Source organism: Enterobacter sp. HSTU-ASh6 (assembly GCF_026319105.1).
In the GTDB taxonomy this organism is placed as follows: domain Bacteria; phylum Pseudomonadota; class Gammaproteobacteria; order Enterobacterales; family Enterobacteriaceae; genus Enterobacter; species Enterobacter sichuanensis.
Genome location: NZ_WSPD01000016.1, coordinates 56702 through 98648, shown reverse-complemented (window position 1 = coordinate 98648; position 41947 = coordinate 56702). Strand labels below are relative to the sequence as shown.

Below are 41947 nucleotides of genomic sequence, written 5' to 3'. Positions count from 1 at the left end.
CCATGGGTAAAGGATGTTAAAAAGTGTTCACCATGTCCCCGAACACCTGTCTACCATGTCCCCGGACTGTACACGGGAGAGGGTTAGGGTGAGGGTGTTATTTCTTAACCTGCGCCTTAAACTTCTTCATCCACACCAGCAGTTCAAACACGCCGAAAATAAAGACGCGCAGCTGCTGCCAGCCGGTCATCTGTGGGCCATCTTTCGGCAGGCCATTTTTCAGCATCACCATCTGCAGGGCGTGCATGAACGAGGTGAAAATCAGCGCGACGTTAACAAAAATATTCATCGGGCGCGGGAACGGGTGCACCAGGTTGAGAAGCAAAAACGCCCAGACGCCCAGCATCAACAAACGTCCCAGATTAATCAGTACCGGCATCGGATCCTCCTTGTGCCTGACGGTGATACAGACGATAAGCGACCTGACCGGCCACTTTCTCACGGTGCAGTTCCCAGTGGGCGGGAACCGGGGGTAAACCGTTTTCCACTTCGCTTTCCACGTAAATTAATGCGTCATCCGCCAGCCAGCCGTTTTGCTCCAGCAGGGATAACGTCTCTTCCAGCAGACCCTTACGGAACGGCGGGTCGACAAACACCACGTTATGCGGCGTGCCCTTCTGTGCCAGAAAACTCAGGGTGTTGGTGTTCACAACCCTGGCGTTGCTTGCTTTCAGCGTCGCCAGATTCTGCTGCAAGGTCTGCGCAACGCCGCGCTCCATCTCCAGCAGCGTGGCGCTGGCGGCATAGCGCGACAGCGCTTCCAGCCCGAGTGCGCCGCTGCCAGCGAAGCAGTCGAGACAGTGGGCGTCGACCATTGACGGGGCCAGCCAGTTAAACAGCGTTTCGCGCACGCGGTCGGTGGTGGGGCGTAAACCGGGGCTGTCCGGCACCGGTAATTTCCGGCCTCTCCACTGACCACCAATAATACGAATTTGACCGGCCGGGGCGCGGTTGGGTTTCTTCATTTCAGGAAAGCTCTGTTAACAATTGGCCTGCGATTGCGGGCGGTGATGTCAATTAAGTAAAGTGTTAGACTATTTCATCATTTTTTTAGCTTCCATGTATATAGCGCCGCGAGGAGTGTAGTCGCAGATGGCAAAACAAAAAAAACGTGGCTTCTTTTCCTGGCTGGGCTTCGGTGAAAAAGAGCAAGAAACAGAACAGAAAACCGAAGAGCAACATGCCGTTGAAGAGCAATCGCAGCCTGAAACGCCTGTAGAAACCGCCGCGGTTGTCGAGGCGGAAGAAACGGCGCACAGCAAAGAAGAGATCGAATCTTTCGCTGAAGAGGTGGTTGCGGTCACTGAAGAGGTTCAGGAGAGCGAGAAGCCAGAACCGGTCGTGGTTGATGAGATCCCCGACGCGCCACAGGCCGTTATCGAACATGAAGAGTTACCACTGCCGGAAGAGGTGAAAGCCGAAGCCGTTTCTGCCGAAGAGTGGCAGGCCGAAGCGGAAACCGTTGAAATTGTTGAAGCGGTGGAAGAAGAGGCCGAAAACGAACCTGAGCTGACCGACGAAGAGCTGGAAGCCCAGGCGCTGGCGGCAGAGGCCGCTGAAGAAGCGGTTATCGTCGTGCCGGTGGAAGAGCCAGAGCAGACCGAAGAGATTGTCCAGGAGCAGGAAAAACCGACCAAAGAAGGTTTCTTCGCTCGCCTGAAACGCAGCCTGCTGAAGACCAAAGAAAACTTAGGTTCCGGATTTATCAGTCTGTTCCGCGGCAAAAAGATCGACGACGATCTGTTTGAAGAGCTGGAAGAACAGTTGCTGATCGCGGACGTGGGGGTAGAAACCACCCGTAAGATCATCACCAATCTGACCGAAGGGGCGAGCCGCAAGCAATTGCGTGACGCCGAGGCGCTGTACGGCCTGCTGAAAGACGAGATGGGTGAAATTCTCGCAAAAGTTGACGAACCGCTTAATATTGAAGGCAAAACGCCATTTGTTATTCTGATGGTCGGCGTGAACGGCGTGGGCAAAACCACCACCATCGGCAAGCTGGCGCGTCAGTTCGAGCAGCAGGGCAAATCGGTGATGCTGGCTGCGGGTGATACCTTCCGTGCGGCAGCGGTTGAGCAGCTTCAGGTCTGGGGCCAGCGCAATAACATTCCGGTGATTGCTCAGCATACCGGCGCGGACTCCGCATCCGTGATCTTCGACGCCATTCAGGCGGCGAAGGCGCGCAACGTGGACGTGCTGATTGCCGATACTGCAGGCCGTTTGCAGAACAAATCGCACCTGATGGAAGAGTTGAAGAAAATCGTCCGCGTGATGAAGAAGCTGGACGAAGACGCACCGCATGAAATTATGCTGACCATTGATGCCAGCACCGGACAGAACGCCATCAGCCAGGCGAAGCTGTTCCATGAAGCGGTAGGACTGACGGGGATCACGCTGACCAAACTGGACGGCACCGCGAAAGGCGGGGTGATCTTCTCCGTGGCTGACCAGTTCGGCATTCCTATCCGCTACATCGGTGTGGGCGAGCGTATTGAGGATTTACGTCCGTTTAAAGCGGACGACTTTATTGAGGCATTATTTGCCCGAGAGGACTAACAATGATTCGCTTTGAACACGTCAGCAAGGCCTATCTCGGTGGGAGACAAGCGCTGCAGGGGGTGACATTCCACCTGCAGCCGGGCGAGATGGCATTCCTGACCGGCCATTCCGGCGCGGGGAAAAGTACCCTGCTCAAGCTTATCTGTGGGATCGAGCGGCCAAGTGCCGGGAAAATCTTTTTCGGCGGCCATGAGATCAGCCGCCTGAAAAACCGCGAAGTGCCGTTCCTGCGTCGGCAGATCGGCATGATTTTCCAGGACCACCACCTGCTGATGGATCGCACCGTTTTCGATAACGTGGCCATTCCGCTGATTATTGCCGGTGCCAGCTATGACGATATCCGCCGTCGCGTCTCTGCGGCGCTGGATAAGGTCGGGCTGCTGGACAAAGCGAAGAACTTCCCGATCCAGCTCTCCGGCGGTGAACAGCAGCGTGTGGGCATTGCCCGTGCGGTGGTGAATAAGCCTGCGGTACTGCTGGCGGATGAACCGACCGGTAACCTGGACGATGCCCTGTCCGAAGGGATTTTGCGTCTGTTTGAGGAATTTAACCGCGTGGGGGTCACCGTATTGATGGCGACGCACGATATCGGGCTCATTTCCCGTCGTTCGTACCGCATGCTAACCCTGAGCGACGGTCATTTGCACGGAGGCCACGGTGAATAAGCGTGATGCAATGAACCAGATTCGGCAGTTTGGCAACCGGTTAGACCGTTTCCGCAAGCCGCAGAGCGGGGGTGACGGTAATCGTAATGCGCCGAAGCGCCAGAAGGCCGCGCCTAAGCCGGCTTCCCGCAAAACCAACGTGTTCAACGAGCAGGTGCGCTACGCCTTCCACGGCGCGCTGCAGGACCTTAAAAGCAAACCGCTGGCGACGTTCCTGACGGTGATGGTGATTGCCATCTCCCTCACGCTGCCAAGCGTCTGCTATATGGTTTATAAGAACGTTAACCAGGCGGCTTCACAGTATTATCCGTCCCCGCAGATCACGGTCTATCTGGATAAAGCGCTCGACGATAACGCGGCGGCGCAGGTGGTCGGGCAAATTCAGGCCGAGCAGGGCGTGGAGAAGGTTAATTATCTCTCGCGTGAAGACGCGCTGGGCGAGTTCCGCAACTGGTCAGGCTTTGGCGGTGCGCTGGATATGCTTGAAGAGAACCCGCTGCCTGCCGTGGCGGTGGTGATCCCGAAGCTGGATTTCCAGGGTACCGATTCCCTTAACACCCTGCGCGATCGCATTACCCGCATTAAAGGCATTGACGAAGTGCGCATGGATGACAGCTGGTTTGCGCGTCTTTCTGCCCTGACCGGGCTGGTCGGGCGTGTGGCGGCGATGATTGGCGTGCTGATGGTGGCGGCGGTCTTCCTGGTCATCGGCAACAGCGTGCGCCTGAGCATCTTCGCCCGTCGCGATACCATCAACGTGCAAAAGCTGATTGGGGCAACGGATGGCTTTATCCTTCGACCGTTCCTTTACGGCGGCGCGCTGCTCGGGTTTTCCGGCGCATTTCTTTCACTGATATTGTCAGAAATTTTGGTGATGCGGCTTTCATCTGCCGTGACTGAAGTGGCGCAGGTTTTCGGAACGAAGTTTGATATCAGTGGCTTAGGGTTCGATGAGTGCCTGCTGCTGCTGCTGGTGTGCTCGATGATCGGGTGGGTGGCCGCCTGGCTGGCAACCGTTCAACATTTACGCCACTTTACTCCCGACTAAGAAAAGCGTGATATAATCTTTCCCTGCACCGAGATGTTCGCTCTGCAGGGAAAGCGTCCCTGTTGTCACTTCCCCTGTTATCATCTCCATGTCACATTTTGTGCGTAATTTATTCACCGTTGCACCTGGAACTTGTGGATAAAATCACTGTCTGATAAAAGAGTGAATGCTAATCTCGTTGCTCAAACGCTTTGGCATGGTTGTTGCCTGACGGGGACAACCAGGACCAGAAGAAACATTGAGAGGAATGAATGACCAAAGAAATGCAAACTTTAGCTTTAGCCCCTGTTGGTAACCTGGAATCGTATATCCGGGCTGCGAACACCTGGCCGATGTTAACGGCCGAGGAAGAAAAGGAGCTTGCTGAAAAGCTGCATTACCAGGGCGATCTGGAAGCAGCGAAAAAGCTGATCCTGTCTCACCTGCGCTTTGTTGTTCACATTGCTCGTAATTACGCGGGCTATGGCCTGCCGCAGGCGGACTTGATTCAGGAAGGTAACATCGGTCTGATGAAGGCTGTGCGTCGCTTTAACCCGGAAGTGGGTGTGCGACTGGTCTCCTTCGCTGTGCACTGGATCAAAGCAGAGATTCACGAATACGTGCTGCGCAACTGGCGTATCGTGAAAGTCGCCACAACAAAAGCGCAACGCAAACTGTTCTTTAACCTGCGTAAAACCAAGCAGCGTCTGGGCTGGTTCAATCAGGATGAAGTCGAAATGGTGGCGCGCGAGCTGGGCGTATCCAGTAAAGACGTGCGTGAGATGGAATCCCGTATGGCCGCGCAGGACATGACTTTTGATATGTCCTCTGACGACGATGCATCCGACAGCCAGCCAATGGCGCCGGTTCTGTATCTGCAGGATAAGACCTCTAACTTTGCTGATGGCATCGAAGAGGATAACTGGGAAGATCAGGCCGCGAACAAGCTGAGCTATGCGATGGAAGGCCTGGACGAGCGTAGCCAGGATATTATCCGCGCCCGCTGGCTGGACGAAGACAACAAGTCCACGCTGCAGGAGCTGGCCGACCGCTACGGCGTTTCCGCCGAACGTGTGCGTCAGCTTGAAAAGAACGCTATGAAAAAACTTCGCGCCGCTATCGAAGCGTAATTTCCGCGAAGTATGACGAGAACCCCTGGATGCCAAGTCCGGGGGTTTTGTTTTTTTAGCGCCCGCTCTGGCGAATTTCCGCCCCCTGGCAAACACTTACTGATGCGCTAAGCAGGCGACTTTCTCAGGGGGACAGGGTGAAAAATAACGAACTCAACGACCGGCGTTTACAGGCGACGCCGCGCGGCATCGGCGTGATGTGTAACTTCTATGCCGATAAAGCGGAGAACGCCACGGTGTGGGACGTCGAGGGCAACGAGTACATCGACTTTGCCGCGGGGATCGCGGTGCTGAATACCGGCCATCGCCATCCAAAGGTCATTGCCGCCATCGAAAAACAACTCCACGCCTTTACCCATACGGCTTACCAGATTGTGCCGTATGAAGGCTATGTGTCGCTTGCCGAGCGTATCAACGCACGCGTGCCCATTGACGGCCCGGCGAAAACGGCGTTCTTCTCGACGGGCGCAGAAGCGGTGGAAAACGCCGTAAAAATTGCCCGCGCCTTTACCAGACGTCCTGGCCTTATCACCTTCGGCGGCGCGTTCCACGGGCGAACCTTTATGACCATGGCGCTGACCGGCAAAGTCGCGCCCTACAAGCTCGGCTTTGGCCCTTTCCCCGGCTCGGTTTATCACGCCCAGTATCCGAATGAACTGCATGGCGTCAGCACCGCGGAGGCGCTAAAGAGCCTGGAGCGCATCTTTAAAGCGGATATCGCCCCGGATCAGGTTGCGGCGATTATTCTCGAACCGGTTCAGGGGGAGGGCGGTTTCAACATCGCCCCGGCTGATTTTATGCAGGCCCTGCGCGCCCTGTGCGATACCCACGGTATTTTGCTGATTGCCGACGAGGTGCAAAGCGGTTTCGCCCGCACCGGCAAGCTGTTCTCGATGGAGCACCACTGCGTGAAGCCGGATCTGATCACCATGGCGAAAAGCCTGGCGGGCGGGATGCCGCTCTCGGCGGTCTCGGGCCGCGCTGAGGTGATGGATGCGCCTGCGCCTGGCGGGCTGGGCGGCACCTACGCGGGGAACCCGCTGGCGATTGCCGCAGCGCATGCCGTGCTGGACGTGATTGATGAAGAAGACCTCTGCACCCGCTCGGCACATCTTGGCCATCACCTGGTGGAGGTGCTGAACAAAGCGAAGGAACATTGCCCATATATCGCGGATATTCGCGCACAGGGTTCGATGGTGGCGGTGGAGTTTAACGACCCGCAAACGGGTCAGCCTTCGCCGGAATTTACCCGCCAGGTTCAGGAGCGGGCATTGCAGGAAGGTTTGCTGCTTCTGAGCTGCGGCGTGTACGGCAACGTCATTCGCTTCCTCTATCCGCTGACGATCCCCGAGGTGCAGTTCCGTAAAGCGCTGGACATTATCTCCGCCTCGCTGACACGTTAAAGCCACTTGCCCGGCAAAACGCCCTGCCGGGCTTATCATATATTCATTTCAAATTTGCTATTCCAAAATCATAAAAATGGGGTATGTTTTAGCAGAGTATGCTGAAAAAGCGCGAACAGCACACCTATAACTGAAATAAAGCGCTGCACAACAACATCACAACAATCGTAATAACCATAATAATGGGGAATCTCAGGATGAACATGAAGGGTAAAACGTTACTGGCAGGATGTATCGCGTTGGCATTCAGCACCATGGCACAGGCAGACATCAAAGTGGCTGTGGTAGGCGCGATGTCCGGTCCGGTAGCGCAGTACGGCGACCAGGAATTTACTGGCGCAGAACAGGCGGTTGCAGACATTAACGCTAAGGGCGGTATCAAGGGCGAAAAACTGCAGATCGTAAAATATGATGATGCCTGTGACCCGAAACAAGCGGTCGCGGTCGCGAACAAAGTGGTAAACGACGGGATCAAATACGTCATCGGTCACCTGTGTTCTTCCTCTACGCAGCCTGCGTCTGACATCTACGAAGACGAAGGGATTTTGATGATCACCCCGGCGGCGACCGCACCGGAGCTGACCGCACGCGGCTACAAGCTGACCCTGCGTACCACCGGTCTGGATTCTGACCAGGGCCCAACCGCGGCAAAATACATTCTTGAAAAAGTGAAGCCGCAGCGCATCGCCATTGTTCACGATAAACAGCAGTACGGTGAAGGTCTGGCGCGTGCGGTGCAGGATGGTCTGAAGAAAGGCAATGCGAACGTCGTCTTCTTCGACGGGATCACTGCGGGCGAGAAAGACTTCTCCACGCTGGTTGCGCGTCTGAAGAAAGAGAATATCGACTTCGTTTACTACGGTGGCTACCACCCGGAAATGGGCCAGATCCTGCGTCAGGCACGCGCGGCCGGTCTGAAAACCCAGTTTATGGGACCAGAAGGGGTGGCGAACGTTTCCCTGTCTAACATCGCGGGTGAGTCTGCGGAAGGCCTGCTGGTGACCAAGCCGAAGAACTACGACCAGGTCCCTGCGAACAAACCTATCGTTGATGCCATCAAGGCGAAGAAACAGGATCCAAGCGGCGCGTTCGTCTGGACCACCTACGCGGCGCTGCAGTCGCTGCAGGCGGGCCTGAACCAGTCAGCCGATCCAGCTGAAATTGCCACCTGGCTGAAAGCGAACACCGTCGAGACCGTTATGGGGCCTCTCTCCTGGGACGCGAAGGGCGATCTGAAGGGCTTCGAGTTCGGCGTGTTTGACTGGCATGCTAACGGCACGGCGACGGACGCCAAATAAAAGCAAAAAGGCAACGTAAGTTGCCTTTTTTAATGTTTTCTCCCTCTCCCTGTGGGAGAGGGCCGGGGTGAGGGCATCAGGCCGCACATATCAACTCTGGCGCTTCTCCCACCCGCTCTCCTGCGCCGTAAACCCTAACGCCTGCATAAACGCCGCCATCACACCGCGGTCTTCTACCCCCACGTCAGCCATCCACCATGAAGTCACGTTCGGGTTTGTGCGAATCACTTCTTCAATTAAGTACTGTCCTACACCGCGACGACGGGTAACGTCACGTACGCGCAATGAGTCCAGCGCCCCTTCTGTCCCGCTTAGCGTCACGCGAACCGCAGCCAGCAGGCGCTCGTTGAAGCGCGCGGCATAAATGCGGTGGGTCTCATCGACGCGTAGCGACGAAGGGGAATATTCCGGCCAGATCTTGCCCAGGTCGATATGATCCTGGTCGCTAAAGGTCACCAGACGCACGATAGTCAGTTTCATTAGCCACTTGTCCAAATCAAATTGAGTAGGGGCAGTGTACTCAATTTATTCGCTCAGCGGCTTCCTCTTTTTATTCTCATTCGCCAGGTGATTAGTTTTTTGACAACGCAATGGGCAGATTGAAAACACATGGATCGAAAAATAAGCAGAATTTTAACCTGAATGGTAGTGATTTATTCGACGCTTTGTACCGTTATTTTATGCTGCAAACTGCACTTTTAGTTGTTTATCTCTGCCTGATTTCAGAATATTATCTTTGCTTAATCGCCTGAAAAATAGAGATTTTAGTCTGGTTTTTGACAAAAAACTGCGCTAAACCATTAAAGGCACTGGTAAAAATAGCGTTGTTCATTAAAAGTACAGAATGCTTTTTAACCATAATAAAACAAAATATAAACACGACATCACGAATGGGGATTCAGAGATGAAAAGGAACGCGAAGACGATACTCGCGGGGATGGTCGCACTGTCGATCTCGCATGCCGCTATGGCGGAGGACATTAAAGTTGCGGTGGTGGGGGCGATGTCCGGTCCTGTTGCTCAGTGGGGTGACATGGAGTTCAACGGTGCGCGCCAGGCCATCAAAGACATCAATGCCAAAGGCGGTATCAAAGGCGACAAGCTGGTAGGCGTGGAATATGACGACGCCTGCGATCCGAAACAGGCCGTCGCGGTCGCTAACAAAATCGTCAACGATGGCATCCAGTACGTGATCGGCCATCTGTGCTCATCCTCCACCCAGCCGGCGTCTGATATCTACGAAGATGAAGGCATTCTGATGATCACCCCCGGTGCGACCAACCCGGAGCTGACCCAGCGCGGCTATCAGCACATTATGCGTACCGCCGGTCTGGACTCCTCTCAGGGGCCGACTGCCGCCAAATTTATCCTCGAAAACGTCAAGCCACAGCGCATCGCCATTATTCATGACAAACAACAGTATGGCGAAGGCCTGGCGCGTTCCGTTCAGGACGGCCTGAAAAAAGGCGGCGCAAACATCGTCTTCTTCGACGGTATTACCGCCGGTGAGAAAGACTTCTCCGCGCTGATTGCCCGTCTGCAAAAAGAGAATATCGACTTCGTTTACTACGGTGGCTACTACCCGGAAATGGGACAAATGCTGCGTCAGGCGCGTTCGGTAGGGTTGAAAACCCAGTTTATGGGGCCGGAAGGCGTGGGTAACGCCTCCCTGTCTAACATTGCGGGTGATGCCGCCGAAGGCATGCTGGTGACGATGCCAAAACGCTATGACCAGGATCCGGCCAACAAGGCTATCGTTGATGCGCTCAAGGCGCAGAAAAAAGATCCGAGCGGGCCGTACGTCTGGATCACTTACGCCGCCGTACAGTCTCTGGCGACGGCGCTGGATCGTACCGGCAGCAAAGAACCGCTGGATCTGGTGAAAGATTTAAAAGCGCACGGGGCGAACACCGTGATTGGGCCGCTGAACTGGGATGAGAAAGGCGATCTGAAGGGATTTGAGTTTGGTGTCTTTAAGTGGCACGCCGACGGTTCGTCCTCGGTCGCCAAATAATTATCCCACCGCCCGGACCGCCGGGCGGGTATAAAAAGGTTTGCATATGTCCGAGCAGTTTCTCTATTTCCTGCAGCAGATGTTTAACGGCGTCACGCTGGGAAGCACCTACGCGCTGATTGCCATCGGCTATACGATGGTTTACGGCATTATCGGCATGATCAACTTCGCCCACGGCGAGGTGTACATGATCGGTAGCTATGTCTCCTTTATGATCATCGCCGCGCTGATGATGATGGGCATCGACAGCAGCTGGCTGCTGGTCGCCGCCGGGTTTGTCGGCGCGATTGTGATTGCCAGCGCCTACGGCTGGAGCATCGAACGCGTGGCCTACCGGCCGGTGCGCAGCTCCAAGCGCCTGATTGCGCTCATCTCCGCGATTGGGATGTCCATCTTCCTGCAAAACTACGTCAGCCTGACCGAAGGCTCACGCGACGTGGCGTTGCCAAGCCTGTTTAACGGCCAGTGGGTTGTGGGGGCCAGCGAAAACTTCTCTGCCTCTATCACCACCATGCAGCTGGTTATCTGGGTGGTGACCTTCATTGCGATGCTCGCCCTGACGCTGTTCATCCGTTACTCGCGCATGGGACGCGCCTGCCGCGCCTGCGCGGAAGACCTGAAGATGGCGAGCCTGCTGGGGATCAACACCGACCGCGTCATTGCCCTGACCTTTGTGATCGGTGCCGCGATGGCGGCTGTTGCCGGGGTTCTGCTCGGCCAGTTCTACGGCGTGATTAACCCGTACATCGGCTTTATGGCCGGGATGAAAGCCTTTACCGCGGCGGTGCTGGGCGGTATCGGCAGTATTCCGGGGGCAATGATTGGCGGCCTGATCCTGGGCGTGGCGGAAGCGCTCTCCTCGGCGTATCTGAGCACTGAGTATAAAGATGTGGTGTCGTTTGCCCTGCTGATTCTGGTTCTGCTGGTGATGCCTACCGGTATTCTGGGCCGTCCGGAGGTAGAGAAAGTATGAAACCGATGCATTTTGCAATGGCGCTGCTCTCTGCCGCCATGTTCTTCGTGCTGGCGGGCGTCTTTATGGGCGTTCAGTTAGAGCTGAACGGCACTAAGCTGGTGGTCGACACCGCTGCCGACATTCGCTGGCAGTGGGTATTTATCGGCACGGCGGTCGTCTTCCTGTTCCAGCTGCTGCGTCCGCTGTTTCAGAAGACGCTGAAAGGCGTCTCCGGGCCGAAGTTTGTTCTGCCGGCAATTGACGGTTCGACCGTTAAGCAGAAGCTGTTCCTCGTGGCGCTGCTGGTGGCCGCGGTGGCGTGGCCGTTCGTGGTCTCCCGCGGCACGGTGGATATCGCCACCCTGACCATGATCTACGTGATACTCGGTCTGGGTCTGAACGTGGTGGTGGGGCTTTCCGGCCTGCTGGTGCTGGGCTACGGCGGCTTCTACGCCATCGGTGCCTACACGTTTGCGCTGCTGAACCACTATTACGGCCTCGGCTTCTGGACCTGTCTGCCGCTGGCGGGGCTGGTCTCTGCCGCCGCTGGTTTCCTGCTTGGCTTCCCGGTGCTGCGCCTGCGCGGTGACTACCTGGCGATTGTGACCTTAGGCTTCGGTGAAATCGTCCGTATCCTGCTGCTCAACAACACCGAAGTGACCGGTGGCCCGAACGGTATCAGCCAGATCCCGAAACCGACCTTCTTCGGTCTGGAGTTCAGCCGTACCGCCCGTGAAGGCGGCTGGGACACCTTCAGCAACTTCTTTGGCGTGAAATATGATCCGTCCGACCGCGTTATCTGGCTCTATCTGGTGGCGCTGCTGCTGGTGGTGATTACCCTGTTCGTGATTAACCGCCTGCTGCGTATGCCGCTGGGCCGTGCGTGGGAAGCGCTGCGCGAAGATGAGATCGCCTGCCGTTCTCTGGGCCTGAACCCGACCCGCATCAAGCTGACTGCGTTTACCATCAGCGCCGCGTTTGCCGGTTTTGCCGGGACGCTGTTTGCCGCACGTCAGGGCTTCGTCAGCCCGGAATCGTTCACCTTTGCCGAATCCGCCTTTGTGCTGGCGATTGTGGTGCTCGGTGGGATGGGCTCGCAGTTTGCCGTTATTCTGGCGGCCATTCTGCTGGTGGTCTCGCGCGAGCTGATGCGTGACTTTAACGAATACAGCATGCTGATGCTGGGTGGTTTGATGGTGCTGATGATGATCTGGCGTCCGCAGGGCCTGCTGCCGATGACCCGTCCACAGCTGAAGCTGAAGAACGGGCAAGCGAAAGGAGAGCAGGCATGAAGCCTTTATTATCCGTTAACGGTCTGATGATGCGTTTTGGCGGCCTGCTGGCGGTCAATAACGTGAATCTGGATCTGCACAAGAAAGAGATCGTCTCCCTGATTGGCCCGAACGGCGCGGGGAAAACCACGGTCTTTAACTGCCTGACCGGTTTCTATAAGCCGACGGGCGGCACCATCATGCTGCGCGACCAGCATCTCGAAGGTTTACCGGGTCAGCAGATTGCCCGCATGGGCGTGGTGCGTACCTTCCAGCACGTACGTCTGTTCCGCGAAATGACGGTGATTGAGAACCTGCTGGTAGCACAGCATCAGCAGTTGAAAACCGGGCTGTTCTCCGGCCTGCTGAAAACCCCGGCGTTCCGCCGCGCGCAGGATGAAGCGCTCGACCGCGCCGCCACCTGGCTCGACCGAATTGGCCTGCTGCAGCACGCCAACCGTCAGGCGAGCAACCTCGCCTACGGCGACCAGCGCCGCCTTGAAATTGTGCGCTGCATGGTGACCCAGCCGGAAATCCTGATGCTCGACGAACCGGCAGCAGGGCTTAACCCGAAAGAGACCAAAGAGCTGGACGAGCTGATTGCCGAACTGCGCGATCATCACGACACCACCATTCTGCTGATTGAGCATGACATGAAGCTGGTGATGGGCATTTCTGACCGTATCTACGTGGTCAACCAGGGCACGCCGCTGGCAAACGGCACGCCGGAAGAGATCCGCAACAACCCGGACGTGATCCGCGCATACCTTGGTGAGGCATAAGATGGAAAAAGCGATGTTAACGTTCGATAAGGTCAATGCGCACTACGGTAAGATCCAGGCGCTGCACGACGTCAGCCTGCATATCAACCAGGGGGAAATCGTGACCCTGATCGGGGCCAACGGCGCGGGTAAAACCACGCTGCTCGGCACCCTGTGCGGCGACCCGCGCGCCACCAGCGGGCGGATTGTGTTCGATGGCAAAGACATTACCGACTGGCAGACCGCCAGAATCATGCGTGAGGCGGTGGCGATTGTGCCGGAAGGACGTCGCGTGTTCTCGCGTATGACGGTGGAAGAGAACCTGGCGATGGGCGGTTTCTTCGCCCACCGCGATGAATATCAGACCCGCATCAAGTGGGTGTACGAACTCTTCCCGCGTCTGTGGGAGCGCCGCATCCAGCGTGCGGGCACCATGTCCGGCGGTGAACAGCAGATGCTGGCGATCGGCCGCGCGCTGATGAGCCAGCCGCGCCTGCTGCTGCTGGACGAACCGTCGCTCGGTCTGGCACCGATCATCATCCAGCAGATCTTCGACACCATCGAACAGCTGCGTAAAGAGGGGATGACCATCTTCCTCGTCGAGCAGAACGCCAACCAGGCGCTGAAGCTCGCTGACCGTGGCTACGTGCTGGAAAACGGCCGCGTGGTGCTGGAAGACACCGGTGACGCGCTGCTGGCGAATGAAGCGGTGCGGAGCGCGTATCTGGGTGGCTGAGCCGTATGTATTGCCCGGTGGCGCTACGCTTACCGGGCCTACGGATACCATGTAGGCCGGGTAAGGCGCAGCCGCCACCCGGCTTTTTTTGCATTAACCCCTTCACACAACCATCATCCCCCTGACCTTTTGTTGTCACTTATCTGTAAACAAACAGTTATTTTTCTGTCATTCGAGCATGTCATGTTACCTCGCGAGCATAAAACGCGTGATATCGCGCATCCGGCACAATAAGAGAGATGACAATGACATCGTTACGACACACAGCTTTGGGTCTGGCACTGGGTCTGGCTTTTGCGACGAACGCAATGGCTGTGACGACCATTCCGTTCTGGCATTCCATGGAAGGGGAGTTGGGTAAAGAAGTTGACTCCCTGGCGCAGCGTTTCAACGACACCCATCCGGATTACAAAATTGTGCCGGTGTACAAAGGGAACTACGAGCAGAGCCTGAGCGCCGGCATTGCCGCCTTCCGTACCGGTAACGCCCCTGCGTTGTTACAGGTTTATGAAGTGGGTACTGCGACCATGATGGCCTCGAAAGCCATCAAGCCGGTCTATGAAGTGTTCAAAGAAGCGGGTATCAACTTCGACGAATCCCGGTTCGTGCCAACCGTGGCGGGATACTACACGGATTCCAAAAGCGGTCATCTGCTGTCTCAGCCGTTTAACAGCTCAACGCCTGTGCTCTACTACAACAAAGATGCCTTCAAAAAAGCCGGTTTAGACCCGGAGCAGCCGCCAAAAACCTGGCAGGATCTGGCTGAATATACCGCGAAGCTGAAAGCGGCAGGGATGAAGTGCGGCTACGCCAGCGGCTGGCAGGGCTGGATCCAGATTGAAAACTTCAGCGCCTGGCACGGCCTGCCGGTTGCCACCAAAAATAACGGCTTCGACGGCACCGATGCGGTACTGGAATTCAACAAGCCAGAGCAGGTGAAGCACATCGCGCTGCTTGAAGAACTCAACAAGAAGGGCGACTTCAGCTACTTCGGGCGTAAAGATGAATCCACCGAGAAGTTCTACAACGGTGACTGCGCCATTACCACCGCCTCTTCCGGCTCGCTGGCGGATATCCGCCACTACGCCAAATTCAACTACGGCGTGGGCATGATGCCGTACGACGCTGACGTGAAAGGCGCGCCGCAGAACGCCATCATCGGCGGGGCAAGCCTGTGGGTGTTGCAGGGTAAAGACAAGGGCACCTACAAAGGGGTGGCCGAGTTCCTCGACTTCCTGGCGAAGCCGGAAAACGCCGCCGAATGGCACCAGAAGACCGGCTATCTGCCGATCACTAAAGCGGCCTATGACCTGACCCGCGAGCAGGGCTTCTACAGCAAGAACCCGGGCGCAGATATCGCGACGCGCCAGATGCTGAACAAGCCGCCGTTGCCGTTCACCAAAGGTCTGCGCCTGGGCAATATGCCGCAGATCCGCACCATCGTGGATGAAGAGCTGGAAAGCGTGTGGACCGGGAAGAAAACGCCACAGCAGGCGCTGGATTCCGCGGTAGAGCGCGGGAATCAGCTGCTGCGCCGCTTTGAGCAGTCGACCAAATCGTAATTAACACTAATCCCCCTCACCCTAACCCTCTCCCCAAAGGGGAGAGGGGACTGCACGGAGCCGTCTTTTCTCCCTCGCCCCTATGGGGAGAGGGCCGGGGTGAGGGGGCTATTTTGTAGGCCGGGTAAGGCGTAGCCGCCACCCGGCATTGTTCAGGAACCCAATCTCAATGTCCTCATCCCGTCCGGTGTTTCGTTCCCGCTGGCTGCCCTATCTTCTGGTCGCGCCGCAGCTGGTCATCACCGTTATCTTCTTTATCTGGCCTGCGGGCGAAGCGCTGTGGTACTCGGTACAAAGCGTTGATCCTTTCGGACTATCCAGCCAGTTTGTTGGCCTGGACAACTTTACCGCGCTGTTCCATGACAGCTACTACCTGGATTCCTTCTGGACGACGATGAAGTTCAGCGCGCTGGTCACCGTCAGCGGGCTTGTCGCCTCGTTGTTCTTCGCCGCGCTGGTAGATTATGTCGTGCGCGGCAGCCGTCTGTATCAGACCCTGATGCTGCTGCCGTACGCCGTGGCGCCTGCCGTCGCCGCCGTGCTGTGGATCTTCCTGTTTAACCCCGGTCGCGGGCTGATTACCCATTTCCTGGCAGAGTTTGGCTACGACTGGAACCACGCCCAGAACAGCGGCCAGGCGATGTTCCTGGTGGTGTTTGCCTCGGTGTGGAAGCAGATCAGCTACAACTTCCTGTTCTTCTTTGCCGCGCTGCAGTCTATTCCCCGTTCGCTGGTGGAAGCCGCGGCGATTGACGGCGCAGGGCCGATTCGTCGCTTCTTCCGGCTGTCACTGCCGCTGATCGCCCCGGTGAGTTTTTTCCTGCTGGTGGTGAACCTCGTGTACGCCTTTTTCGACACCTTCCCGGTGATCGACGCCGCCACCGCCGGCGGCCCGGTGCAGGCGACCACCACGCTGATTTATAAGATCTACCGCGAAGGCTTCGCCGGGCTGGATCTCTCAGCCTCCGCCGCGCAGTCCGTCGTGCTGATGTTCCTCGTCATCATCCTTACAGTGGTGCAGTTCCGCTATGTTGAAAGTAAGGTGCGCTACCAATGATTGAGAACCGTCGCGGGCTGACGATTTTCAGCCACACCATGCTGATTTTAGGGATTATCGTCATCCTGTTCCCGCTGTACGTGGCGTTTGTCGCCGCCACGCTGGACACCAAAGCGGTGTTCGACACGCCGATGACGCTGATCCCCGGCACGCATTTGTTCGAGAACATGAAAACCATCTGGACCCAGGGCGTGGGGGCCAACAGCGCGCCGTTCTGGCTGATGATGCTCAACAGCTTCATCATGGCGTTTGGCATCACCGTCGGCAAAATTACGGTGTCGATGCTCTCGGCGTTCGCCATCGTCTGGTTCCGCTTCCCGCTGCGTAACCTGTTCTTTTGGATGATTTTCCTCACCCTGATGCTGCCGGTGGAGGTACGTATCTTCCCGACGGTGGAAGTGATCGCCAACCTCAAGCTGCTGGACAGCTATGCGGGCTTAACCCTGCCGTTGATGGCCTCGGCGACGGCCACCTTCCTGTTCCGCCAGTTCTTTATGACCCTGCCGGACGAGCTGATTGAAGCCGCGCGGATCGATGGCGCCTCACCGATGCGCTTCTTCCGCGACATCGTGCTGCCGCTGTCGAAAACCAACCTTGCGGCGCTGTTTGTGATCACCTTTATCTACGGCTGGAACCAGTACCTGTGGCCGCTGCTGATTATTCAGGATGTCAACCTCGGCACTGCCGTGGCGGGCATCAAAGGCATGATTGCCACCGGCGAAGGCACCACCCTCTGGAACCAGGTGATGGCGGCGATGCTGCTCACCCTTATCCCACCCGTAGTCATTGTTTTAGCCATGCAGCGCGCGTTTGTCCGCGGCCTGGTCGATAGCGAGAAATAAGATGGCAGGTTTAAAACTTCAGGCAGTAACCAAAAGCTGGGACGGTAAAACCCAGGTGATCCAGCCGCTCACGCTCGACGTGGCGGACGGGGAATTCATCGTCATGGTCGGCCCATCCGGCTGCGGCAAATCCACCCTGCTGCGCATGGTGGCGGGGCTGGAGCGCGTGACCTCTGGCGATATCTGGATTGACCGCCAGCGCGTGACCGAGATGGAGCCGAAAGACCGCGGCATTGCGATGGTGTTCCAGAACTATGCGCTGTACCCGCACATGAGCGTGGAAGAGAACATGGCCTGGGGGCTGAAAATCCGCGGCATGGGCAAAGGTCATATTGCGGAGCGCGTGAAAGAGGCTGCGCGTATTCTGGAGCTGGATGGCCTGCTGAAGCGCCGTCCGCGCGAGCTCTCCGGCGGCCAGCGCCAGCGCGTGGCGATGGGGCGCGCTATTGTGCGCGATCCGGCGGTGTTCCTGTTCGATGAACCCCTCTCTAACCTGGACGCCAAGCTGCGTGTGCAGATGCGTCTTGAGCTGCAGCAGCTGCATCGTCGTCTGAAAACCACCTCCCTGTACGTTACCCACGATCAGGTCGAAGCCATGACCCTCGCCCAGCGGGTGATGGTGATGAACAAAGGCATCGCCGAACAGATTGGTACTCCGGTGGAGGTATATGAGAAGCCCGCTACCCGCTTTGTGGCGAGTTTTATCGGCAGCCCGGCGATGAACCTGCTTGAAGGCCGCATCAGCAACTCGGGCACGCACTTTGAACTGGAAAGCGGGATGGCATTGCCGATCAACTGGTACTATCGTGGCTACGCCGGGCGTAAGATGACGCTCGGTATCCGCCCGGAACATATCGGTTTAACCTCACAGGCGGACGGCGGCGTGCCGCTGGTGATGGACACGCTGGAGATGCTGGGCGCGGATAACCTCGCGCACGGGCGCTGGGGCGAGCAAAAAATGGTGGTGCGTCTTGCGCATCAGGAGCGCCCGAAAGCGGGCAGCACGCTGTGGCTGCATCTGCCGGAAAATCACCTGCACTTATTTGACGGTGAAACAGGACAACGAGTATGAGCAACTGGCCTTATCCCCACATCGTCGCCCATCGGGGCGGCGGTAAACTGGCGCCGGAGAACACCCTGGCGGCAATTGATGTTGGCGCGCGCTACGGCCACACGATGATCGAGTTCGACGCTAAGCTGTCAAAAGACGGCGAAATTTTCCTGCTGCACGACGATAACCTTGAGCGCACCAGCAACGGCTGGGGCGTGGCGGGTGAACTGCCATGGCGCGATCTGCTGAAAGTGGACGCCGGAAGCTGGTACAGCGGCGAATTCAAGGGCGAGCCGCTGCCGCTGCTGGCGGAAGTGGCCGACCGCTGCCGTCAGCACGGCATGATGGCCAATATCGAAATTAAACCGACCACCGGCACCGGGCCGCTGACGGGCAAAGTGATTGCCCTTGCCGCGCGCGAGCTGTGGGAAGGGATGACGCCACCGCTGCTCTCCTCGTTTGAAATCGACGCGCTGGAAGCCGCACAGGCTGCCGTACCGGCGCTGCCGCGCGGGCTATTGCTGGACGAGTGGCGTGAAGACTGGCGCGAGCTGACGACGCGTTTAGGCTGCGTGTCTATTCACCTTAACCACAAGCTGCTGGATGAGGCGCGGGTGAAGATGTTGAAAGCGGAAGGGCTGCATATTCTGGTCTACACCGTCAACAAACCCCAGCGTGCGGCTGAGCTGCTGCGCTGGGGCGTGGACTGCATCTGTACCGATGCGATTGACCTGATCGGTCCGGACTTTAGTTCTGCGGATTAAGCATACTGCCATTCGACTGCGGCGGCAGCATATGCTGCTGCCCGCTGCCTGACGACGTCATGCCACCTAACATCCCGCCGTTTTTATTGGGCAGCGGCTGCTCGCGGACCTTGCCCTGCTGCACGCGCTGGGTGTTGGCGTTCATCTGATTTTGCAGACTCTGCTGCTGCAGCTGGGTCTGGGTTCTTAGCTGCTGGTTCAGCATCCCTTTTTGCTGTTGTTGCTGGCTCATCATCTCGGTCTGCATACGCTGCTGGCTCGGGATAACGTAACCCTGCTGGTTCGGGTTATTCATCGTATTAAGTGGCTGTGCGAGCGCGGCAAACGGGATCAGCGCCGTAAGAATCATCAAGCGTTTCATTGTCATTTCCTCCTCTTGAGGTCTCTCTTAAGTTTACCCCGATTTCACCATGACGATGATTTTTTAGGAGTTGTGAACCAGGCTTAAGCGGGGAATATGGATCCCTTCACCTGGAGAACAATAATGATGAAACCAACGTTTTTGCGCTGGGTCGCCATCGCTGCGCTGATGGCAGGCGGCACATTTAGCGTGGCGGCCAACCCGCCAGCGGCGCCTCCGGTCTCTTACGGCGTGGAGGAAGATGTCTTTCATCCTGTGCGGGCAACGCATGGCATGGTGGCCTCTGTGGATGCGCTGGCAACGAAAGTGGGCGTCGATATTCTTAAGCAGGGCGGTAATGCGGTGGATGCCGCGGTGGCGGTCGGCTACGCGCTGGCGGTGACGCATCCGCAGGCAGGGAACCTGGGCGGTGGCGGCTTTATGATGCTGCGCACCAAAGACGGGAAAACCACCGCCATCGACTTCCGCGAGATGGCGCCTGCTCAGGCTTCCCGCGATATGTTCCTCGACGATCAGGGTAACCCCGACAGTAAAAAATCCCTCACGTCACATCTCGCCTCCGGCACGCCGGGCACCGTTGCGGGCTTCTCGCTGGCGCTGGAAAAATACGGCACGATGCCGCTGAATAAAGTGGTGCAGCCTGCAATAAAACTGGCGCGGGAAGGCTTTATCGTGAATGACGCCCTGGCCGATGACCTCAAAACCTACGGCAGCGAAGTCATTCCCCATCACGAGAACAGTAAGGCTATCTTCTGGAAAGACGGCGAACCGCTGAAGAAGGGCGATAAGCTGGTGCAGAAGAACCTTGCCAAAAGCCTGGAGCTGATTGCGGAGCACGGTCCGGACGCGTTCTACAAAGGGGCGATTGCCGACCAGATTGCGCAAGAGATGCAAAAGAACAGCGGGCTCATCACCAAAGCGGATCTGGCGGAGTACAAAGCCGTAGAGCGCGAGCCGATTAGCGGAACCTATCGCGGCTACGAAGTTTTCTCCATGCCACCGCCGTCTTCCGGGGGCATTCACATCGTGCAGATCCTCAACATTCTCGAAAACTTTGATATGCACAAGTTCGGCTTCGGCAGTGCGGATGCCATGCAGATAATGGCGGAAGCGGAGAAACGCGCCTACGCTGACCGGTCGGAGTACCTCGGCGACCCGGACTTCGTGAAGGTGCCGTGGCAGGCGCTGACCAACAAGGCGTATGCCAAATCCATTGCCGATCAGATTGATATCAATAAGGCGAAGCCGTCGAGCGAGATCCGCCCCGGCAAGCTGGCACCGTACGAGAGCAACCAGACCACCCACTTCTCGGTGGTGGATAAAGACGGTAACGCTGTCGCGGTGACCTATACGCTCAACACCACGTTTGGTACCGGGATTGTGGCGGGCAACAGCGGCATTCTGCTCAACAACGAGATGGACGACTTCTCCGCCAAGCCGGGCGTGCCGAACGTCTACGGGCTGGTCGGCGGCGATGCGAACGCGGTAGGGCCGAAGAAACGCCCGCTGTCGTCCATGTCGCCCACTATCGTGGTGAAAGACGGTAAGACCTGGCTGGTGACGGGCAGTCCGGGCGGCAGCCGGATTATCACCACCGTGCTGCAGATGGTGGTGAACAGTATCGACTTTGGGATGAACGTCGCGGAAGCGACCAACGCGCCACGTTTCCATCACCAGTGGCTGCCGGATGAACTGCGCGTCGAGAAGGGCTTTAGCCCGGACACCCTTAAACTGCTGGAGCAGCGCGGACAGAAGGTGGCGGTGAAAGAGGCGATGGGCAGTACCCAGAGCATTATGGTGGAACCAGACGGGGCGCTGTTTGGCGCGTCAGACCCGCGTTCGGTGGATGATTTAACGGCGGGGTATTGATTTTTACCCCTCACCCCAGCCCTCTCCCCATAGGGGAGAGGGTGTAATCGTTCCCTCTCTCCTATGGGGAGAGGGTCAGGGTGAGGGGGAAGTAAGTCACTTCATTCTCGCCATATAATACGCGTCAACATATTCACCGTTGCGCAGGGCATAGCGCTTGCCGGTGCCTTCAATTTCGAACCCGTGTTTTTTGTACACTGCAATCGCCGGTTCGTTATCGACAAACACCGTCAGCTCAATGCGGTCAACGCGCAGCCAGTTATCGCACATATCAATCATGGTGCGCATCAGCGCGCTGGCAACGCCCCGGTTTTGCCACTGCGCGCCGACACAAATCCCAAAATCAGCCACATGGCTGCGACGCGGGCGTTGCGCGACGGCGATGCACAGATGGCCGGCGACTTGACCGTCTATGCAGGCGACGAGCTGCTTGATGCCGGGCTGGTCGGATAGCCGTTCTTGCCACATCTGCTCAGAGGGATGAGGAACCTGTAGTGTGTTGTGGTACACCTCCGGCTGGGCGTGGATCTGACGAATGGCGTCATAATCTTTCGGTTCCGCATGGCGTATCACTATCTCACTCATTCCTTGTTCCTCAGTCAGTTAAATGTCCCTTCCAACATCAATGAGTTTAAAATTTGAGTCAACCGCTATTTTTTGCAAAAAGTATTGGACAAGTGCGAATGAGAATGATTATTATTGCTTTGCATTCAGGAGGACCGCTACGGGAACCTGAAAGCACGACATTGCTCACATTGCTTCCAGTATTACTTTAGCCAGCTTTTAGCTGGCTTTTTTTTTGTTATGGTTAGACTCAGTAACCTTCCAAAAGGAGTGAGCCATGACACTACATTGCGCATTTATTGGATTTGGTAAAAGCACCACCCGCTATCACCTTCCCTATGTCCTCAACCGTAAAGACAGCTGGCATGTGGCGCATATCTACCGTCGCCGCGCGAAGCCGGAAGAGCAATCCCCGCAGTATTCCCATATTCATTTCACCAGCGATCTGGATGAGGTGCTGGGCGACCCGCAGGTTAACCTGGTCGTCGTCTGTACCCATGCCGACAGCCATTTTGACTATGCGAAACGCGCGCTCGAAGCGGGCAAAAACGTGCTGGTAGAAAAGCCCTTCACCCCGACTGTCGCCGAAGCGAAGGCGCTATTCGCGCTGGCAAAAAGCAAGGGCCTGACCGTCACGCCATATCAGAACCGACGCTTTGACAGCTGCTTCCTGACGGCGAAAAAAGCGATTGAGAGCGGCAAGCTGGGCGAGATCGTGGAAATCGAAAGCCACTTCGACTACTACCGTCCGGTGGCGGAAACCCAGCCCGGCCTGCCGCAGGACGGTTCCTTCTACGGTCTCGGCGTCCATACTATGGATCAGATCATCTCCCTGTTTGGTCGCCCTGACCACGTGGCGTACGACATTCGCAGCCTGCGTAACAAAGCCAACCCGGATGATACCTTTGAAGCGCAGCTCTTCTACGGCGACCTCAAAGCTATCGTTAAGACCAGTCATCTGGTGAAAATCGACTACCCGAAATTTATCGTTCACGGCACCAAAGGTTCGTTTATCAAATACGGTATCGACCAGCAGGAGACCAGCCTGAAGGCCAACATCATGCCGGGTGAACCGGGCTTTGCGGCGGATGATTCCGTGGGCGTGCTGGAGTACGTCAACGCTGAGGGGGTGACGGTCCGAGAAGAGCTTACGCCAAAAACCGGCGACTATGGCCGCGTCTATGACGCACTGTTTGCGACCCTGACTCGCGGCACGCCGAATTACGTCAAGGAATCTGACGTTCTGACCAACCTTGAAATCCTTGAACGGGCCTTTGAACAGGCTTCTCCTGCCACGGTAACCCTCGCGAAATAAGCAAAAATGGCTCCTCTGCGCTTGTTCATAATTTTTGAACAGAGGAGTCAATTTTCACCCTCTATGATCCCAGACCGTTTGCGTCCACACTTACTCCATCGAAACGAACTGAGGATGAAAACAATGATCTACTTACGCAAAGCAAACGAACGTGGTCACGCGAATCATGGCTGGCTGGACTCATGGCATTCATTCTCGTTTGCCGACTACTACGACCCGAATTTTATGGGCTTCTCCGCACTGCGCGTGATTAACGATGACGTCATCGATGCAGGCCAGGGCTTCGGTACCCATCCGCACAAAGACATGGAAATCCTCACCTATGTGCTGGAAGGCGCGGTGGAGCACCAGGACAGCATGGGCAACAAAGAGCAGGTTCCGGCGGGCGAGTTCCAGATTATGAGCGCGGGTACCGGGGTACGTCACTCCGAGTACAACCCGAGCAAAACGGAAAAATTGCACCTGTATCAAATCTGGATCATTCCAGAAGAGACCGGCATCACGCCGCGCTATGAGCAGCGCCGCTTTGACGCGAAACAGGGCAAACAGCTGGTACTGTCCCCGGATGCGCGCGACGGTTCCCTGAAAGTACATCAGGATATGGAATTGTACCGCTGGGCGCTGGCGAAAGATGAACAGTCTGTACATCAGATTGCCGCTAACCGCCGCGTCTGGATCCAGGTGGTGAAAGGTGAAGTTTCCATCAACGGTACGAAAGCGACAACCGCCGATGGTCTGGCAGTCTGGGATGAGCCGGCGCTCTCTGTGCATGCCGACAGCGAAAGTGAAATTCTGCTGTTTGACCTGCCGCCGGTGTAATAAAACATAAATAAATACCCATCCTTCCCTTTGACAGGGGAAGGATGGGCTTTGTCCGTGATAAACTGAGCAAATCTCTCTCTTCAAGATTTCTCAGGACGATGAAAAAGAAACGCCCCGTACTTCAGGATGTCGCCGATCGCGTCGGTGTGACCAAAATGACGGTCAGCCGTTTTTTACGTAACCCGGAGCAGGTTTCCGTGGCATTGCGTGGCAAGATTGCTGCTGCCCTTGATGAACTGGGTTATATCCCCAACCGTGCGCCCGATATCCTCTCCAATGCGACCAGCCGTGCGGTGGGCGTCCTCCTGCCTTCTTTAACCAACCAGGTGTTTGCCGAAGTGCTGCGCGGCATTGAAAGCGTCACCGACGCCTTTGGTTACCAGACCATGCTCGCCCACTACGGGTACAAGCCGGAACTGGAAGAGGAGCGTCTTGAATCGATGCTTTCCTGGAACATCGACGGCCTGATTTTAACCGAACGTACTCACACTCCCCGCACGCTGAAGATGATTGAAGTCGCCGGTATTCCGGTGGTGGAGCTCATGGACAGCCAGTCGCCGTGCCTCGATATCGCCGTCGGCTTTGATAACTTCGAAGCGGCGCGGCAGATGACAGCGGCAATCATCGCCCGCGGACATCGTCATATCGCCTATCTGGGTGCGCGTCTGGATGAACGTACTATCATCAAACAGAAGGGATACGAGCAGGCGATGCTCGACGCAAACTTAACCCCGTACAGCGTGATGGTGGAGCAGTCCTCTTCCTACACCTCGGGTATTGAGCTAATGCGTCAGGCACGACGCGAGTATCCGCAACTGGACGGTATTTTCTGTACCAACGATGACCTTGCGGTCGGCGCGGCGTTTGAGTGCCAGCGTCTGGGGCTGAAGATCCCTGACGATATGGCCATCGCCGGTTTCCACGGCCACGACATTGGCCAGGTGATGGAGCCGCGTCTGGCGAGCGTTCTGACGCCGCGTGAACGCATGGGGCGCATTGGTGCAGAACGCCTGCTGGCGCGCATTCGGGGTGAGACGGTTACGCCGAAAATGTTAGATTTAGGTTTCACCTTGTCACCGGGTGGATCTATTTGAATCGACAAATTTGAAGTAGCTCACACTTATTCACTTCGCGCACGTTTGGATATTGCTTCTCTTTTGCCCCGGCAGGACAATGTTACCGATAACTGTTACCCGTAACAATTGACTGAGGGACACCCTTTGAGCACGACTAATCATGATCACCACGTTTACGTCCTGATGGGCGTTTCCGGTAGCGGGAAATCAGCCGTAGCCAGCGAAGTGGCGCATCAACTCCATGCTGCGTTTCTTGATGGCGACTTCCTCCATCCGCGCAGCAACATCATGAAAATGGCTTCCGGCGAGCCGCTGAACGATGACGACCGCAAACCGTGGTTGCAGGCGCTGAATGACGCCGCGTTCGCCATGCAGCGCACCAACAAAGTTTCCCTGATCGTCTGCTCCGCGCTGAAAAAAACCTACCGCGATCTGCTGCGTGACGGCAATCCGAACCTCTCGTTCATCTACCTGAAAGGTGACTTCGAGGTGATTGAAAGCCGCCTGAAGGCGCGTAAAGGTCACTTCTTCAAAACGCAGATGCTGGTGACGCAGTTCGAAGCGCTGCAGGAGCCGGGTGAAGATGAGAAAGACGTCTTAGTGGTTGATATCGATCAGTCACTGGAGGGTGTTGTTGCCAGCACCATCGAGGTCATTAATAAAAGGCAGTAAGTTTTGAGTACATTAACGCTAGTTTTGACAGCAGTGGGTTCCGTATTGCTGCTGCTGTTTTTAGTGATGAAGGCACGTATGCATGCTTTTGTTGCTTTGATGGTGGTTTCTATTGGTGCAGGTCTCTTTTCCGGTATGCCGCTCGACAAGATCGCCGCGACGATGGAAAAAGGGATGGGTGGCACGCTGGGCTTCCTGGCGATTGTGGTCGCGCTGGGCGCCATGTTTGGCAAGATTTTGCACGAGACGGGCGCGGTCGACCAGATTGCCGTCAAGATGCTGAAATCCTTCGGCCACAGCCGCGCGCACTATGCGATAGGTCTGGCGGGGCTGATCTGCGCGCTGCCGCTGTTCTTTGAGGTTGCCGTGGTGCTGCTGATTAGCGTGGCGTTCTCTATGGCGCGCCATACCGGCACTAACCTCGTGAAGCTGGTGATTCCGCTGTTTGCGGGCGTGGCGGCAGCGGCAGCGTTTCTGCTACCCGGGCCCGCGCCAATGCTGCTGGCCTCCCAGATGCATGCTGACTTTGGCTGGATGATTCTGATTGGCCTGTGTGCGGCGATCCCGGGGATGATTATTGCCGGCCCGCTGTGGGGCAACTTCATCAGCCGTTACGTTGAACTGCACATCCCGGATGACGTCACCGAGCCGCACCTGGGCGAAGGCAAAATGCCCTCCTTTGGTTTCAGCCTGTCGCTGATCCTGCTGCCGCTGGTTCTCGTGGGCCTGAAAACCATCGCCGCGCGCTTTGTGCCGGTGGGCTCCACCGCGTATGAGTGGTTTGAGTTTATTGGTCACCCGTTCACGGCGATCCTGGTGGCCTGTCTGGTAGCGATTTACGGCCTGGCGATGCGTCAGGGAATGGCGAAAGACCGGGTGATGGAAATTTGCGGTGCAGCGCTGCAGCCTGCGGGGATTATCCTGCTGGTGATCGGTGCCGGCGGCGTGTTTAAGCAGGTGCTGGTGGATTCTGGCGTCGGCCCGGCGCTGGGCGAAGCGCTGACCGGGATGGGGCTACCGATTGCCGTCACCTGCTTCGTGCTGGCGGCGGCGGTGCGTATCATCCAGGGTTCCGCAACCGTGGCGTGTTTAACCGCCGTGGGTCTGGTGATGCCGGTGATTGAACAGCTCAACTACTCTGGTGCACAGATGGCTGCGCTCTCTGTCTGTATCGCGGGTGGTTCGATTGTGGTCTCTCACGTTAACGATGCCGGTTTCTGGCTGTTCGGTAAGTTTACCGGTGCCACCGAAGCGCAAACCCTGAAAACCTGGACGCTGATGGAAACCATCCTTGGCACGACAGGGGCGATTGTCGGAATGATTGCGTTTACGCTATTGAGCTAAACGCGATGCGTTAACAACGCTCAAAAAATAAGGCCCGGTAGCGTTAGCGCTTACCGGGCCTTTTTATTATCCAGGGCGTCAGGCCGGGTCATAACCCGGCATTGTGTTACTCGCCCTGCGTGGCGCTCTCAATCGTCAGTCGCACGTCTGAGGTGATCAGCTCTGCCAGCATCTGGTAAACCTTCAGCGTCTCTTCCGGCTCGGCATCACCCGTATCACTGATATAGCCTTCATCACGAAGCGTCAGAACCAGTGAGCTGAAGACCGCTTTGTCGAAGAATTCAGGCGCGTTAATGCCGTGCAGCACGGACAGGCGTTGTGCCAGCGTCCGGCTCTCTTTCTCCAGCGTACCGCGGTTGATGGACGGGTTCGCACTCAGCAGCCAGAACGTAATGGCGTAGCGCTGCAGCGTTTCGCGCGCACCGGCCGCCAGCAGCTGCAAGGTACGGGAGCGTGACGGATTGATGTGCAGCTCGTCATTCGTCACGGTGATCAGCCCCTGACGACGCAGCTCTTCGGTCAGTTTATCCAGCACGCCCGCCAGCTCGTCTTTGCTCCAGCGCAGGAACAGCTCCGCTTTCAGCATCGGGTAGAGTGTCTCAACGTGGTGCAACAGCGCCTGGCGCGAGATGCGACGATGCTGGGTAATAATGGCCGCCATGAGCGACGGCAGCATCAGCATGTGGGTGATGTTGTTGCGGTAGTACGTCATCAGCACGGCCTGCTCGCGCGGCAGAATGATGATGTCGCCGATGGTGTCTTTTTCGACTTCGAACTTGTTCATCTGCAACGCGTGATCGATAAGCTCACTGGCCGTTGCAGAAGGCACGGTTGAATCAACCGAATACGGCACGTTGCGCATCATATCCAGATAGCAATCCAGCTGCTCTGTCAGCTGTTCACGGGTTAGCGAACGTTGACGTGAAGCCAGAAGCGCCGTACAGCACAGGTTCATGGCGTTAGCCGCACCGGCGTTGTTAATGCGCACCATCAACTCAGAGGCGATGCCATTGACCGTTGGCGTCAGCCAGGCCGGACGAACCGCTTCGATAGGGTCAATGGACTCGCGCCACTCCGGAACGTGGTGGTTCAGGTACGTCATCAGCGGCATCGGCTCGCCAAAGTTGACGTAGCCCTGGCCGAGGTTGCGTAACTTGCTCAGGCCACGCAGCATCTGCGGCAGGCTCTCTTTCTCTTTGGTCGCCCCACGCAGCTCTTTGGCGTAAGTTCCGACTTCCATCACGTGCTCATAGCCAATGTAGATTGGCACCAGCGTGATGGGACGGGTTCCTCCGCGCAGCATCGCCTGGATGGTCATCGACAGCGTGCCGGTTTTCGGATCGAGCAGACGCCCGGTACGGGAACGACCGCCCTCCACGAAGTACTCCACGGAATAGCCACGGCTGAACAGCTCGCCCAGATATTCACGGAATACGGTGGAGTAGAGCTTGTTGCCCTTGAAGGTACGACGAATAAAGAAGGCACCCAGGCGGCGGAAAATCGGGCCTGCTGGCCAGAAGTTCAGGTTAATCCCGGCAGCGATGTGCGGCGGCACCAGCCCCTGGTGATAGAGCACATAAGACAGAAGCAGGTAGTCCATGTGGCTGCGGTGGCAGGGAACATAGACAATCTCATGGCCATCATGCGCCAGCTGACGTACACGCTCGGCATTATGAACGTTGATGCCCTGATAGAGGCGGTTCCAGGTAAAGCCGAGAATACGGTCGGAAAGGCGAATCATCTCGTAAGAGAAGTTCGCGGCGATCTCTTCCATCAGCGCAATGGCGTTCTGCTGGGCTTTCTCATGCGAAATTTTCTTGCTGCGCGCTTCGTCTTCAACGGCGCGGGCAATCGCTTTGGAGGCCAACAATTTGTTGAACAGATCCTGACGTGCCGGGAGACGTGGCCCGACGGCAGCCAGGCGCTGACGGGCGAAGTGCATACGCGCCACGCGCGCCAGTTTTTGCGCGATGATCTTGTCGGTGCCGTGCTCGTCCGCCATTCGACGCAGCGACACGGAAGGGGAGAAACGGACGAAACTGTCGCGTCCCAGCCAGGAGACCGCAAAGAACTTCTGGATGCCGTTAAGCATGCGCAACGGTGGGTTCTCTTCCCCTTTTTCGCGGCCCGGGCGGCGACCAAACATCACCGACACCGGTACCATTTGCACATCCAGGTCAGGATTGCTGCGGTGCAGGTCGAGATAGTCATGGAACAGCTTGATGGACTCTTCCTTTGGCGTGTAATAGGTGAACACACGCGGCCCACCGTGGATGAACACGTAGCGCGGCAGCAGCGTACCGTCAACTTCCAGCGGTTCAAGCGGGTCAGGTAAGTCATGCGCCAGACACTGGGCGCGAAGCGTCAGTAAGTCTGCCTTCGAGTTATAAGGCAAAACATACATAATGGGACGCGACGTATCGAGCCCCAATTCCAGCGCGGGTTCTGCTGGGATAGACTTGCTTTTTACCAGGATGCTTAATGGTAAATTAAGTAATTTGTAGTAAATTCGTGGCCAGCCGGACATAAACGATGTAAAGCCTCTGGTTAATAATGCAATTGCGGCGCAAGGATAACAGAAAGCGCGCAAAATTTCTGTTGTTACCCGTCATACTTCAGGCGGTAGCGAAACGCGCTACGGCCCCTGTTACTGACGCTCTTTTTTAAAAAAGGTTCTTTTAATGGCCAATAATACCACTGGGTTAACCCGAATCATCAAAGCTGCTGGCTACTCCTGGAAAGGTTTTCGCGCCGCGTGGGTCAACGAAGCGGCCTTCCGCCAGGAGGGCGTCGCCGCGATTGTCGCGGTGATTATCGCCTGTTTCCTTGATATTGATGCGATAACGCGCGTTCTTCTGATCGGATCCGTATTGTTGGTGATGATAGTGGAAATTCTGAATAGCGCTATTGAGGCCGTTGTGGATCGTATCGGCTCTGATTTCCACGAACTTTCAGGCCGGGCAAAAGACATGGGCTCTGCTGCCGTGTTGCTGGCGATTATCACTGCCGTTATCACCTGGGTCACGCTGCTTTGGTCACATTTCCGATGAGCCTCGAGGAATAATTAAGTCCCTGGTTTTTTGTGCAGTTTTTGGTTCCAAAATCGCCTTTGACTGTATATACTCACAGCATAACTGTATATACACCCAGGGGGCGGAATGAAAGCGTTAACGACCAGGCAGCAAGAGGTGTTTGATCTCATTCGGGATCATATCGGCCAGACGGGTATGCCACCCACGCGTGCGGAAATCGCGCAGCGTCTGGGCTTCCGTTCTCCGAATGCTGCCGAAGAACACCTGAAAGCGCTGGCGCGTAAGGGTGTCATTGAGATTGTTTCGGGCGCGTCACGGGGTATCCGCCTGCTGGTGGAAGAAGAGACGGGCATTCCGCTGGTAGGGCGTGTTGCTGCAGGTGAGCCTTTACTGGCTCAGCAGCATATTGAAGGCCATTACCAGGTCGATCCTGGTATGTTCAAACCGAGCGCTGATTTCCTGCTGCGCGTAAGCGGTATGTCGATGAAAGACATCGGCATTCTTGATGGTGATCTGCTTGCGGTTCACAAAACGCAGGATGTGCGAAACGGCCAGGTTGTGGTCGCACGTATTGATGATGAAGTGACCGTCAAGCGTCTGAAAAAACAGGGTAACACCGTACAGTTACTGCCTGAAAACAGCGAGTTCTCCCCGATTGTGGTGGACCTCCGTGAACAGAACTTCTCTATCGAAGGACTGGCGGTTGGGGTGATTCGCAACGGTGAATGGCTTTAATCTTTTCCTGACAGGCTACAGCTCCGCTGTAGCCTGATTCATTTCCCACTTCTGGTATTTTTCATGTCACTGCTGACGGCATCCGATAAGGCATTGTGGCGTCTTGCTTTGCCGATGATTTTCTCCAATATCACCGTGCCCTTGCTGGGGCTGGTCGATACCGCCGTTATTGGTCATCTGGATTCGCCTGTTTATCTTGGCGGCGTGGCGATTGGCGCGACGGCAACCAGCTTTCTGTTCATGTTGCTGCTCTTTTTGCGCATGAGTACGACAGGCCTTACCGCGCAGGCTTACGGTGCAAAAGATCCGTTGCGTCTGGCGCGTGCGCTGGTACAGCCGATGATGCTTGCGCTTGGCGCAGGGGCGTTGATCGTTTTACTGCGCGCTCCCCTGATTGACCTTGCACTCCATATCGTTGGCGGCAGCGAGGCAGTACTGGAACAGGCGCGGCGTTTTCTTGAAATCCGCTGGCTTAGCGCGCCCGCCTCGCTGGCTAATCTGGTTCTGCTGGGGTGGCTCCTGGGCGTCCAGTATGCCCGTGCGCCTGTCATTCTGCTGGTGGTGGGCAACCTGCTCAACATTGTGCTGGATGTCTGGCTGGTAATGGGGCTGCAGATGAACGTGCAGGGGGCAGCGCTGGCGACGGCGATTGCCGAATACGGGACCTTTATTATTGGTCTGTGGATGGTCTGGCGTGTGCTGGTGATGCGCGGGATCTCCCTTGCGCTGCTCAAAACCGCCTGGCGCGGCAATATCCGTAAGCTGCTGGCGCTCAACCGTGACATCATGCTGCGTTCATTGCTGCTTCAACTCTGCTTTGGTGCACTGACGGTCTTTGGCGCACGGCTCGGGCCAGACATCGTTGCGGTTAATGCCGTCCTGATGACGCTGCTGACCTTTACCGCCTATGCGCTGGACGGCTTTGCCTATGCGGTTGAAGCGCATTCGGGGCAGGCGTATGGCGCACGGGAAAGCGGGCATCTGCGGGATGTCTGGCGGGCGGCCTGTCGACAGTCGGGTCTGGTGGCGCTGGCATTCGCGCTGATTTACGCCTGCTTTGGCGAACAGATTATCGCGTTACTCACCTCCCTGCCGGCACTGCGCGAACTGGCGAGCCATTATCTCATCTGGCAGGTCATTTTGCCGGTGGTGGGTGTCTGGTGTTATCTGCTGGACGGCATGTTTATTGGCGCGACGCGCGGAGCCGAAATGCGTAACAGCATGGCTGTCGCGGCGGCCGGGTTTGGCCTGACGTTGCTGACGCTTCCGTGGCTTGGTAACCACGGTTTATGGCTGGCGTTGGCCGTCTTTCTCTCGCTGCGCGGGTTATCGCTGGCGTTTATCTGGCGCCGACACTGGCAAAACAATACCTGGTTCCCCTCACGCCACGATATATCGTGACGGTTAAAGATTCCGAATATGAAACTAACAGCGGAATCCTTAACTACAATAATTATCACGTCCAGCAGAAAAGAACGTAACGGACGTTACGACCCGACGCTTAACGAAGAGGACACGATGATGAATAAAGACGAAATCGGCGGCAACTGGAAGCAGTTCAAAGGTAAAGCGAAAGAACAGTGGGGTAAGCTGACGGATGACGATATGACCGTCATTGAAGGTAAACGCGACCAGCTTGTCGGTAAAATTCAGGAGCGTTACGGCTACGCAAAAGACCAGGCGGAAAACGAAGTCAAAGACTGGGAAACCCGTAACGATTACCGCTGGTAACGCTGAATAACCCACTGAGGCGGCTTAAAAGCCGCCTTTTCTTTTGCTGCTAACGCGGCTTTTTCTTTACCAGAATCGAGTGGTCGTGCTGACATGCGTCCTGATGACGACAGGCTTCCACTTCCACACACGCTGAGCACAGACCGTGTGCTTCAATCACGTTATGGCGCAGGGCAAAGCCCATTTTAGCGGCCAGCGTATGCATAATGTCTTCCACACCTTCCGCACCTTCTTCTTTCACCACGCCGCAGCGGTCACAAATAAACATCGCCGATGTATGGGTAGGCTGATCGAACAGATGACACAGCACATAGCTGTTTGTGGATTCGACTTTATGCACAAACCCCTGTTCCAGCAGGAAATCCAGCGCGCGATAGACCGTCGGTGGCTTTGCCTGCGGCTCGCTTTCGCGGAGCAGGTCGAGCAGATCGTAGGCGCTGATGGCACCCTGTTGCAGACTCATCAAACGCAACACTTCAAGGCGCTGCGGAGTCAGGCGCACATTGCGTTGCGCGCACAGCTTTTCGGCCTGCGCTAACAGCTCTTTTGTGGACTTATCCATTTAGCACCCCGGATGTTATAGGACGGAAAACCCTCACTTTATCATGTTCTGCTAAAAACACCGAGATCGGCCAGTCTGTGCTATACCTGACCCATCGCAAACCGGGAGATAAAGTATGAAAAGACCTGACTGTATTCGGCACTGGCGTGATGTTGAAGGTGCGGATGACTCGACTTACCCCGACAGCGATGAGCTGTTTTCCATCGGTGCGCCGCTGGCCCGCAAGCTCGGGCTCGGGCGTATTGGCATCCATCATGAGCGTTTGCCGCCAGGGCGCAGGACATCCTATCCCCACGCGGAAAGCGATGAAGAAGAGTTTATTTATGTGATTGAAGGCTACCCTGAAGCCTGGATTAATGGCTACTTGTGGAAGCTGGAGCCTGGCGACAGCGTGGGCTTTCCTGCCGGAACCGGCATCTGTCATACCTTTATCAATAACACGGACGAAGAGGTTCGGTTACTGGTCGTTGGCGAGGCTAACAAGAAGCACAACCGTATCTACTATCCGCTCAACCCGGAGTACGCCGCCACGCGGCAAGATCGCTGGGTAGACCATCCTCCCCAGTTTTTTGGGCCGCATGATGGAAAACCTGGGAAAAAATAATTTCCTCTTCTATAAATATTGAGGGCCGTCACAAATTACAACAGGCCGTAAGGAAGTTTTACTTAGGGAAAGAATTAGCGGGTCTTTTACTACTTATTCACAGCAATAGTTCGTTCCTGTTTGGGTGATAACAGACAGGGGTTATTTCATAACAGACTATAACGGGCATACTGTGAAAAAAAATTTTAAATTTTCGGTGGTTAGCATTGCTGTCTCCTTGTTTATGGCAAATCAGGCGGGAGCAGCCAATACCTGGACAGAATCACGCAGCGACGCAATGGGTGGCACCGGCGTGGCTTCGGGAAGCTATGGCAGTGGGGCGTTAATCAACCCCGCGCTGCTGGCAAAGGCAAAACCGGACGATGATGTGACGGTCATATTGCCTTCGGTTGGCGCGCAGATCACGGATGAAGACAATCTTCAGGACGAGATTGATAATATCAACGACAAAATTAATCACTATAAGGACGTGGTGGATAATCTTACGCCGGTTGAAATTATCACCAATCCATTAGGTTCTATTAACCAGTTCCAGGGCGCGGCAAAAGATCTTGCTGATGAGCTGGACTATCTCAAGGGCAAGACCGCACGCGCTACGGCAGGGGCAGGCATTGCCGTGAGTATCCCTAACGATGTCCTTTCCGTGGCGTTTATGGCGAAAGGCTACGCCCATGGTCGGGTGAGTTCGTCGATCGACCAGCAGGATATTGATTACCTTCGCGGTATTCAAAACAGTGATGCGGTCGCGGCCGGCGTCGCGCTGGATGCTGCGCTGAACGGCACGGACCAAATCACCAAAAACCTCAACTCGACGGCCTCTGGCCGGGCGGCAATTGTGTCCGACTATGGCGTTGCCATTGCCCGTCAGTTCGATCTTGGCGGCGTTCCGGTTTCCGTGGGCGTGACGCCAAAACTGCAAAAAACCTGGGTCTATAACTACACGACCTCAATCTACGATTACGACAGTAATAAGTGGAATGACAGCCGCTACCGTACAGACGATACGGGCTTCAACGTGGATGCCGGGATTGCGGCCGATTTCGGCGAAAACTGGACGGTCGGCGTGAGCGGACAAAACCTGATGTCGCGTGATATCGACACCAAAGATATCCGTATCCGCAACGGGCGTACGGGAGAAGTGGTGAGCTATAAAGACACCTACCAGATCCGTCCGCTGGTGACCGCCGGGGCCGCCTGGCACAACGATCTGGTGACGCTGACTGCCGATGGCGATCTGACGGAAACCAAGGGCTTCAAGAGCGAAGATACGTCACAGTATGTTGGCGTCGGTGCCGAAGTCACGCCGCTGAGTTGGCTGGCGGTGCGGGCGGGTTATCGCGCGGACGTGAAGGGTAACGACAGCAATGTCTTTACCGGCGGTGTCGGTTTCGCGCCGTTTAGCACCGTGCATGTTGACCTGATGGGGCTGTACGGCGAAGACGAGACCTGGGGGGCAGGGGCTCAGCTGAGCATGACGTTCTAAAGTCCACCGGAGGCGCTGCGCCTCCGGCTTTTCTTTGTGCTATAGTAGCGCCCCTTTTCCACCAGATGCTTAAAACTTCGCCATGTCGTCAGAATTACAGACTGTTTTTCCCGCACACCGTTTTTCCATTGCGCCGATGCTCGACTGGACGGACAGACACTGCCGCTACTTCCTGCGTCAGCTCTCCCGCCATACGCTGCTGTACACCGAGATGGTGACCACGGGCGCAATCATTCACGGCAAGGGCGACTATCTGGCCTATAGCGAGGAAGAGCATCCGGTTGCCCTGCAGTTGGGCGGCAGCGATCCGGCCGCGCTGGCGCAGTGCGCGAAGCTGGCAGAAGCGCGCGGCTACGACGAGATCAACCTCAACGTCGGCTGCCCGTCCGATCGCGTGCAAAACGGCATGTTCGGCGCGTGCCTGATGGGGAATGCTCAGCTGGTGGCAGACTGTATCAAGGCGATGCGCGACGTGGTCTCCATTCCGGTGACGGTCAAAACCCGCATCGGCATTGACGACCAGGACAGCTACGAATTCCTGTGCGATTTTATCAATACGGTTTCCGGGAAAGGCGAATGCGAGATGTTTATCATCCACGCGCGTAAAGCCTGGCTTTCTGGTCTTAGCCCAAAAGAGAACCGTGAAATTCCGCCGCTGGACTATCCTCGTGTGTATCAGCTGAAGCGTGATTTCCCGCACCTGACGATGTCGATCAACGGTGGCATTAAGTCGCTGGAAGAGGCGAAAGCGCACCTTGAACATATGGATGGCGTGATGGTCGGGCGCGAGGCGTATCAGAACCCGGGCATTCTGGCGTCGGTCGATCGCGAAATCTTTGGCGTTGAAGGGGCAGACACCGACCCGGTTGCCGTCGTGCGTGCCATGTATCCTTACATTGAGCGCGAGCTGAGCAACGGCACATATCTCGGCCACATTACCCGCCATATGCTCGGCCTGTTCCAGGGGATCCCCGGGGCGCGCCAGTGGCGTCGCTACCTGAGCGAGAACGCGCATAAAGCCGGCGCCGATATCGACGTGCTGGAGCATGCGCTGCGACTGGTGGCTGATAAGCGATAATTTTCGCTAAAAGTTCGTCAAATTCACCACGCCCTGCGACGTCTCGCGGGGCGTTTTGCTTTAAGAACAAGAGGTTAGTTTTGGCATGGATTTTGTAATGCCTGTTGCATTACTCGGGAACTCGTGGGAGAGCACCATGCTGGAACTACTTTTTGTGATTGGCTTTTTTGTCATGCTGTTAGCGACAGGTGTGTCGCTGCTCGGCATTCTGGCGGCTATCGTCGTGGCGACGGTGGTAATGGTTATCGGCGGGTTATTTGCCCTGACGATCAAGCTGTTGCCGTGGTTACTGCTGGCCATTGCCGTGGTGTGGGTGATACGGGCGATAAAATCACCAAAACTGCCCACTTATCAGCGCAATAACCGCTTTCGTTACTAAGGTATTGAGGGGTTCGTCACATACTTGTAACTTTTCCGGCAGCAGGGCTTAGAACAGAATAGGATTTACTTATCGAATCTGTCACTATGGCTGCCGCTAAAGAATTCATCGAGCTGTACCCTACATACAGCCGAACTAAAAAAAGAAAGGGCTTCCTTAAGGAAGCCCAATTTCTTTTCAGGGCTCAGGGAATCAGCAAACTCGACCCCTGCGTGGCCCGGCTCTCCAGCACCTCATGTGCGCGCTGCGCATCGATTAGCGGATATTTTTGCGCCTCTGCCACATCCACTTTTATCACCCCGCTGGCGATCAGCGAGAACAGCTCGTTACTGGCTTCCTCCAGCTCTTCCCGGTTGGTGATGTAACCCTGCAGGGACGGGCGCGTGACGTACAGCGAGCCTTTCTGATTCAGAATGCCGAGATTCACCCCGGTCACCGCGCCCGACGCATTCCCGAAGCTGACCATCAGCCCACGACGCTGCAGACAGTCCAGCGACGCTTCCCAGGTATCTTTCCCAACCGAGTCATACACGACGCGGACTTTTTTGCCGTTGGTTATCTCTTTCAGCCGTTCGGTAATGCTCTCTTCACGGTAGTTAATGACCTGCCAGGCACCCGCCTGCAGCGCGCGCTGCGCTTTTTGCGCATTGCCCACGGTACCGATCAGTTTCGCGCCCAGTGCTTTTGCCCACTGGCAGGCAATAAGCCCGACGCCACCCGCCGCGGCATGAAACAGGAACTGCTCGTCGGGTTTTATTTCATAGGTTTTGCGCAGCAGGTAGTAAACGGTCAACCCCTTCAGGAACGAGGCCGCCGCCTGCTCAAAGGTAATGGCGTTGGGCAGCAGGGCGGCTTTATCCGTCGGGACGTTATGGACGGAGCTGTAAGCCCCAAGAGCCGATTGCGCATACACCACGCGGTCGCCCTCCTTAAGATGCTTAACCGCGCTGCCCACTTTGCTGACGATACCGGCCGCCTCGGTGCCCAGCCCGCTCGGCAGTGACGGAGGCGGGTAGAGGCCGCCGCGAATATAGGTATCGATATAGTTAATGCCGATGGCTTTGTTTTCGACCTGCACTTCATTTTCGCCAGGCGCGGCGGGGGTGAACTCCACCGCTTTGAGTACGTCAGGGCCACCATGCTTGTGAAATTCAATACGTGTTGCCATGCTTCCTCCAGAATGTGGTAATCTTTCGACCCACTCTTTATCTCGGTAACTCCATTCACTATGGCAGGAAACAAACCCTTCAACAAACAGACTGAACCTCGCGAGCGTGATTACCAGGTCGCAGGGTTAAAGGTCCCGCCGCACTCGATTGAAGCGGAACAGTCGGTGTTGGGCGGTTTAATGCTGGATAACGAACGCTGGGACGACGTCGCTGAGCGCGTGGTGTCTGAAGATTTCTACACCCGTCCGCACCGTCATATCTTTACCGAAATGGCGCGTCTGCAGGAGTCGGGCAGCCCGATTGACCTGATCACGCTCGCGGAATCGCTGGAGCGTCAGGGTCAACTCGACAGCGTCGGCGGGTTCGCCTATCTGGCAGAATTATCGAAAAACACGCCAAGTGCGGCGAACATCAGCGCCTACGCCGACATTGTGCGCGAACGTGCGGTTGTCCGCGAGATGATCTCGGTGGCGAATGAGATCGCCGAAGCCGGTTTTGATCCGCAGGGCCGCACCAGCGAAGATCTGCTCGACCTCGCGGAGTCCCGCGTCTTTAAAATCGCCGAAAGCCGCGCCAATAAAGACGAAGGCCCAAAAAACATCGCCGATGTCCTCGACGCCACCGTCGCCCGTATCGAACAGCTGTTCCAGCAGCCGCATGACGGTGTGACCGGGGTGAACACCGGCTATGACGATCTCAACAAGAAAACCGCCGGCCTGCAGCCGTCGGATTTGATTATCGTCGCCGCGCGTCCGTCGATGGGTAAAACGACCTTTGCGATGAACCTCGTCGAAAACGCGGCGATGTTGCAGGACAAGCCGGTACTCATCTTCAGTCTTGAGATGCCCTCCGAGCAGATCATGATGCGTTCTCTGGCATCGCTGTCGCGCGTGGACCAGACCCGCATCCGTACCGGTCAGCTTGACGATGAGGACTGGGCGCGCATCTCCGGCACCATGGGCATTCTGCTGGAAAAACGTAACATCTATATTGATGACTCCTCTGGCCTGACGCCGACGGAAGTCCGTTCCCGCGCGCGCCGTATCGCCCGCGAGCACGGTGGCATTGGTCTTATCATGATCGACTACCTTCAGCTGATGCGCGTGCCGTCGCTTTCCGACAACCGTACGCTGGAAATCGCCGAGATTTCCCGCTCGCTCAAGGCGTTAGCCAAAGAGCTGCACGTGCCGGTCGTGGCGCTGTCGCAGCTTAACCGCTCCCTGGAACAACGTGCCGACAAACGTCCGGTCAACTCTGACCTGCGTGAATCCGGCTCCATCGAGCAGGATGCGGACTTAATCATGTTCATCTACCGTGATGAGGTTTATCACGAGAACAGCGATCTGAAAGGGATCGCCGAAATTATTATTGGTAAACAACGTAACGGCCCGATCGGGACGGTGCGTCTGACCTTTAACGGCCAGTGGTCGCGTTTCGACAACTATGCCGGTCCTCAATATGATGATGAGTAATTTCTAAGGAATTCAAATGCAAGCGGCAACAGTCGTCATCAACCGCCGCGCTCTGCGACACAACCTGCAACGTCTGCGTGAACTGGCACCCGCCAGCAAGCTCGTTGCAGTCGTGAAAGCGAACGCTTACGGACACGGTCTTCTCGAGACCGCGCGAACGCTCCCCGATGCCGACGCCTTTGGCGTCGCCCGTCTTGAAGAAGCTCTCCGCCTGCGCGCGGGGGGGATCACGCAACCGATTCTGCTGCTGGAAGGTTTTTTCGAAGCCACAGATTTGCCGACCATTGCAGACCAGCATCTTCACACGGCGGTGCATAACGAAGAGCAGCTCGCCGCACTGGAAACCGCCGAGCTAAGCGAACCGGTCACCGTGTGGATGAAGCTCGACACGGGCATGCACCGTCTGGGTGTGCGTCCGGAGAACGCGGACGCGTTTTACCAGCGTTTGTGCCAGTGCAAAAACGTGCGTCAGCCGGTGAACATTGTCAGCCACTTCGCCCGCGCCGATGAGCCCGAGTGCGGTGAGACCGAGCGGCAACTGAATATCTTTACTACCTTCTGCGAAGGCAAACCCGGGATGCGATCCATTGCGGCATCCGGCGGAATTTTACTGTGGCCTCAGTCGCACCTCGACTGGGCTCGCCCGGGCATCATTCTTTACGGCGTGTCGCCGCTGGAGAACAAACCCTGGGGACCGGACCTGGGTTTCCAGCCGGTGATGTCTCTGGTGTCTAATCTGATTGCCGTGCGCGAACACAAAGCGGGTGAGCCGGTAGGTTACGGCGGCACCTGGACAAGCGAGCGTGATACCCGTCTCGGCGTCGTGGCGATGGGTTATGGCGACGGCTATCCGCGCGCCGCGCCGTCCGGTACGCCGGTTCTGGTCAATGGCCGCGAAGTGAAGATTGTGGGTCGGGTGGCGATGGACATGATATGCGTCGATCTGGGGCCTGACGCCCAGGATAAACCCGGCGACGATGTGGTGATGTGGGGCGAAGGGTTGCCTGTTGAACGCATTGCTGAAATGACAAAAGTGAGTGCTTACGAACTTATCACGCGCCTGACATCACGGGTGGCGATGAAATACATCGACTGAACTGACAATGAAGTGAGGCCAATAACCTCACTTCAACTTTATTAACATCCACTCGATCTTCTCCCACTTCCGGTTTATTGTTGAATTCCCTGCCTCATCGAATTCCGGAGACATCGCGTGTTTCAGAAAGTTGACGCCTACGCCGGCGACCCCATTCTCTCCTTAATGGAGCGTTTCAAAGAAGATCCTCGCAGCGATAAAGTGAACCTCAGCATTGGCCTGTATTACAACGAGGATGGCATTATTCCTCAGTTGAAAGCCGTCGCTGAAGCCGAAGCGCGTCTGAACGCCGCGCCGCACGGTGCGTCGCTATATTTGCCGATGGAAGGGCTCAACAGCTACCGCAACACCATCGCGCCGCTGCTGTTTGGTGCCGATCACGCCGTGCTGGCGCAAAAACGGGTGGCGACCATCCAGACGCTGGGCGGGTCGGGTGCGCTTAAAGTGGGTGCCGACTTCCTGAAAAAATATTTCCCGGATTCGGGAGTGTGGGTCAGCGACCCAACGTGGGAAAACCACGTAGCGATTTTTGAAGGCGCAGGATTTAAGGTGTCGACCTACCCGTGGTTCGACAGCGAAACCAACGGCGTGCGCGTTGAGGCGCTGCTGGAAAAACTGAATACGCTGCCGGAGCGCAGTATCGTCCTGCTGCATCCGTGCTGTCATAACCCGACCGGTGCAGACCTGACAAATGCTCAGTGGGATGCAGTGATTGAGGTGCTGAAAGCGCGCAATCTGATCCCGTTCCTCGATATTGCCTATCAGGGCTTTGGCGCAGGGATGGAAGAGGATGCCTACGCGATCCGCGCCGTTGCCAGCGCCGGGCTGCCTGCACTGGTAAGTAACTCCTTCTCGAAAATCTTCTCCCTGTACGGCGAGCGCGTCGGTGGCCTTTCCGTGGTGTGCGAAGACGCCGAAGCGGCGGGCCGTGTACTGGGGCAGTTGAAGGCGACGGTGCGCCGTATCTACTCCAGCCCGCCAAACTTTGGTGCGCAGGTGGTGGCGACCGTTCTCGGTGATGAGCAGCTGAAAGCTAACTGGCTTGCTGAAGTGGAATCCATGCGTAAGCGTATTCTGTCGATGCGTCAGGAACTGGTTAACGTGCTGAAAGAGGCCGTGCCGGGGCATAACTTTGACTATCTGCTGAAACAGCGCGGGATGTTCAGCTACACCGGACTGAGCGCCGCTCAGGTCGATCGCCTGCGTGAAGAGTTTGGCGTCTATCTGATTGCCAGCGGGCGTATGTGCGTGGCAGGTCTGAATGCCAGCAACGTGCATCGTGTGGCGCAGGCATTTGCCGCTGTAATGTAAGTATTTACTTACTTGTATGCCCTTTGTAGGCCGGGTAAGGCGTAGCCGCCACCCGGCTTTTTTGTTTGCACCAGTGTAAAATTTCGCCCGGTGGCGCTGCGCTTACCGGGCCTACACGCCTCTTCTGTGCTTTGTGATCGTCTTCTTTTTATTCGACTTCATAAGTAAAAACTCCTT

The 41947-nt window shown here is 56.5% G+C and carries 41 protein-coding genes; 33 read left to right on the top strand and 8 right to left on the bottom strand.

Features of this window, described 5'->3' with window-relative positions; translation table 11 throughout:
- Window positions 1-97: 97 nt before the first annotated feature.
- Together GM298_RS18190 and rsmD are read right to left on the bottom strand one after the other, a co-directional pair.
- On the bottom strand, window positions 98-379 hold the full coding sequence (locus GM298_RS18190; RefSeq protein WP_008500088.1) for a DUF1145 family protein: 282 nt from the start codon (window positions 377-379) through the stop codon (window positions 98-100).
- Window positions 363-965, bottom strand: coding sequence for a 16S rRNA (guanine(966)-N(2))-methyltransferase (gene rsmD, locus GM298_RS18185; protein WP_025758975.1), 603 nt, complete (start codon window positions 963-965; stop codon window positions 363-365). The genes GM298_RS18190 and rsmD overlap by 17 nt, the downstream gene beginning before the upstream one ends.
- Window positions 966-1092: 127 nt before the next feature.
- Here rsmD and ftsY point away from each other — a divergent pair, with 127 nt between their 5' ends.
- The 6 genes from ftsY to livJ all read left to right on the top strand — a co-directional run bounded on the left by ftsY (window position 1093) and on the right by livJ (window position 8082).
- Window positions 1093-2556 carry a signal recognition particle-docking protein FtsY gene (ftsY, locus tag GM298_RS18180; RefSeq protein WP_025758974.1) on the top strand — a complete coding sequence of 488 codons (1464 nt, stop codon included), beginning with the start codon at window positions 1093-1095 and terminating at the stop codon, window positions 2554-2556.
- A gap of 2 nt (window positions 2557-2558) precedes the next feature.
- Window positions 2559-3224 carry a cell division ATP-binding protein FtsE gene (gene ftsE / locus GM298_RS18175; protein WP_025758973.1) on the top strand — a complete coding sequence of 222 codons (666 nt, stop codon included), beginning with the start codon at window positions 2559-2561 and terminating at the stop codon, window positions 3222-3224.
- The gene (gene ftsX, locus GM298_RS18170) at window positions 3217-4272 is read left to right on the top strand and encodes a permease-like cell division protein FtsX (protein ID WP_025758972.1); all 1056 of its coding nucleotides are present in this window, start codon (window positions 3217-3219) and stop codon (window positions 4270-4272) included. The genes ftsE and ftsX overlap by 8 nt, the downstream gene beginning before the upstream one ends.
- A 251-nt stretch (window positions 4273-4523) precedes the next feature.
- On the top strand, window positions 4524-5381 hold the full coding sequence (rpoH, locus tag GM298_RS18165) for an RNA polymerase sigma factor RpoH (RefSeq protein WP_008500093.1): 858 nt from the start codon (window positions 4524-4526) through the stop codon (window positions 5379-5381).
- Between the two features lie 137 nt (window positions 5382-5518).
- Window positions 5519-6784, top strand: coding sequence for a 4-aminobutyrate--2-oxoglutarate transaminase (locus GM298_RS18160; RefSeq protein ID WP_208283864.1), 1266 nt, complete (start codon window positions 5519-5521; stop codon window positions 6782-6784).
- 197 nt (window positions 6785-6981) lie between these two features.
- The gene (livJ, locus tag GM298_RS18155; protein WP_266154955.1) at window positions 6982-8082 is read left to right on the top strand and encodes a branched chain amino acid ABC transporter substrate-binding protein LivJ; all 1101 of its coding nucleotides are present in this window, start codon (window positions 6982-6984) and stop codon (window positions 8080-8082) included.
- A gap of 90 nt (window positions 8083-8172) precedes the next feature.
- Here the strand turns inward: livJ and panM are convergent, their stop codons facing one another.
- Window positions 8173-8562, bottom strand: a complete 390-nt coding sequence (gene panM, locus GM298_RS18150; RefSeq protein WP_025758967.1) for an aspartate 1-decarboxylase autocleavage activator PanM — start codon at window positions 8560-8562, stop codon at window positions 8173-8175.
- Window positions 8563-8986: 424 nt separating this feature from the next.
- Here panM and livK point away from each other — a divergent pair, with 424 nt between their 5' ends.
- From livK to ugpQ, 10 genes are all read left to right on the top strand, one after another.
- Window positions 8987-10096 carry a high-affinity branched-chain amino acid ABC transporter substrate-binding protein LivK gene (gene livK / locus GM298_RS18145; protein ID WP_025757804.1) on the top strand — a complete coding sequence of 370 codons (1110 nt, stop codon included), beginning with the start codon at window positions 8987-8989 and terminating at the stop codon, window positions 10094-10096.
- A gap of 46 nt (window positions 10097-10142) precedes the next feature.
- Complete coding sequence (gene livH, locus GM298_RS18140) at window positions 10143-11069, top strand: high-affinity branched-chain amino acid ABC transporter permease LivH (protein WP_025757805.1); 927 nt, start codon at window positions 10143-10145, stop codon at window positions 11067-11069.
- On the top strand, window positions 11066-12343 hold the full coding sequence (gene livM, locus GM298_RS18135; RefSeq protein ID WP_013099130.1) for a branched chain amino acid ABC transporter permease LivM: 1278 nt from the start codon (window positions 11066-11068) through the stop codon (window positions 12341-12343). The genes livH and livM overlap by 4 nt, the downstream gene beginning before the upstream one ends.
- Window positions 12340-13104: a high-affinity branched-chain amino acid ABC transporter ATP-binding protein LivG gene (livG, locus tag GM298_RS18130; RefSeq protein ID WP_025757808.1), complete on the top strand. Its 765-nt coding sequence runs from the start codon at window positions 12340-12342 to the stop codon at window positions 13102-13104. Before livM ends, livG begins: the two co-directional genes overlap by 4 nt.
- A gap of 1 nt (window position 13105) precedes the next feature.
- Window positions 13106-13819 carry a high-affinity branched-chain amino acid ABC transporter ATP-binding protein LivF gene (gene livF, locus GM298_RS18125; RefSeq protein ID WP_008500102.1) on the top strand — a complete coding sequence of 238 codons (714 nt, stop codon included), beginning with the start codon at window positions 13106-13108 and terminating at the stop codon, window positions 13817-13819.
- Window positions 13820-14064: 245 nt separating this feature from the next.
- Window positions 14065-15381, top strand: coding sequence for a sn-glycerol-3-phosphate ABC transporter substrate-binding protein UgpB (gene ugpB / locus GM298_RS18120; RefSeq protein WP_126801570.1), 1317 nt, complete (start codon window positions 14065-14067; stop codon window positions 15379-15381).
- Window positions 15382-15550: 169 nt separating this feature from the next.
- Window positions 15551-16438: a sn-glycerol-3-phosphate ABC transporter permease UgpA gene (gene ugpA / locus GM298_RS18115; RefSeq protein WP_023618241.1), complete on the top strand. Its 888-nt coding sequence runs from the start codon at window positions 15551-15553 to the stop codon at window positions 16436-16438.
- On the top strand, window positions 16435-17280 hold the full coding sequence (gene ugpE, locus GM298_RS18110; protein ID WP_266154941.1) for a sn-glycerol-3-phosphate ABC transporter permease UgpE: 846 nt from the start codon (window positions 16435-16437) through the stop codon (window positions 17278-17280). Before ugpA ends, ugpE begins: the two co-directional genes overlap by 4 nt.
- A 1-nt stretch (window position 17281) precedes the next feature.
- On the top strand, window positions 17282-18352 hold the full coding sequence (locus tag GM298_RS18105; protein WP_025757813.1) for a sn-glycerol-3-phosphate import ATP-binding protein UgpC: 1071 nt from the start codon (window positions 17282-17284) through the stop codon (window positions 18350-18352).
- Window positions 18349-19095 carry a glycerophosphodiester phosphodiesterase gene (ugpQ, locus tag GM298_RS18100; RefSeq protein WP_047957535.1) on the top strand — a complete coding sequence of 249 codons (747 nt, stop codon included), beginning with the start codon at window positions 18349-18351 and terminating at the stop codon, window positions 19093-19095. The genes GM298_RS18105 and ugpQ overlap by 4 nt, the downstream gene beginning before the upstream one ends.
- Here the strand turns inward: ugpQ and GM298_RS18095 are convergent.
- Entirely contained in the window at window positions 19079-19456 is a 378-nt protein-coding gene (locus GM298_RS18095; protein WP_128339551.1) for a DUF2756 family protein, read from the bottom strand. The genes ugpQ and GM298_RS18095 overlap by 17 nt on opposite strands.
- A gap of 123 nt (window positions 19457-19579) precedes the next feature.
- Between GM298_RS18095 and ggt the strand changes: the two genes are divergently transcribed.
- Window positions 19580-21325, top strand: coding sequence for a gamma-glutamyltransferase (ggt, locus tag GM298_RS18090; RefSeq protein ID WP_266154937.1), 1746 nt, complete (start codon window positions 19580-19582; stop codon window positions 21323-21325).
- A gap of 96 nt (window positions 21326-21421) precedes the next feature.
- Here ggt and yhhY read toward each other — a convergent pair whose 3' ends face one another.
- A complete protein-coding gene (gene yhhY / locus GM298_RS18085; protein WP_059386348.1) occupies window positions 21422-21910 on the bottom strand; it encodes an N-acetyltransferase in 489 nt (162 codons plus the stop codon).
- A 256-nt stretch (window positions 21911-22166) separates the two neighbouring features.
- On the opposite strand from yhhY, the gene GM298_RS18080 reads away from it, so the two are divergent.
- The 5 genes from GM298_RS18080 (at window position 22167) to gntU (ending at window position 27118) form a co-directional block, all read left to right on the top strand.
- The gene (locus GM298_RS18080; RefSeq protein WP_266154935.1) at window positions 22167-23204 is read left to right on the top strand and encodes an oxidoreductase; all 1038 of its coding nucleotides are present in this window, start codon (window positions 22167-22169) and stop codon (window positions 23202-23204) included.
- A 123-nt stretch (window positions 23205-23327) separates the two neighbouring features.
- The gene (locus GM298_RS18075) at window positions 23328-24023 is read left to right on the top strand and encodes a pirin family protein (protein WP_266154932.1); all 696 of its coding nucleotides are present in this window, start codon (window positions 23328-23330) and stop codon (window positions 24021-24023) included.
- A gap of 101 nt (window positions 24024-24124) precedes the next feature.
- The gene (gene gntR / locus GM298_RS18070) at window positions 24125-25120 is read left to right on the top strand and encodes a gluconate operon transcriptional repressor GntR (RefSeq protein WP_025757824.1); all 996 of its coding nucleotides are present in this window, start codon (window positions 24125-24127) and stop codon (window positions 25118-25120) included.
- Window positions 25121-25246: 126 nt separating this feature from the next.
- A complete protein-coding gene (gntK, locus tag GM298_RS18065; RefSeq protein ID WP_025757825.1) occupies window positions 25247-25774 on the top strand; it encodes a gluconokinase in 528 nt (175 codons plus the stop codon).
- Window positions 25775-25777: 3 nt separating this feature from the next.
- The gene (gntU, locus tag GM298_RS18060) at window positions 25778-27118 is read left to right on the top strand and encodes a gluconate transporter (RefSeq protein ID WP_045285558.1); all 1341 of its coding nucleotides are present in this window, start codon (window positions 25778-25780) and stop codon (window positions 27116-27118) included.
- A 106-nt stretch (window positions 27119-27224) separates the two neighbouring features.
- Here the strand turns inward: gntU and plsB are convergent, their stop codons facing one another.
- On the bottom strand, window positions 27225-29645 hold the full coding sequence (gene plsB / locus GM298_RS18055; RefSeq protein ID WP_025757827.1) for a glycerol-3-phosphate 1-O-acyltransferase PlsB: 2421 nt from the start codon (window positions 29643-29645) through the stop codon (window positions 27225-27227).
- 154 nt (window positions 29646-29799) lie between these two features.
- Between plsB and GM298_RS18050 the strand changes: the two genes are divergently transcribed.
- The 4 genes from GM298_RS18050 (at window position 29800) to GM298_RS18035 (ending at window position 32616) form a co-directional block, all read left to right on the top strand.
- A complete protein-coding gene (locus tag GM298_RS18050) occupies window positions 29800-30168 on the top strand; it encodes a diacylglycerol kinase (RefSeq protein WP_025757829.1) in 369 nt (122 codons plus the stop codon).
- Window positions 30169-30276: 108 nt separating this feature from the next.
- Complete coding sequence (gene lexA / locus GM298_RS18045) at window positions 30277-30885, top strand: transcriptional repressor LexA (protein ID WP_025757830.1); 609 nt, start codon at window positions 30277-30279, stop codon at window positions 30883-30885.
- A gap of 63 nt (window positions 30886-30948) precedes the next feature.
- The gene (gene dinF, locus GM298_RS18040) at window positions 30949-32286 is read left to right on the top strand and encodes an MATE family efflux transporter DinF (RefSeq protein WP_095441868.1); all 1338 of its coding nucleotides are present in this window, start codon (window positions 30949-30951) and stop codon (window positions 32284-32286) included.
- Between the two features lie 120 nt (window positions 32287-32406).
- The gene (locus GM298_RS18035; protein ID WP_014882139.1) at window positions 32407-32616 is read left to right on the top strand and encodes a CsbD family protein; all 210 of its coding nucleotides are present in this window, start codon (window positions 32407-32409) and stop codon (window positions 32614-32616) included.
- A 49-nt stretch (window positions 32617-32665) separates the two neighbouring features.
- On the opposite strand, the gene zur is transcribed toward GM298_RS18035, so the two are convergent.
- Entirely contained in the window at window positions 32666-33178 is a 513-nt protein-coding gene (gene zur / locus GM298_RS18030; RefSeq protein ID WP_025757832.1) for a zinc uptake transcriptional repressor Zur, read from the bottom strand.
- A gap of 115 nt (window positions 33179-33293) precedes the next feature.
- On the opposite strand from zur, the gene GM298_RS18025 reads away from it, so the two are divergent.
- From GM298_RS18025 to pspG, 4 genes are all read left to right on the top strand, one after another.
- Window positions 33294-33782, top strand: coding sequence for a cupin domain-containing protein (locus GM298_RS18025; RefSeq protein ID WP_025757833.1), 489 nt, complete (start codon window positions 33294-33296; stop codon window positions 33780-33782).
- A gap of 172 nt (window positions 33783-33954) precedes the next feature.
- A complete protein-coding gene (locus tag GM298_RS18020; protein ID WP_025757834.1) occupies window positions 33955-35265 on the top strand; it encodes a conjugal transfer protein TraF in 1311 nt (436 codons plus the stop codon).
- An 82-nt stretch (window positions 35266-35347) separates the two neighbouring features.
- Window positions 35348-36343 carry a tRNA dihydrouridine(20/20a) synthase DusA gene (gene dusA, locus GM298_RS18015; RefSeq protein ID WP_025757835.1) on the top strand — a complete coding sequence of 332 codons (996 nt, stop codon included), beginning with the start codon at window positions 35348-35350 and terminating at the stop codon, window positions 36341-36343.
- Between the two features lie 136 nt (window positions 36344-36479).
- Window positions 36480-36722: an envelope stress response protein PspG gene (gene pspG, locus GM298_RS18010; RefSeq protein ID WP_025757837.1), complete on the top strand. Its 243-nt coding sequence runs from the start codon at window positions 36480-36482 to the stop codon at window positions 36720-36722.
- A 184-nt stretch (window positions 36723-36906) separates the two neighbouring features.
- On the opposite strand, the gene GM298_RS18005 is transcribed toward pspG, so the two are convergent.
- Window positions 36907-37890 (bottom strand): quinone oxidoreductase, encoded by a 984-nt coding sequence (locus GM298_RS18005; protein WP_266154920.1) that lies wholly within the window; start codon window positions 37888-37890, stop codon window positions 36907-36909.
- A gap of 60 nt (window positions 37891-37950) precedes the next feature.
- On the opposite strand from GM298_RS18005, the gene dnaB reads away from it, so the two are divergent.
- From dnaB to tyrB, 3 genes are all read left to right on the top strand, one after another.
- A complete protein-coding gene (gene dnaB, locus GM298_RS18000) occupies window positions 37951-39363 on the top strand; it encodes a replicative DNA helicase (RefSeq protein ID WP_025757838.1) in 1413 nt (470 codons plus the stop codon).
- Window positions 39364-39379: 16 nt separating this feature from the next.
- Window positions 39380-40459, top strand: a complete 1080-nt coding sequence (gene alr, locus GM298_RS17995; RefSeq protein WP_266154919.1) for an alanine racemase — start codon at window positions 39380-39382, stop codon at window positions 40457-40459.
- Between the two features lie 117 nt (window positions 40460-40576).
- Window positions 40577-41770, top strand: a complete 1194-nt coding sequence (tyrB, locus tag GM298_RS17990) for an aromatic amino acid transaminase (protein WP_025757840.1) — start codon at window positions 40577-40579, stop codon at window positions 41768-41770.
- Window positions 41771-41947: the final 177 nt, after the last annotated feature.

Bases quoted from the DNA above. Each gene is read 5' to 3' on its own strand.
- ftsE (WP_025758973.1), top strand. From the start codon at position 2,559: ATGATTCGCTTTGAACACGTCAGCAAGGCCTATCTCGGTGGGAGACAA.
- panM (WP_025758967.1), bottom strand. From the start codon at position 8,562: ATGAAACTGACTATCGTGCGTCTGGTGACCTTTAGCGACCAGGATCAT.
- plsB (WP_025757827.1), bottom strand. From the start codon at position 29,645: ATGTCCGGCTGGCCACGAATTTACTACAAATTACTTAATTTACCATTA.
- GM298_RS18035 (WP_014882139.1), top strand. From the start codon at position 32,407: ATGAATAAAGACGAAATCGGCGGCAACTGGAAGCAGTTCAAAGGTAAA.
- livF (WP_008500102.1), top strand. From the start codon at position 13,106: ATGGAAAAAGCGATGTTAACGTTCGATAAGGTCAATGCGCACTACGGT.
- rsmD (WP_025758975.1), bottom strand. From the start codon at position 965: ATGAAGAAACCCAACCGCGCCCCGGCCGGTCAAATTCGTATTATTGGT.
- livH (WP_025757805.1), top strand. From the start codon at position 10,143: ATGTCCGAGCAGTTTCTCTATTTCCTGCAGCAGATGTTTAACGGCGTC.
- livK (WP_025757804.1), top strand. From the start codon at position 8,987: ATGAAAAGGAACGCGAAGACGATACTCGCGGGGATGGTCGCACTGTCG.
- lexA (WP_025757830.1), top strand. From the start codon at position 30,277: ATGAAAGCGTTAACGACCAGGCAGCAAGAGGTGTTTGATCTCATTCGG.
- GM298_RS18005 (WP_266154920.1), bottom strand. From the start codon at position 37,890: ATGGCAACACGTATTGAATTTCACAAGCATGGTGGCCCTGACGTACTC.
- ugpB (WP_126801570.1), top strand. From the start codon at position 14,065: ATGACATCGTTACGACACACAGCTTTGGGTCTGGCACTGGGTCTGGCT.
- pspG (WP_025757837.1), top strand. From the start codon at position 36,480: ATGCTGGAACTACTTTTTGTGATTGGCTTTTTTGTCATGCTGTTAGCG.
- GM298_RS18050 (WP_025757829.1), top strand. From the start codon at position 29,800: ATGGCCAATAATACCACTGGGTTAACCCGAATCATCAAAGCTGCTGGC.
- alr (WP_266154919.1), top strand. From the start codon at position 39,380: ATGCAAGCGGCAACAGTCGTCATCAACCGCCGCGCTCTGCGACACAAC.
- ggt (WP_266154937.1), top strand. From the start codon at position 19,580: ATGATGAAACCAACGTTTTTGCGCTGGGTCGCCATCGCTGCGCTGATG.
- dnaB (WP_025757838.1), top strand. From the start codon at position 37,951: ATGGCAGGAAACAAACCCTTCAACAAACAGACTGAACCTCGCGAGCGT.
- dinF (WP_095441868.1), top strand. From the start codon at position 30,949: ATGTCACTGCTGACGGCATCCGATAAGGCATTGTGGCGTCTTGCTTTG.
- ftsY (WP_025758974.1), top strand. From the start codon at position 1,093: ATGGCAAAACAAAAAAAACGTGGCTTCTTTTCCTGGCTGGGCTTCGGT.
- GM298_RS18190 (WP_008500088.1), bottom strand. From the start codon at position 379: ATGCCGGTACTGATTAATCTGGGACGTTTGTTGATGCTGGGCGTCTGG.
- yhhY (WP_059386348.1), bottom strand. From the start codon at position 21,910: ATGAGTGAGATAGTGATACGCCATGCGGAACCGAAAGATTATGACGCC.
- rpoH (WP_008500093.1), top strand. From the start codon at position 4,524: ATGACCAAAGAAATGCAAACTTTAGCTTTAGCCCCTGTTGGTAACCTG.
- ugpE (WP_266154941.1), top strand. From the start codon at position 16,435: ATGATTGAGAACCGTCGCGGGCTGACGATTTTCAGCCACACCATGCTG.
- dusA (WP_025757835.1), top strand. From the start codon at position 35,348: ATGTCGTCAGAATTACAGACTGTTTTTCCCGCACACCGTTTTTCCATT.
- livM (WP_013099130.1), top strand. From the start codon at position 11,066: ATGAAACCGATGCATTTTGCAATGGCGCTGCTCTCTGCCGCCATGTTC.
- GM298_RS18105 (WP_025757813.1), top strand. From the start codon at position 17,282: ATGGCAGGTTTAAAACTTCAGGCAGTAACCAAAAGCTGGGACGGTAAA.
- ugpA (WP_023618241.1), top strand. From the start codon at position 15,551: ATGTCCTCATCCCGTCCGGTGTTTCGTTCCCGCTGGCTGCCCTATCTT.
- GM298_RS18095 (WP_128339551.1), bottom strand. From the start codon at position 19,456: ATGAAACGCTTGATGATTCTTACGGCGCTGATCCCGTTTGCCGCGCTC.
- GM298_RS18025 (WP_025757833.1), top strand. From the start codon at position 33,294: ATGAAAAGACCTGACTGTATTCGGCACTGGCGTGATGTTGAAGGTGCG.
- livJ (WP_266154955.1), top strand. From the start codon at position 6,982: ATGAACATGAAGGGTAAAACGTTACTGGCAGGATGTATCGCGTTGGCA.
- ugpQ (WP_047957535.1), top strand. From the start codon at position 18,349: ATGAGCAACTGGCCTTATCCCCACATCGTCGCCCATCGGGGCGGCGGT.
- GM298_RS18080 (WP_266154935.1), top strand. From the start codon at position 22,167: ATGACACTACATTGCGCATTTATTGGATTTGGTAAAAGCACCACCCGC.
- GM298_RS18075 (WP_266154932.1), top strand. From the start codon at position 23,328: ATGATCTACTTACGCAAAGCAAACGAACGTGGTCACGCGAATCATGGC.
- gntR (WP_025757824.1), top strand. From the start codon at position 24,125: ATGAAAAAGAAACGCCCCGTACTTCAGGATGTCGCCGATCGCGTCGGT.
- livG (WP_025757808.1), top strand. From the start codon at position 12,340: ATGAAGCCTTTATTATCCGTTAACGGTCTGATGATGCGTTTTGGCGGC.
- zur (WP_025757832.1), bottom strand. From the start codon at position 33,178: ATGGATAAGTCCACAAAAGAGCTGTTAGCGCAGGCCGAAAAGCTGTGC.